At 72.2% G+C, this 57,671-nt stretch carries 50 protein-coding genes and 3 tRNA genes (1 of these 53 cut by a window edge); 45 read left to right on the top strand and 8 right to left on the bottom strand.

Features of this window, described 5'->3' with window-relative positions; genetic code table 11:
* Positions 1-124, bottom strand: the start of a protein-coding gene (locus tag ACFVU7_RS03710; RefSeq protein WP_380743963.1) for a glycosyltransferase family 2 protein. 1,310 nt of this gene lie to the left of the window's left edge; the window shows 124 of its 1,434 coding nt (coding positions 1-124); it begins with the start codon at positions 122-124; its stop codon lies beyond the left edge, outside the window.
* 184 nt (positions 125-308) lie between these two features.
* Between ACFVU7_RS03710 and ACFVU7_RS03705 the strand changes: the two genes are divergently transcribed.
* From ACFVU7_RS03705 to rodA, 8 genes are all read left to right on the top strand, one after another.
* Positions 309-1,700 carry a folylpolyglutamate synthase/dihydrofolate synthase family protein gene (locus ACFVU7_RS03705; protein ID WP_079271806.1) on the top strand — a complete coding sequence of 464 codons (1,392 nt, stop codon included), beginning with the start codon at positions 309-311 and terminating at the stop codon, positions 1,698-1,700.
* 1 nt (position 1,701) lies between these two features.
* Positions 1,702-2,052, top strand: coding sequence for a DUF4233 domain-containing protein (locus ACFVU7_RS03700; RefSeq protein WP_049648948.1), 351 nt, complete (start codon positions 1,702-1,704; stop codon positions 2,050-2,052).
* A gap of 108 nt (positions 2,053-2,160) precedes the next feature.
* Positions 2,161-2,574: a nucleoside-diphosphate kinase gene (gene ndk, locus ACFVU7_RS03695; RefSeq protein ID WP_049648947.1), complete on the top strand. Its 414-nt coding sequence runs from the start codon at positions 2,161-2,163 to the stop codon at positions 2,572-2,574.
* A 332-nt stretch (positions 2,575-2,906) separates the two neighbouring features.
* Positions 2,907-3,932, top strand: coding sequence for a rod shape-determining protein (locus tag ACFVU7_RS03690; protein ID WP_049648984.1), 1,026 nt, complete (start codon positions 2,907-2,909; stop codon positions 3,930-3,932).
* 115 nt (positions 3,933-4,047) lie between these two features.
* A complete protein-coding gene (mreC, locus tag ACFVU7_RS03685; protein WP_074000688.1) occupies positions 4,048-5,019 on the top strand; it encodes a rod shape-determining protein MreC in 972 nt (323 codons plus the stop codon).
* Positions 5,020-5,022: 3 nt separating this feature from the next.
* Positions 5,023-5,661 (top strand): rod shape-determining protein MreD, encoded by a 639-nt coding sequence (mreD, locus tag ACFVU7_RS03680; protein ID WP_049658707.1) that lies wholly within the window; start codon positions 5,023-5,025, stop codon positions 5,659-5,661.
* 87 nt (positions 5,662-5,748) lie between these two features.
* Entirely contained in the window at positions 5,749-8,064 is a 2,316-nt protein-coding gene (gene mrdA / locus ACFVU7_RS03675) for a penicillin-binding protein 2 (protein WP_049658705.1), read from the top strand.
* Positions 8,061-9,260 (top strand): rod shape-determining protein RodA, encoded by a 1,200-nt coding sequence (rodA, locus tag ACFVU7_RS03670; RefSeq protein ID WP_049658703.1) that lies wholly within the window; start codon positions 8,061-8,063, stop codon positions 9,258-9,260. The genes mrdA and rodA overlap by 4 nt, the downstream gene beginning before the upstream one ends.
* A 120-nt stretch (positions 9,261-9,380) precedes the next feature.
* Here rodA and ACFVU7_RS03665 read toward each other — a convergent pair whose 3' ends face one another.
* A complete protein-coding gene (locus ACFVU7_RS03665; protein WP_388044106.1) occupies positions 9,381-10,685 on the bottom strand; it encodes a M14 family zinc carboxypeptidase in 1,305 nt (434 codons plus the stop codon).
* A gap of 548 nt (positions 10,686-11,233) precedes the next feature.
* Between ACFVU7_RS03665 and ACFVU7_RS03660 the strand changes: the two genes are divergently transcribed.
* Positions 11,234-13,177, top strand: a complete 1,944-nt coding sequence (locus tag ACFVU7_RS03660; protein WP_388044104.1) for a TIGR03960 family B12-binding radical SAM protein — start codon at positions 11,234-11,236, stop codon at positions 13,175-13,177.
* A 313-nt stretch (positions 13,178-13,490) separates the two neighbouring features.
* On the opposite strand, the gene ACFVU7_RS03655 is transcribed toward ACFVU7_RS03660, so the two are convergent.
* Both ACFVU7_RS03655 and ACFVU7_RS03650 read right to left on the bottom strand, forming a co-directional pair.
* Positions 13,491-14,204, bottom strand: a complete 714-nt coding sequence (locus ACFVU7_RS03655; RefSeq protein ID WP_388044102.1) for a creatininase family protein — start codon at positions 14,202-14,204, stop codon at positions 13,491-13,493.
* Between the two features lie 25 nt (positions 14,205-14,229).
* Entirely contained in the window at positions 14,230-15,501 is a 1,272-nt protein-coding gene (locus tag ACFVU7_RS03650; RefSeq protein WP_388044100.1) for a hypothetical protein, read from the bottom strand.
* A gap of 173 nt (positions 15,502-15,674) precedes the next feature.
* On the opposite strand from ACFVU7_RS03650, the gene ACFVU7_RS03645 reads away from it, so the two are divergent.
* From ACFVU7_RS03645 to ACFVU7_RS03625, 5 genes are all read left to right on the top strand, one after another.
* Positions 15,675-16,139, top strand: a complete 465-nt coding sequence (locus ACFVU7_RS03645; RefSeq protein ID WP_388044098.1) for an ATP-binding protein — start codon at positions 15,675-15,677, stop codon at positions 16,137-16,139.
* A 145-nt stretch (positions 16,140-16,284) separates the two neighbouring features.
* A complete protein-coding gene (locus ACFVU7_RS03640; protein ID WP_388044096.1) occupies positions 16,285-16,605 on the top strand; it encodes a hypothetical protein in 321 nt (106 codons plus the stop codon).
* Positions 16,602-16,889, top strand: a complete 288-nt coding sequence (locus tag ACFVU7_RS03635) for a hypothetical protein (protein ID WP_388044094.1) — start codon at positions 16,602-16,604, stop codon at positions 16,887-16,889. The genes ACFVU7_RS03640 and ACFVU7_RS03635 overlap by 4 nt, the downstream gene beginning before the upstream one ends.
* Positions 16,890-17,050: 161 nt before the next feature.
* Positions 17,051-17,344, top strand: coding sequence for a hypothetical protein (locus ACFVU7_RS03630; protein ID WP_388044092.1), 294 nt, complete (start codon positions 17,051-17,053; stop codon positions 17,342-17,344).
* 464 nt (positions 17,345-17,808) lie between these two features.
* Positions 17,809-19,158, top strand: a complete 1,350-nt coding sequence (locus ACFVU7_RS03625) for a hypothetical protein (RefSeq protein ID WP_388044090.1) — start codon at positions 17,809-17,811, stop codon at positions 19,156-19,158.
* A gap of 406 nt (positions 19,159-19,564) precedes the next feature.
* Here ACFVU7_RS03625 and ACFVU7_RS03620 read toward each other — a convergent pair whose 3' ends face one another.
* Positions 19,565-20,341: a GntR family transcriptional regulator gene (locus tag ACFVU7_RS03620; RefSeq protein WP_388044087.1), complete on the bottom strand. Its 777-nt coding sequence runs from the start codon at positions 20,339-20,341 to the stop codon at positions 19,565-19,567.
* 254 nt (positions 20,342-20,595) lie between these two features.
* Between ACFVU7_RS03620 and ACFVU7_RS03615 the strand changes: the two genes are divergently transcribed.
* The 6 genes from ACFVU7_RS03615 (at position 20,596) to ACFVU7_RS03590 (ending at position 24,365) form a co-directional block, all read left to right on the top strand.
* Positions 20,596-20,955 (top strand): hypothetical protein, encoded by a 360-nt coding sequence (locus ACFVU7_RS03615; protein WP_074000700.1) that lies wholly within the window; start codon positions 20,596-20,598, stop codon positions 20,953-20,955.
* Positions 20,955-21,161, top strand: a complete 207-nt coding sequence (locus ACFVU7_RS03610; RefSeq protein WP_074000701.1) for a hypothetical protein — start codon at positions 20,955-20,957, stop codon at positions 21,159-21,161. Before ACFVU7_RS03615 ends, ACFVU7_RS03610 begins: the two co-directional genes overlap by 1 nt.
* Positions 21,158-22,465: an FtsK/SpoIIIE domain-containing protein gene (locus tag ACFVU7_RS03605; protein ID WP_388044082.1), complete on the top strand. Its 1,308-nt coding sequence runs from the start codon at positions 21,158-21,160 to the stop codon at positions 22,463-22,465. Before ACFVU7_RS03610 ends, ACFVU7_RS03605 begins: the two co-directional genes overlap by 4 nt.
* Positions 22,465-22,656, top strand: coding sequence for a hypothetical protein (locus tag ACFVU7_RS03600; protein WP_074000702.1), 192 nt, complete (start codon positions 22,465-22,467; stop codon positions 22,654-22,656). Before ACFVU7_RS03605 ends, ACFVU7_RS03600 begins: the two co-directional genes overlap by 1 nt.
* Before the next feature lie 126 nt (positions 22,657-22,782).
* The gene (locus tag ACFVU7_RS03595; RefSeq protein ID WP_388044080.1) at positions 22,783-24,207 is read left to right on the top strand and encodes a replication initiator; all 1,425 of its coding nucleotides are present in this window, start codon (positions 22,783-22,785) and stop codon (positions 24,205-24,207) included.
* On the top strand, positions 24,204-24,365 hold the full coding sequence (locus ACFVU7_RS03590) for a hypothetical protein (protein ID WP_359819946.1): 162 nt from the start codon (positions 24,204-24,206) through the stop codon (positions 24,363-24,365). Before ACFVU7_RS03595 ends, ACFVU7_RS03590 begins: the two co-directional genes overlap by 4 nt.
* 40 nt (positions 24,366-24,405) lie before the next feature.
* Here ACFVU7_RS03590 and ACFVU7_RS03585 read toward each other — a convergent pair whose 3' ends face one another.
* Positions 24,406-26,019: a recombinase family protein gene (locus tag ACFVU7_RS03585; RefSeq protein WP_388044078.1), complete on the bottom strand. Its 1,614-nt coding sequence runs from the start codon at positions 26,017-26,019 to the stop codon at positions 24,406-24,408.
* Between the two features lie 348 nt (positions 26,020-26,367).
* Between ACFVU7_RS03585 and ACFVU7_RS03580 the strand changes: the two genes are divergently transcribed.
* From ACFVU7_RS03580 to obgE, 5 genes are all read left to right on the top strand, one after another.
* Positions 26,368-27,168 (top strand): TIGR03936 family radical SAM-associated protein, encoded by an 801-nt coding sequence (locus ACFVU7_RS03580; protein ID WP_049659422.1) that lies wholly within the window; start codon positions 26,368-26,370, stop codon positions 27,166-27,168.
* Between the two features lie 397 nt (positions 27,169-27,565).
* A complete protein-coding gene (locus ACFVU7_RS03575; RefSeq protein WP_388044076.1) occupies positions 27,566-31,258 on the top strand; it encodes a ribonuclease E/G in 3,693 nt (1,230 codons plus the stop codon).
* 230 nt (positions 31,259-31,488) lie between these two features.
* The gene (rplU, locus tag ACFVU7_RS03570) at positions 31,489-31,806 is read left to right on the top strand and encodes a 50S ribosomal protein L21 (protein ID WP_045696828.1); all 318 of its coding nucleotides are present in this window, start codon (positions 31,489-31,491) and stop codon (positions 31,804-31,806) included.
* A gap of 14 nt (positions 31,807-31,820) precedes the next feature.
* A complete protein-coding gene (gene rpmA, locus ACFVU7_RS03565) occupies positions 31,821-32,078 on the top strand; it encodes a 50S ribosomal protein L27 (RefSeq protein WP_030309712.1) in 258 nt (85 codons plus the stop codon).
* Between the two features lie 140 nt (positions 32,079-32,218).
* Positions 32,219-33,697: a GTPase ObgE gene (gene obgE, locus ACFVU7_RS03560; protein WP_388044074.1), complete on the top strand. Its 1,479-nt coding sequence runs from the start codon at positions 32,219-32,221 to the stop codon at positions 33,695-33,697.
* A 92-nt stretch (positions 33,698-33,789) separates the two neighbouring features.
* Here the strand turns inward: obgE and ACFVU7_RS03555 are convergent, their stop codons facing one another.
* The gene (locus ACFVU7_RS03555) at positions 33,790-34,548 is read right to left on the bottom strand and encodes a hypothetical protein (protein WP_388044072.1); all 759 of its coding nucleotides are present in this window, start codon (positions 34,546-34,548) and stop codon (positions 33,790-33,792) included.
* 304 nt (positions 34,549-34,852) lie between these two features.
* Here ACFVU7_RS03555 and proB point away from each other — a divergent pair, with 304 nt between their 5' ends.
* The 5 genes from proB to ACFVU7_RS03530 all read left to right on the top strand — a co-directional run bounded on the left by proB (position 34,853) and on the right by ACFVU7_RS03530 (position 40,004).
* A complete protein-coding gene (proB, locus tag ACFVU7_RS03550) occupies positions 34,853-35,989 on the top strand; it encodes a glutamate 5-kinase (protein ID WP_049660991.1) in 1,137 nt (378 codons plus the stop codon).
* 191 nt (positions 35,990-36,180) lie between these two features.
* Complete coding sequence (locus ACFVU7_RS03545; protein ID WP_388044070.1) at positions 36,181-36,705, top strand: hypothetical protein; 525 nt, start codon at positions 36,181-36,183, stop codon at positions 36,703-36,705.
* Between the two features lie 98 nt (positions 36,706-36,803).
* Positions 36,804-38,120 carry a glutamate-5-semialdehyde dehydrogenase gene (locus ACFVU7_RS03540; RefSeq protein ID WP_380782548.1) on the top strand — a complete coding sequence of 439 codons (1,317 nt, stop codon included), beginning with the start codon at positions 36,804-36,806 and terminating at the stop codon, positions 38,118-38,120.
* A gap of 134 nt (positions 38,121-38,254) precedes the next feature.
* Complete coding sequence (locus ACFVU7_RS03535; RefSeq protein WP_388044068.1) at positions 38,255-38,836, top strand: hypothetical protein; 582 nt, start codon at positions 38,255-38,257, stop codon at positions 38,834-38,836.
* A 106-nt stretch (positions 38,837-38,942) separates the two neighbouring features.
* Entirely contained in the window at positions 38,943-40,004 is a 1,062-nt protein-coding gene (locus ACFVU7_RS03530; protein WP_380782544.1) for a hypothetical protein, read from the top strand.
* 92 nt (positions 40,005-40,096) lie between these two features.
* On the opposite strand, the gene ACFVU7_RS03525 is transcribed toward ACFVU7_RS03530, so the two are convergent.
* Positions 40,097-41,167, bottom strand: a complete 1,071-nt coding sequence (locus tag ACFVU7_RS03525; protein ID WP_388044066.1) for a M48 family metallopeptidase — start codon at positions 41,165-41,167, stop codon at positions 40,097-40,099.
* A gap of 325 nt (positions 41,168-41,492) precedes the next feature.
* Between ACFVU7_RS03525 and ACFVU7_RS03520 the strand changes: the two genes are divergently transcribed.
* The 15 genes from ACFVU7_RS03520 (at position 41,493) to ACFVU7_RS03450 (ending at position 57,458) form a co-directional block, all read left to right on the top strand.
* Positions 41,493-41,639: a hypothetical protein gene (locus ACFVU7_RS03520; RefSeq protein WP_158077652.1), complete on the top strand. Its 147-nt coding sequence runs from the start codon at positions 41,493-41,495 to the stop codon at positions 41,637-41,639.
* Between the two features lie 247 nt (positions 41,640-41,886).
* Complete coding sequence (locus ACFVU7_RS03515; RefSeq protein WP_181970583.1) at positions 41,887-42,042, top strand: hypothetical protein; 156 nt, start codon at positions 41,887-41,889, stop codon at positions 42,040-42,042.
* 123 nt (positions 42,043-42,165) lie between these two features.
* Positions 42,166-42,798 carry a nicotinate-nucleotide adenylyltransferase gene (gene nadD, locus ACFVU7_RS03510; protein WP_049658574.1) on the top strand — a complete coding sequence of 211 codons (633 nt, stop codon included), beginning with the start codon at positions 42,166-42,168 and terminating at the stop codon, positions 42,796-42,798.
* Between the two features lie 14 nt (positions 42,799-42,812).
* A complete protein-coding gene (locus ACFVU7_RS03505) occupies positions 42,813-44,678 on the top strand; it encodes a LytR C-terminal domain-containing protein (protein ID WP_388044064.1) in 1,866 nt (621 codons plus the stop codon).
* Between the two features lie 192 nt (positions 44,679-44,870).
* A complete protein-coding gene (gene rsfS / locus ACFVU7_RS03500; protein ID WP_049658573.1) occupies positions 44,871-45,329 on the top strand; it encodes a ribosome silencing factor in 459 nt (152 codons plus the stop codon).
* On the top strand, positions 45,326-45,976 hold the full coding sequence (locus ACFVU7_RS03495; RefSeq protein WP_049658575.1) for a histidine phosphatase family protein: 651 nt from the start codon (positions 45,326-45,328) through the stop codon (positions 45,974-45,976). The genes rsfS and ACFVU7_RS03495 overlap by 4 nt, the downstream gene beginning before the upstream one ends.
* Positions 45,977-46,146: 170 nt before the next feature.
* Positions 46,147-46,219, top strand: a tRNA-Ala gene (locus tag ACFVU7_RS03490).
* A gap of 43 nt (positions 46,220-46,262) precedes the next feature.
* Positions 46,263-46,335 (top strand) — tRNA-Ala (locus ACFVU7_RS03485).
* Positions 46,336-46,686: 351 nt separating this feature from the next.
* Positions 46,687-46,759 (top strand) — tRNA-Ala (locus tag ACFVU7_RS03480).
* 98 nt (positions 46,760-46,857) lie between these two features.
* Positions 46,858-48,153 (top strand): hypothetical protein, encoded by a 1,296-nt coding sequence (locus ACFVU7_RS03475; RefSeq protein WP_074000712.1) that lies wholly within the window; start codon positions 46,858-46,860, stop codon positions 48,151-48,153.
* A 381-nt stretch (positions 48,154-48,534) separates the two neighbouring features.
* Complete coding sequence (leuS, locus tag ACFVU7_RS03470) at positions 48,535-51,429, top strand: leucine--tRNA ligase (RefSeq protein WP_388044062.1); 2,895 nt, start codon at positions 48,535-48,537, stop codon at positions 51,427-51,429.
* Positions 51,430-51,783: 354 nt separating this feature from the next.
* On the top strand, positions 51,784-52,605 hold the full coding sequence (locus tag ACFVU7_RS03465; protein WP_388044060.1) for a hypothetical protein: 822 nt from the start codon (positions 51,784-51,786) through the stop codon (positions 52,603-52,605).
* Between the two features lie 83 nt (positions 52,606-52,688).
* A complete protein-coding gene (locus ACFVU7_RS03460; protein ID WP_117487734.1) occupies positions 52,689-53,534 on the top strand; it encodes a DegV family protein in 846 nt (281 codons plus the stop codon).
* Positions 53,535-53,733: 199 nt separating this feature from the next.
* Positions 53,734-54,696: a helix-hairpin-helix domain-containing protein gene (locus tag ACFVU7_RS03455; RefSeq protein ID WP_388044058.1), complete on the top strand. Its 963-nt coding sequence runs from the start codon at positions 53,734-53,736 to the stop codon at positions 54,694-54,696.
* Positions 54,697-54,779: 83 nt separating this feature from the next.
* Complete coding sequence (locus tag ACFVU7_RS03450) at positions 54,780-57,458, top strand: ComEC/Rec2 family competence protein (protein WP_388044056.1); 2,679 nt, start codon at positions 54,780-54,782, stop codon at positions 57,456-57,458.
* The last annotated feature ends 213 nt before the right edge of the window (positions 57,459-57,671 follow it).

Here is a 57,671-nt window from a genome sequence, read left to right as displayed (position 1 = left end):
AGTACACGAGGAAGCGTCCGAAGACGAGGGCCATGTAGCCGACGAGCGCCAGGGAGATCAGTCCGGCGACCCAGACGACGGCGTCCTGGCGAAGCACGATCCACTCGTGCAGGGCGTCGGGCATGGCGCAGCGCTCCCAGTGATCAAAGGCTGAAGGCTCCTATCGGTTGCGAATCGATGCTTCATTGCGGTTCAAATCGCTAAATCAATAGTAAAGGGAGGAAACTAGCTGATCATGGGAAAGAACGGGCAAAGTGGTCGTTCTCACCCCGTGAGGAGGACCCGCCAGCGCTCCGTAGACTGTGGACGTGAGCGACAAGGCCGACCCGAACCCGTACACCATCCGCCCCGCCGACGGCGGCACCGGCGACGCCCTGCGCGACGTCGAGGTGGAGCTCTCCAAGCGCTGGCCGGAGAACAAACTGGAGCCCTCGCTCGACCGGATCGAGGCGCTGATGGACATCCTGGGCCAGCCCCAGCGGTCCTTCCCCTCCATCCACATCACCGGCACCAACGGCAAGACCTCCACCGCCCGGATGATCGAGCAGCTGCTCAACACCTTCGAGCTGCGCACCGGCCGCTACACCAGCCCGCACGTGGAGTCCGTCACCGAGCGGATCACCCTGGACGGCGCCCCGATCACCCCCGAGCGCTTCGTCGAGGTCTACCGCGACATCGAGCCCTACGTGCAGATGGTCGACGCGGCGCAGCCGGTGCCGATGTCCTTCTTCGAGGTGCTGACCGGCATGGCCTACGCGGCCTTCGCCGACGCCCCGGTGGACGTCGGCGTGGTCGAGGTCGGCATGGGCGGCTCCTGGGACGCCACCAACGTCATCGACTCCGCCGTCGCCGTGATCACCCCGATCGGGCTGGACCACACCGACAAGCTCGGTGAGACCACCGGCGAGATCGCGGTCGAGAAGTCCGGGATCATCAAGTCCGGCGCCGTCGCCGTCGTCGCCCAGCAGCAGCTGGACGCCGCCCAGAACATCCTGCGCCGCGCCGTCGAGGTGGACGCCACGGTCGCCCGCGAGGGCATGGAGTTCGGCGTGATCCGCCGCGAACTCGCCGTCGGCGGCCAGCTGGTGACGCTGCGCGGACTCGGCGGCGAGGAGTACGAGGACGTCTTCATCCCGCTGCACGGCGAGTACCAGGCGCACAACGCGGCCCTCGCCCTGGCCGCGGTCGAGGCCTTCTTCGGCGTCGGCGGCGCGCGCGGCGGGCAGCTGGACGTGGACAAGGTCCGCCAGGGCTTCTCCGGCGTCTCCTCGCCGGGCCGCCTGGAGGTCGTCCGCCGCAGCCCCACGATCGTCCTGGACGCCGCGCACAACCCGCACGGCGCCCGCGCCACCGTGGCCGCGCTCACCGAGTCCTTCGGCTTCACCCGGCTCGTCGGCGTGATCGGCACCTCCGGGGACAAGGACGTGGCCGGCGTGCTGGAGGCCTTCGAGCCGATCCTGGCCGAGGTCGTCATCACCCAGAACTCCACCCACCGCGCGATGGACGTCGACGCGCTCGCCGCCCTCGCCGTCGAGATCTTCGGCGAGGACCGCGTGCAGGTCGAGCCCCGGCTCGACGACGCCATCGCCGCCGCCGTCAGCCTCGCCGAGGAGGAGGGCGACCTCGGCGGCGCCGGGGTGCTGGTCACCGGTTCGGTCATCACGGTGGGCGAGGCCCGCCTGCTGCTCGGGAGGAAGTGACATGAGGACGCTCTGCTCCTCGACTCTGATCGGCGAAGTGCTGCTGGTCCTGTTCGCGGCGCTGGTCGCGATGCGGCTCACCGACGTCTCCAACGCGGAGATCTGGACGGTCAGCGGCATCGCGATGGCACTATGCGTCCTGCTCTGCGGCATGATCGACCGCCCCGGCGCGGTGCAGATCGGCTGGGCGCTGCAGATCGGGCTGATCGCCAGCGGCTTCGTGCTGCCGACCATGTTCGGGCTCGGCGTGGTCTTCGCCGGCCTGTGGTGGTGCTCGGTGCACTACGGCCGCAAGGTGGACGCGTTCAAGGCCGCCCGGGCCGCCGCGGAGGCCGCCGCCGTACAGGCCTGAGGCCCGGACCAGCGGACCGACACGCCGTGTACGCAAGGTAATCTCTGCCCTGTCGGCGCCGCCTGTCGACCCGACTGTCTGCCGAACCGAATCCCCAGGAGACGCACCGTGTCCCAGCGCACTCTCGTCCTGCTCAAGCCCGACGCCGTCCGCCGCGGCCTGGCCGGCGAGATCATCAGCCGCATCGAGCGCAAGGCCGGCTGGCGGTTCGCCGCCATCGAGCTGCGCACCTTCGACCGGGCGACGCTGGAGCAGCACTACGCGGAGCACGTGGGCCGCCCGTTCTACGAGCCGCTGCTGGAGTTCATGACCACCGGCCCGTCGATCGCGCTGATCGTCGAGGGCGAGGAGGTCGTCAAGGGCATCCGCATGCTGGCCGGCGCCACCAACCCGCTGGAGGCCGGGGCCGGCACCATCCGCGGCGACTACGCGACGATCACCCGCGAGAACCTGATCCACGCCTCCGACTCCCCGGAGTCCGCCGAGCGCGAGATCAAGATCTTCTTCCCCGCGCACGCCTGATCCGGCGAGCGGGACCCGGGCGACACGCCCGGGGGGACGTTCGTACCGCCCCGGTCGGGACCATTGGCCCGGCCGGGGCATTCTTATCGTGAAATAGGGAACTGGCGGCGCCGACACGGCGTCCCAATCCTCGGAGATGCGATCACGCCCCGGACAATGGACGGTATGCCCCACGCCGACGTCCGTACCGAGTGGCGTGGCTACGATGGACGCGACTCAAGGGCCCGGTAAGACAGCTCAGCTGTTCTCCGCCCACGCGTGGACGCGCGCATTCGTCCACCCCCCCATGAACTCCGAGCCCGGGAAGGCACCCACACCCCATGGCGAGCAACCTGTCGTTCATCGGCCGCGACTTGGCGATCGACCTCGGAACAGCCAATACGCTGGTGTACGTCAGGGGCAAGGGCATCGTTCTGAACGAGCCGTCCGTCGTCGCGGTGAACACCAACACCGGTGGCATCCTCGCCGTCGGCGCCGAGGCCAAGAAGATGATCGGCCGCACCCCGGGCAACATCGTCGCCATCCGCCCGCTCAAGGACGGCGTGATCGCCGACTTCGAGATCACCGAGCGGATGCTGCGGTACTTCATCCTCAAGATCCACCGCCGCCGCTACCTCGCCCGCCCCCGCGTCGTGGTCTGCGTGCCCTCCGGCATCACCGGCGTCGAGCGCCGCGCCGTCATCGAGGCCTCCTCGCAGGCCGGCGCCCGCCAGGTGCACATCATCGAGGAGCCGATGGCCGCCGCGATCGGCGCCGGCCTGCCCGTCCACGAGGCCACCGGCAACATGGTCGTCGACATCGGCGGCGGCACCACCGAGGTCGCCGTGATCTCCCTCGGCGGCATCGTCACCGCCCAGTCCATCCGGGTCGCCGGCGACGAGCTGGACAACGCGATCGTCCAGCACATCAAGAAGGAGTACTCGCTGCTCCTCGGCGAGCGCAGTGCCGAGCAGATCAAGATGAGCATCGGCAGCGCCTTCGGCCTGGAGGGCGAGAAGGACGAGCACGCCGAGATCCGCGGCCGCGACCTGGTCAGCGGTCTGCCCAAGACCGTGGTCATCTCCGCCGCCGAGGTCCGCGAGGCCATCGACGAGCCCGTCAACGCGATCATCGACGCGGTCAAGACCACCCTCGACCAGTGCCCGCCCGAGCTGGCCGGCGACGTCATGGACCGGGGCATCGTGCTCACCGGCGGCGGCGCCCTGCTGCGCGGCCTGGACGAGCGGCTGCGCCGCGAGACCGGCATGCCGATCCACATCGCGGAGAACCCGCTCGACTCCGTCGCGCTCGGCTCCGGCAAGTGCGTCGAGGAGTTCGAGGCGCTCCAGCAGGTACTCGACGCTTCGCCGCGTCGTTGACAGGTCGCCGCACCACCGGCACCACGCGTCACATCAGACACTCGACTGAACGGGCCGCCGCCCGGGCCCCACAGCCCCGGGCGGCGGCCAGGTACGAAGGGGCAGTACCAGCACCGTGAGGGACACACGAGAGAGCCGGCTGCTGCTGATCCTGCTGGTGGCCGTCGCCTTCGCGCTGATCACCGTGGACATCAAGGGCGGTGAGGACTCCCCGCTCGGGCCCGCCCGGCACGCCGCCGCCAGCGTCCTCGGACCGGTCGAGCGCGGAGCCGCCACCGTCGTCGACCCGGTCGCCGACACCGTCCGCGCCTTCCGCGACGCGGCCACCGACAGCGGCCGCACCGACCAGCTCGCCCGCGAGAACACCGAACTCCGGCAGAAGCTCGCCTCCTCCGACATGGCCACCGGGCGCACCAAGCAGCTGGACGACCTGCTGCGCACCGCCGGCGCCGGCGGCTACACCGTCAAGGCCGCCCAGGTCATCGCGATCGGCCCGGCCCAGGGCTTCTCCTGGACCATCACCATCGACGCCGGCAGCGACGACGGCCTCACCCGCGACATGACGGTGATCAACGGTCAGGGCCTGGTCGGCCGGATCACCACCGTCGCGCCCACCACCGCCACCGTGCTGCTCGCCTCCGACCCCGGCTTCTCGGCCGGCACCCGGCTGGAGGGCACCGGCGAGATCGGCTTCGCCTCCGGCGGCGGCGACAGCCCGATGAAGGTCTCCCTGCTCAACGGCAAGGCCCAGGTCAAGGCCGGCGACCGGCTGGTCACCTTCGGCTCGCAGAGCGGCCGCCCGTTCGTCCCCGGCGTCCCGGTCGGCAAGGTCGTCGAGGTCCAGGCCAACGCCGGCCAGCTGACCAAGACCGTCCTGGTCGAGCCCTTCGTCCAGTTCACCCGGCTGGACCTGGTCGGCGTGGTGGTCGTGCCGCCGCGCGCCGACCCGCGCGACGCCGTCCTGCCGCCGGCGCCCGCCGCGGGCCAGCCGGCCGCCGCGCCGGGCCAGGTCCCGGCCTCCGTGCCCGGCCAGGTCCCGGCCTCCGCGCCCGCCGCCCCGCCCGCCAAGCCCACTGGGGGGAACTGAGCCATGCGCCTCGCCCGCATCCCCGTCTCCGCCGGCCTCGTCCTGTTCGGCCTGATCCTCCAGGTCAGCGTGTTCGGCCGGCTCCAGCTCCCGGGAGCCACCCCGGACATACTGCTGCTCGTCGTGGTCGGCCTGGCCATGGTCTACGGGCCCACCGGCGGCTGCCTGGTCGGCTTCGCGGGGGGCCTGCTGGCCGACCTCGCGCCGCCCTCCGACCACGCCATCGGCCGCTACGCGCTGGTGCTCTGCCTGATGGGCTACGCCGCCGGGCTGCTGCGCCCGGACCACGGCCGCCAGCGGTCCGTGGCCGGCTCGCTGGTCGTGGTCGGCGCCGCGGCGGTCGCCTCCACCCTGCTCTACGCGATGGTCGGCGCCCTGGTCGGCGACACCGCGGCCCGGCACGTCGGCCTCGGCGGACTGGTCATCAGCGCCCTGCTCTACGACCTGCTGCTGGCCCCCTTCGTGGTGCCGCTGGTGATGTACCTCGGCCGCCGCTTCGGCCGCGACCCGGTGGCCGCCGCGGACGACGACGAGGGCGGCTCCGGCCTGGGCACGCTGGCCCGCTACCGCACCACCCGCGACACCTCGACGGGCCCGTCGTACAAGAAGCGGCGCGTGCCGGGCTTCGCCCGCCGCCCGTAACCGGACCGGCCTCCCGGCCCCGGCCCCGGCCGCCCGGCCCTCCGGCCCCGACCACCCGACCTCCCCGCATCCTGGAGCGCACGAGACGTGAGCAACATCCCCGAGACCGGCCGCACCCGACGGGTGACGATCCGTCTGGTGGTGCTGCAGATCCTGGTGCTGTCGCTGCTCGCCACCCTCGGTGGACGGCTGTGGTACCTGCAGATCCGCAACGCCAAGGAGTACACCGCCAAGGCGACCGGCAACCACATCCGCGAGGTGGTCGAGCCGGCCGTCCGCGGCGAGATCCTGGACGCCTCCGGGCGGGTGCTGGCCGGCAACGAGACCCGGCTGGTGGTCTCGGTCAGCCGCACCTCGCTGCTCCAGCAGAAGGACGGCGGCAAGGCGGTGCTGTCCCGGCTGGCCGAAGTACTGGGGATGCCGGCCAAGGACGTGCAGGAGAAGGTCCGGCTCTGCGACGCCAAGACCCCGCAGCCCTGCTGGAACGGTTCGCCGTACCAGCCGATCCCGGTCACCAAGGAGGCGACCACCCAGCAGGCGATGCAGATAATGGAGCGCCGCGAGGACTTCCCCGGGATCACCGCGCAGCCCACCGCCGTACGCCGCTACACCGGCGCCGAGGGCGCCAACATGGCCCAGGTGCTCGGCTACCTCTCGCCGGTCACCGACGAGGAGGTCAGCAAGACCGCCGGCAAGAGCGGCCTGGACCGCTACCTGCCGGCCGACCAGATCGGGCGGGCCGGCCTGGAGTCGGTGTACGACCGCGACCTGCGCGGCACCGCGGGCATCACCAAGCTGGAGGTCGACAACCTCGGCCGGGTGATCGGCAACGCCGGCACCGTCGCCCCGCAGACCGGCGACAACCTGGTCACCAGCATCGACGCCCGGGTGCAGAAGGTGGTCGAGGACAACCTGGCGCAGGCCATGAACGACGCCCGGAACACCTTCGACAAGATCACCAACCGCAACTACGAGGCCGACTCCGGCGCCGCCGTGGTGATGGACGTGCACACCGGGCGGATCGTCGCGATGGCGAGCGCCCCGACCTACGACCCGAACCTCTGGGTGGGCGGCATCAGCGGCAAGGACTACCAGTCGCTGACCAGCAAGGACTCCAACTTCCCGCTGCTGAACCGGGCCATACAGGGTCAGTCCGCCCCCGGCTCGACCTTCAAGGTCATCTCCACCACCGCCGCCGTGCAGGCCGGCTACTCGCTGGACGGCCGCTACGACTGCCCGAAGAGCATGACCATCGGCGGCCGCGAGTTCAAGAACTTCGAGAGCGAGAACTTCGGCCAGATCTCCCTGGAGAAGGCGCTGGAGGTCTCCTGCGACACCGTCTTCTACGGCCTGGCGTACGACCAGTGGATGAAGGACGGCGGCATCAAGCCGAAGAAGGACCCGGGCGACTGGTTCTTCAAGACCGCCCACGAGTTCGGCCTCGGTGCCAAGACCGGCATCGACCTGCCGTCCGAGGTCACCGGCCGGGTGCCGGACCGGCAGTGGAAGCAGTCCTTCTACGACAACAACAAGGACGCCTGGTGCGCCCAGGGGCAGAAGGGCGGCAACAGCTACTCCGACCAGATCGCCCGGGAGAACTGCGTCGACGGCTACCAGATGCGCGCCGGTGACGCCGTCAACTTCGCGATCGGCCAGGGCGACACCCTCGTCACCCCGGTCCAGATGGCCCGGATCTACTCGGCGCTCGCCAACGGCGGCACCTTCTACCGGCCGACCATCGCCAAGGCCGTGATAAGCCCGGGCGGGGACCTCGTCCGCGAGATCGCCCCGCACGAGGACGCCAAGTTCCCCGGCGACGAGAAGCTGCTCAGCTACATCAACCAGGCCACCGAGAGCGTCATCAAGAGCGGTACCGCCGCCTGGAAGTTCAACGGCTGGCCGCAGGACAAGATCACGCTGCACGCCAAGACCGGTACCGCCGAGGTCGAGGGCAAGCAGACCACCTCCTGGCTGACCACGTACAGCAAGGACTACGCGGTCGTCATGACGATAAGCCAGGGCGGCACCGGCTCCGGCGGCTCCGGCGACGCCATCCGCCGGATCTACCAGGCGCTGTACGGCGTGGACGACAAGGGCGGCATCGACAGCGGCAAGGCGCTGCTGCCCGCGCCGCAGGCCGAGCTGCCGAAGTTCAACCCGGACGGCACCGCGATCATCAAGCCGGTCTCGTACGGCGCCGACGCGGCGCAGGGCGCCCAGGCCCCGGGCCTCCAGGCCCAGGCCGTCGCCGCCGCTCCGGCGCTGCTCGACACGGCCACGGCGCAGCCGGCCCCGGCGACGGCCTTCCTCGACCGGACGCCGCCGGCCGACCGTCCGGCGTCGTACACCGCGGCCGACGCCGCGCTCGAACCCACGCGCGGACCGGGAAGGGGACGGGCATGACCTCCTACGGCTCGTACCGGCAGCTGCGGCTGGCCCCGCAGCGCCGCGGGGTCTCCAAGGCGCTGTCCAAGGACTCCCCGCTCTGGCGGCTCGACTGGATACTGCTGGTGGCCGCCCTCGCCCTCTCGGCCGGCAGCTCGCTGCTGGTCTGGTCGGCCACCCGCGGGCGCGACTCGCTGACCCACGGGGACCCGCAGTACTTCCTGTACCGGCACCTGACCAACTTCGTGGTCGGGCTGGTGCTGTGCTCCGTGGTGATAGCGATAGGGAGCCGGCGCTTCCGCACGATCGTGCCGTTCCTGTACGTCGGCGTGCTCGTCCTGCTGCTGGCGACGCTCAGCCCGCTCGGCTCGACCATCAACGGCGCGCACTCGTGGATCCAGCTCGGCGGCGGCTTCTCGATCCAGCCGGCCGAGTTCGCGAAGCTCGCGATCGTGCTGGCGATGGCCGTCGTGCTGTCGGACCAGGTGGACGCGGGGGAGCGGGAGTTCCCCTCGCACCGGGCGGTGTTCCGGGGCCTGCTCTGGGCCGGGGTGCCGATGTGCATAGTGCTGTTGATGCCGGACGCCGGCTCGGTGATGGTGATGGCCGCCATCGTGCTGGGCATCCTGCTCGGCTCCGGCGCGGCGAACCGCTGGGTGCTCGGCCTGCTGGTGGCGGGCACCGCCGGATGCGTGGCGATCTGGAAGTTCGGGCTGCTGAGCCAGTACCAGATCGACCGCTTCGCCGCCTTCGCCAACCCGCAGCTGGACCCGAACGGCGTCGGCTACAACACCGCGCAGGCCCGGATCGCGATCGGCTCGGGCGGACTGACCGGCAAGGGGCTGTTCCACGGCACCCAGACCGTCGGGCAGTTCGTGCCGGAGCAGCAGACCGACTTCGTGTTCACCGTGGCCGGCGAGGAGCTGGGCTTCGTCGGGGCGCTGGCGATCATCGCGCTGGTCGGCGTGATCCTCTGGCGGGCCTGCCGGATCGCCCGGCAGGCGACCGACCTGTACGGGACGATCGTGGCGGCCGGGGTCATCGCCTGGATGGCCTTCCAGGCCTTCGAGAACATAGGGATGTGCCTGGGCATCATGCCGGTCGCGGGCATCCCGCTGCCGTTCGTCTCGTACGGCGGCTCGTCGATGTTCGCCAACTGGATCGCCATCGGGCTGCTCCAGGCGGTGCGGAGCCAGCGGCCGATAGCGGCCTGAGCGCGCCGCGCCGTGCGGCGGCGGGACCGGTCCGGGACTTCCCGGGCCGGCCCCGTTGTCGTGTCCGAGGGGCGTTGTCGTGTCCGAGGGGCGTTGTCGTGTCCGGGGCCGGGGCGGGTTTCAGAGCAGGCAGTCGGCGGTGGTGAGGACGGCGCGGGTCTGGTGGGCGAGTTGCTCCTGGACGGGCACCCAGCGGGTGCCGAAGCGGTGGCGCAGCCGGTCGAGGCTGTCGGCGACGACGGTGCGGGCGCGGTCGCGGGCGGCCTCGACGCCGGGGCCGCGGGTGTCGGCGAGCAGCCGCAGCAGGATCGACGCGACCCGCAGCGGTACGCGGGCGGCGACCAGTCCGGCGGTGGTCACCCGGGAGGCGGTGAGCGGTTCGGCGCCCCAGCGCTCCAGCCACTCCTCGGCCACCCGCGGGGCGACCGCCAGGCTGGACTCGGCGGTGCGCAGCAGCGGGCCGTACGCCTCGTGGCCGGGCGCCCCGGGCCGGTGCGCGCGGACGGTCGGGAGCAGGGCGGTGAGGTCCGCGGCGCGTGTGGTGAGGTCGCGGGCGGCGGCCGCGAGGGCCTGCGGGCCGGCCGGGTGGCGGTGGGCGTCGCCGACCGCGTCGACGGCCCACATCGGGACCTCCAGCACCGCGGAGACCGCGCCGTACCGGGCCGCGTACGACCAGGTGGACAGCTCGGGCTCGTCCGGCAGGGCCCGGGAGCCGCCGGCGCCCGGAGACGGCATCAGGTAGGTGCCCGGGTCCGGGCTGGGCCAGCCGATCGCGTCGTAGGAGTCCACGTCGAGCGGCACGCCGGCCCGTTGCGCGGAGCGGGCGAAGCGCCCGGCCAGGCCCGGGACGGGGCGGGTGAGCTGGGCGAACGCGCCGCCGAAGTCCACCCCGTGCAGCGAGCACTGGAGGAACGGGCGCAGTTCGTCGATCAGTCCGGTCAGCGCCAGGCTCTCCGGCATCGGCGGGCGGCCGGAGCCGGGGGCGGGCAGCAGCTCGGGCTGCTCCTCGAAGGAGGGGCGGAAGAAGTGCTCGTAGTGGCGCCGCATGGTGAGCGGGCCGTCCAGCCAGCCGGCGTTGAGCGCGGCGCCGTCGGGGTCGAGGCAGAGCAGCAGGTGCCAGGAGAGTCCGGGGCGGGCGGGGCGGTCGAGCAGCACCTCGGCGAGCCGGACGGTCCCGGCGGTGCCGATCGGTTCGTTGGGGTGCGGGCCGCCGACCACCAGGACGGCCCGCGGGCCGCGGTCCACGGAGAGCAGCAGCAGCGGGCGGCCGGCCCGGGAGCGGCCCACCTCGCGCAGCCGGCAGCGGTCCGGGTGCCGCAGGGCGAGCCGCCGTGCGGCGGACTCGGCCTGGGCCGGCGTCGGGTAGCGGGCCGGCCGGGTGTCGAGGGTCCGGAGCGGGCGGATCCGCCGACCGGTGTCGGTCATGGTTCTCCTTGCGCCGGTCGTACGGCCGCCGGGGCGCGGGCGTGCGGGTGCGCCGCCGGGCACGGCGTGCGGGCGGGGGAGGGGGACGGGGCTGGGCGTGGCACCGCGGGCCGGGAACGGCGGCCGTGCGGGGACGGACGGGGCCGTCCGTGGGCGGCCCGTGGGGAGGGAGAGGCGTGCCGGCCGGAAAACCGACGAGGGCCGAGCGTACGACTCAACTTCCTTGTCCGGAAGGGGTGCAGATGTCTTTGGCGGAGCCCTGTCAGTACCGCACGGGCCGTCCGGGCGTGTCAACGGCGGACGGGACCGGCCGGCGGGCGCCCACCGCGCGTGCCGGGGCGGGCACCAGCGGGCTCGGGAGGCCACCGGTGGGCACCGGTGGACACCGGCGGGTGCGGGCGGAGACCGGCCCGTCCGGGGTCGCGCCGGAGCGCGGAGGACCCGTGATCCGGGGCAGACGGCCCGTTCCCCGGATTGGGCTACCCTTGAGGGTCACCCCTCCCGTGCCGACTCGCGGCACCGAATCACGTCGTAAGGGTTCCTAGTACATGACTGTCGAATCGGTCTTCCCACGCCTGGAGGCCCTCCTCCCGCACGTCCAGAAGCCGATCCAGTACGTCGGCGGCGAGCTGAACTCGACCGTCAAGGACTGGGACGCCTGCGACGTCCGCTGGGCGCTGATGTACCCCGACGCCTACGAGGTCGGGCTGCCCAACCAGGGCGTCATGATCCTCTACGAGGTGCTGAACGAGCGTGAGGGTGTGCTCGCCGAGCGCACCTACAGCGTCTGGCCGGACCTCGAGGCGCTGATGCGCGAGCACCACGTCCCGCAGTTCACCGTGGACGCCCACCGCCCGGTGAAGGCCTTCGACGTGTTCGGCCTGTCGTTCTCCACCGAGCTCGGCTACACGAACATGCTGACCGCGCTCGACCTGGCCGGCATCCCGCTGGAGGCCAAGGACCGCACCATCGACGACCCGATCGTCCTGGCCGGCGGCCACGCGGCCTTCAACCCGGAGCCGATCGCGGACTTCATCGACTGCGCCGTGGTCGGCGACGGCGAGCAGGCCGTCCTCGACATCACGGAGATCATCCGCGGCTGGAAGGCCGAGGGCCGCCCGGGCGGCCGGGACGAGCTGCTGCTGCGCCTGGCCCGCACCGGCGGGGTCTACGTCCCCAAGTTCTACGACGTGGAGTACCTGGCCGACGGCCGGATCGGCCGCGTCGTGCCGAACGCCCCCGGCGTGCCGTGGCGGGTGTCCAAGCACACCGTGATGGACCTCGACGAGTGGCCGTACCCGAAGCAGCCGCTGGTCCCGCTCGCCGAGACCGTGCACGAGCGGATGTCCGTGGAGATCTTCCGCGGCTGCACCCGCGGCTGCCGCTTCTGCCAGGCCGGCATGATCACGCGCCCCGTGCGGGAGCGAAGCATCACCGGCATCGGCGAGATGGTGGAGCGCGGGCTGAAGGCGACCGGCTTCGAGGAGGTCGGCCTGCTGTCGCTGTCCAGCGCCGACCACACCGAGATCGGCGACATCGCCAAGGGCCTGGCGGACCGCTACACCGAGGACAAGATCGGCCTGTCGCTGCCGTCCACCCGCGTCGACGCCTTCAACATCGACCTCGCCAACGAGCTGTCCCGCAACGGGCGCCGCTCGGGCCTCACCTTCGCCCCCGAGGGCGGCAGCGAGCGCATGCGCAAGGTCATCAACAAGATGGTGTCGGAGGAGGACCTGATCCGCACCGTCGCCACCGCGTACGGCAACGGCTGGCGCCAGGTGAAGCTGTACTTCATGTGCGGCCTGCCCACCGAGACCGACGAGGACGTGCTCCAGATCGGCGAGATGGCGAAGAACGTCATCCAGAAGGGCCGCGAGGTCACCGGCCAGAACGACATCCGCTGCACCGTCTCCATCGGCGGGTTCGTGCCCAAGCCGCACACCCCGTTCCAGTGGGCCCCGCAGCTGTCCGCCGAGGCCACCGACGCCCGCCTGGCCAAGCTGCGCGACTCCATCCGCGGCGACCGCAAGTACGGCAAGAACATCGGCTACCGCTACCACGACGGCAAGCCGGGCATCGTCGAGGGCCTGCTCTCCCGCGGCGACCGCCGGGTCGGCGCGATCATCCGCGAGGTCTACGAGGACGGCGGCCGCTTCGACGGCTGGCGCGAGTACTTCTCCTACGACCGCTGGATGGCCTGCGCCGAGAAGGGCCTGGCCGGCACCGGCGTCGACGTCGACTGGTACACCACCCGCGAGCGCACCTACGAGGAGGTGCTGCCCTGGGACCACCTGGACAGCGGCCTCGACAAGGACTGGCTCTGGGAGGACTGGCAGGACGCCCTGGAGGAGGTCGAGGTCGACGACTGCCGCTGGACCCCGTGCTTCGACTGCGGCGTGTGCCCCCAGATGGACACGGCCATACAAATCGGCCCGACGGGCAAGAAGATGCTGCCGCTGACGGTCGTCAACGCCACTGGCCAGCAGGGTTAACCAGAGGCATGGGGGACACGCTCGGCGAGCTGTGTGACGTATTTCACAGCCTCTCGGAGGGTGAACGACAGCTCGTCCTGGGCGCGCTCGGTGTGACGCGCGCCCCGGGCGGGCCCGCCCCGGCCCCACGGGAGGCCCGGCAGAGGGGCCGGAAGACCCCCCTGCCCGCCGCCCGGAGCGCCCCGGACATCGAGTCCTCCATCGAGTGGGTCTGACCCGCTGAGGCCACGCCCAGAGCCCTCCCCGATCCTGTCGGGGAGGGCTCCTGCGTTCGATGGAGTGCTGAACGCCTTCGAGTGATGGCCGGTGGCTGTCAGCTACCTCTGATGAGTGACAGGTGCCCGGCGGCCGACTTGGACAGGCTCTCCAGGATGGCCCCGCCCTTTTCGGCGGTACCGAGGGACGGGCGGCCGATGATGCCGTTGTCGGTGTAGCCGGCCATGCCCAGCGTGAGGAGGTGGGGGCGTTCCGGGGCGTCGTGGTCGTCGCCCTCGATGCCCTCGCGGACGAGGTGGGGGGCGCCGTGGAGGAGGAGCGAGACCTCCAACTCGCCGCCGTGCATGTCCTCGCCGCCGCTGCTCTCCAGGGCTGCGGCCTCGCGGGCCTGGTGCCAGTCCTCGCGGACCGGGAAGAGGGCGACGCGTGGGCCCTCGGTGTTGGCCTCCTGGACCACGTTGGAGAGGACGTAGTTCCCGCCGTGCCCGTTCACGATCAGCAGGCCGGGGACGCCGGACGCCTGGAGTGACCTCCATGTGTCGTTGATCACGGCGTAGAGCGTGGCGGCGCTGATGCTCACGGTGCCCGCCATGTGGGCGTGCTCGTGCGAGCAGGACAGGGTGACGGGCGGCAGGAGGAACAGGTCGTAGTCGGTGGCGATCCGGTGGGCGATCAGGCTGGCGACGACGGTGTCGGTGATCAGGGGCAGGTGATCGCCGTGCTGCTCGAAGCTGCCGACCGGCAGCACGGCGATCTTGGCGCCGCGCCGGCGTTCGTCTGCGGAGGTGGCGGCCGTGATCAGTGCGTCCATGGGCCCAGCCTCTCCCATCGGACCGTCAGTGGTCGAGAGGGCTCCCACTGCCCATCAGCGCCAGGCGGCGGGTGAACGTGGCCACTTCGGGCACGGCACTCCACCGCTGGAGGGCCTTACCCGCGGCGGTCAGCTCGGACATCGCGCGCGCCGACTCGGTGTCGACGGCGATGGACAGTGCTCGGTCGGCCGCGGTGGCCGCCTGCTCCGGCTCGCCGGACACGGCATAGGCGCGGGCAAGTCGGGAGAGGTAGACACCCTGGTCGTTGCGGTAGACCGGCGGCAGGACCTGGAGTTCCGCCTCCAACATGCCCACCGCTGTGTGCGGGTCGCCGAGTTCGATCAGGCAGTTCGCACGCTGCATCTCGATGTAGGTCGGTGTGCAGTACGCCAGATCAAGGGCATCGTCGGCGTGTGAGTCATCCGGCGCGGCGGCGATCTCGTGAGCCTCGTCGAACTTCGCCTGCGCAAAGCGCGGGTTGCCCATCAGCGCGTGACCCTGTGCTTCCTGCTGCGCCGCCAGCGCCCGGATCCGGTGGGTGGCCCCGACCGACCGCTGGGCCGCGCGGGCAAGGCTGACGGCCTTCTGGGCGTTGCGCTGGGCGGTGGCCTGGTTGCTCTTCCGGAAGAGTACGTAGGCGGCCATCACGTCGTCGCCGGCCTCCTGCGCCCATTCCATTGCGCGGTCCGACCAGAACAGGGCTCGGTCGAAGTCCCCGAGGTCCTGGTTCAACCAGCCCAGGAACTCCGCGGTACGAGTGCCGATGGTGAGGAGTTCCTCGCGGTCGCGGCCCCCGATGGCCTGCTGGAGACGGTCGAGCAGTTGGAGGTGTCGTGTCACGGCGTCGAGCGCGTGGCGGGAGCCGAGCAGGTTCGCGGCCTTGTAGTGGCCGGGCATCACACCGCGCAGGTGGCTGACGAAGAACTCGGGGTCGATCGGGGCGCTGAGGCCTTGTCCGCTGTCGGCAGGCTCAGGCGGGCGGCGGCGGGGATGCTGGACCGGGGCCTCCAGCTCCCATGACCGAGAAGCCAAGCCGAGCAGGCGGCCCGGAATGTGAAGGCCGTCGGCGATCCGCTCAATCAGATCGATCTTCTCGATCCTGCGCTTGCCGGACAGGACCTCACCGACCCGGCTTGGTGTCATGTCACAGGCGCGAGCGATGAGCGATGGGTAGATCCCCGCCAGTTTGAGCAACCGGAACACGGCGGCGAAGTCTCGTCTTCGACACGCAGTGATCATCTCCGGGTTGGACAGCAGGCTCGCGGGGAGCCGGTCCGGTACGCGAGCCTCGGTCACCTTTGCCCCCGCTGTCGATCAGCAGCCGCTGCAAGCAAGTTGATTACCTGTGAGTTTACCCACAGTGGGCAACCAGCTTGGGTACGAAGTCCGCATTCCCTCTCGGCAACCTGGCACCAAGGGCCGGGACGTTCGGGTTCGGGCCGCCCATTGGGCATCGGGAGGCGGTGCACGTGACCAGCTCGGGAGACCCCCGCGACGGCTCCGAACCCTACAAGCCGGGCAACGGGATACCAGCGTTCGAGGTGCGACTCGCGCGGCACAGGCGGTCCGCGACGGTGGCCAGGAGCCACCTGCGTGACTTCCTCCAGAGCATCCCGGGCGGCACGGCCCTCATGGGCGACGGCCAACTGGTGCTCGGTGAACTGGTGGCCAACGCGGTGGTGCACGCGCGAGTTTCGCCCGGGCGCGAGATCGCTGTCCGGTTCGAGATGGCGTGCGACCAGTTGCGGATCGAGGTGCACGACGCGAGCAGCGAGAAGCCCGCGATCCGGTGTGCCGCCGACCCGGGCGACGTCTCGGGGCGTGGGCTGCACCTGGTGGAAGCCCTGTCCCTGGAGTGGGGCTTCGAGCCCCGCCCTGAAGGTGTCGGAAAGATCGTTTGGGCCCTGGTGGGCCCGGAAGGCGGTGTGGAATGAGCAGGCGGCCCTCCGGGACGGCGACGCGGTGCTTCTACTGCGGCGCGGGGCTGAGGAAGGCGCTGACCCGAAGCATCGTGGTGAACGGGCAGACGGTTGGTGTCCACAGGTGGCACCCGCGTCGGGCGGGGGAGGTGTCGGGGAAGTGACGCCGATTGGAGTCCCTGATACACCGGAGCTGGCCGCCCCGTACCCCTTCCCGGTGGTCCTGGAAGTCCAAGGCCTCATGGAGCCCGAGCACTTCGGCAAGCTGCCGGAGGCGATGGCGGCGCTCCTGACGGTGGTCGGCACGCTTCCGCTCAGCCCGGACCAGCAGGACTACTTCGTCGAGCTGTTCGGGCCGTCGGAGGAGCAGGCGATCGGGCGACGACTCGCGACGCACGGAGAGGTGCGGGCCCTGGCCTTCCTCGACCTGACCCCGACCGTGGTCCGCCTGTACCCCACCGACCCCGGGACAGCCCAGTGATCCGGCATCTGCGGGCCCGATGGGACCGGCTCTCGACCTGGTGGCTGCTGGACGGCCAGTTCACCTGGCCGGTGCGGGCCGTCTCGCCGAGCCGGCGGGCCGCGCACCGCGACGCGTTGGCGTGGTACGCGGAGCCCGACTTCTCCGAAGACCAGCGGTTGCAGCTCATGCGGCGGATCTGGCGGGAGAAGACCGGTGTTGACGATCCGCTGCTCGACCTGACCGAGGCGGAGCTGTTCCGGCGGATCTTCGACTGCGAGCAGCCGACGCGGGACCGCACCTGACCTGATCAGGGACAACTGAAGACGTGCCGGACCACCCCGGAACCTTGGCGGGAGAGGGGTGGTCCGGTGGGTCGGAACCCGATGCCGATGGTATCGGGCTCCTCGGCATGCCAGTGCGTGGACGGCCGGTTCAGTTCTTGACCAGGGGAGTTGAAGCACAGTTGGACGGGGACGACGACTTCGGTGCGGAGTTGGCGGCGAGCCTCGACCCTGACTCGTGGGTGTGGCTGTCGGGAGTGGACTACGCCGCCGGCTGGAGGGCCGCGCGGCAGACGGCGGATGAGGTGAACACCCTGTTGGCAGCATGCGGCGTGGATCGATCGCACTTGCGGGCGATCGCCGACACCGATGCTCAGGGTGGGGCGCTGGTCCGCCTTGAGGGCATCCTGGAGGGCTGGATGAGCCTCAAGGAACTGCTTTGCTTGGCGGCCAACGTCCGTGGCGAACTGACGTGACAAGGGCCAGTACAGGCACCCCACCTGCACTCGTCATTCACTCCCGACCGGGGTCTGGTGCTGAGGGGTGGGAGGTGGATTGTTCACCCCCTCTTCACAAGCACAGGCGTTTCGAGACCGGGCGTGACCTGCGGATCAGCCACCCTGCCGGTTTCCGGCCCATCTCGCCGCCAGTGCCCGCGATTGACCGCAAATGTACTGCCGAATCTGGCGCGCGAGTGGCGTGGGTCGACCGTCCCGCGAACAACAGACCGAGCGCGGGCAGGCGTCCAACAAGACCACCCTGCGACTGCTGACCTAGGGCGAACGTCTTCATCCTTATCAGTGTGCCGTGCTTGCAGCGAGAGCCCGCTGACAAGGCACGCAGGGGCTGCCCCCGCAGTGCGGCATGACATCCCCCACCGGAATTTGTCAAGTCACTAGCGGCCGCCACATCCACCTGTCAAAGTGTGAACATGTTGCGCATGATCTCCAAGTCCGCTGCTGTGGCCTCGCACCCAGTCGGGGGAATTTCTGAACTGACGACCAAGCTTCCTGCAACCTATCAGCCCATTGTCACGCCACTGGTGGCGCAGCAAGCGAAGCTTTTCGGGATTCCGGAGTCATCGATACGAACGTCAGAGCGATTCTCGAATTCGCGAGGTCGATACGTAATTGACGATGGCACCATCGATGCCGAGGTTTACACATTCGGCAGCGTTCTGATCGTTATCCAAATGCTGGAAAACGTGCGCCGACGACAGCGTCGAAACGAAGATGGGGGAGGCATTACCGTAACGGAAGAGAAAGATCTTGGAATTCGAGTAACCTATGGAATGCCATCGGTCGAAGACCCCGACCTGGGTGAATTTGAAAACCTTATCAAGAAACTCTGGGGAGTTGACCTAAAGGAGGCCCCGCAGCCATCTCGACGAATTAGGGAGATTGCGCAAGGATCCCCCAATGGAACGAAGCCCCCAACCCCGCAAGAGCTGAATGCAGCGAACATCCTTTCGGATAAGTCCACGCGCATGCTCGCCATTGCCATAAAGTCATCAAGTGGGCTTCTGTTGGGTGACGCCGCCAAGCAGATCCCCCCTAAGGAGAGGGGAAGGATCGATGAAATTGTGCAACTCTTGATCGACAATGAGATAGTCGAGACCGAGGTCGTGGTCATCTGCAGCAAGACCTCAGCCCAAGTGAGCCGAATCAGTTCTGCCGATTCCCTGGCAGAGCTAGACAGGATCGGCATTCGCTGTGCTTGCGGCAGGCCCTTGTCGACCGAGAAGCAAGAAAAGGCACTCAGTGTCACAGGTTTCGGGCGATCAGTGCTCGACAGTAGTACCTGGCTCTCGATTCTCGTGCTGCAGCAACTTATTGATTTCGGTATCCCGATTACGCATATCAGGATGGAGCAGGAATATTCTGGTGAAGAAGTCGACTGCATGGCAGAGATCTACGGGCGCCTCGTACTCTTCGAACTCAAGGACAAGGAGTTCAACCTAGGCAACGCCTACTCCTTCGGGGCCAAGGTGGGCATTTTTCAGCCAGAACTTCCGGTTATCGTAACAACTGAGAAGGTTGGCAACGATGCCCGCGAGCACTTCGTTCGTTCAGCAATGAGCACCAGGCGCAACAGGTATTCCGCAATCGGCGAATCTGTGAATCCTGGCGAGATGAAGTTCATTGAGGGTCTTGGTCAACTTAGAGGCGGCATCGAGGATGTAATTACTGAGATTGCAATCTCGACATTCTCTCCGATCTTGCAGTCGGCCCTCTCTATCGGAAACGCAAACCCTGCGTCAATTCTTTCCTCGTGGGCCGGGGTGAAGTGAGCGCCAGGGTGGCGGAGCGGTTTTGGCCGGTGTCCTGCCTGGTTTGGGGTCGAGCGTGATCGGGGGGCCGTAAGCTGTTGCGACTCGGTCAGGGCTTCTGGGCCTGACCGCAATTTGGCCGAGTGGCCCCCCGTTCTTGCTCGACTCGGGTCCCGAGCCTGGGAGGTGGGTAAAACCGCGGAGCTGCCCGCCCCCAGCCCCGGCGGGCTCTAACCTCGGCATCCCTCCCGGCCGCACGCCCAACGTGCGCGGCCGGCCGCCGCCGGAGCGGGGCGCAAGACAGGAGCGACGGCGAGCGGCAGGGCCGCGCGCTGGCGCGCTGTGCGCGCCCTTGAGTAAGTGAAGAAGAGTTGCGACAGCCCCCGTGCCCGATGTGGACATGGGGGCTTCGGTGTGTTCGGGGTGGTTAGCGGGAGGCCTTGGCGCGCTTGGGTTTGTGGGCGTCGATGGCGTAGGTGAGGGCGGTGGTTTCGGCGCCGAGGCGGGTCTCTTCGAGGATGAGGGGGAGGCCGGTGGCCTGGTCGCAGGTGATGCGGTACGCGATCAGGAGGACGGCAGCTTCAGAGAGTTGGAGGGCTTCGCGCTCGTCGGGCTGGGGGACCCGGGCGCTGACCCGCTCGCGCCAGGTGAGGTCGCGGCCGGCGGCGGCGAGCGCCGCGTAGGCCTCGGTCGGGGTGGCGGTGGGCTGTTGGGCGAGCGGGGTGGCCTCGATGCGCTCCATGGGGAGCAGGAGGCGGTGGAGGGCGCGGCCGTTGCCGGTGGGGTCGGCGAGGAGGCGGTCGCAGCCGAGCATCAGTTCGTCCTGGTCCATCTCCAGCAGCGGTGCGGTGACGGCGTCGGTGCGGGTGCGGTAGACCGTGGGTTTCTCGGCGTGGTCGAACCAGGCGTCGACGGGCGTTGAGAAGGTGTCGCCCTGGGCGGTGATGGTCCGGTTCAGGCTGCTGCTCGGGCCGTGGACGGCGGCGCGGACGAAGGTGCCGCGGCCTTGCTTCACGTCCAACTGGCCCTCGCTGCGGAGGGCGGCGACGGCGAGCCTGACGGTGGGGCGGGAGACGCCGTAGGTCTCGGCGAGATCGGTTTCGGTGGGCAGCTGGGTGCCGGGGGGCCATTCGCCGGTGGCGATCGACTGTCGCATCGCCGCCGCCACCTGCTTGTGCAGTGCCTCGTTCCGAATGATCGCCATGGTGTTGACCCCTTGGTGCGGACGCCGGGGAACGGGCCCGCTTCGCGTGTGCCGTGTCGTTTTCGAGGGTTCGTCTGTGGTCGTTTGCCCTGGTCGGGCGGCATCTCTAGGTCTGTCATCAGTTGCTAGCCGTTAAACGTAAGCATGAATTGCTTGCGTCGGGGCGTCAAGGAGGAGCATCATCGAGGCGCCAAAGGTAAGTACGTTTGACGACTGATGTCATGCGGCCCTTGGTGCCAGAGGAGTGTGCGCTCATGCAGTCCATTCCCGTGGACGGAACCCGGCTCGGCGCGATGACCTGCATCGTTGCCCCCGAAGCGCGGATCGCGAACCGCGAGACCGGGGAGATCAGGAAGGACCGGGAGGGCCAGACCGTCTACACGGTCGGGGTCGCGGTCCGGCAGGACGGCCGGCGGGCCTCGATCATCGAGATCAGCGTGTCCGGCGAACCGGTCGGCGTCGTGGAGGGCGTGCGGGTGCACGTCACCGGCCTGACGGCCTTCTCCTGGGCGATGGGGGACCGGCACGGCCTGTCCTTCCGGGCCGACGCCATCACCCCGGTTCCGGTTGCCGTCCCGGCTCCGGCGGCCTCCCGCAAGGGCGGCGACGCCTGATGAGCGGCGCGACCCGCGTGAAGCTGCGCGGCCTGCTGCGTGAACTCGGCGACCTGGCCGAAGAGGTCGACCCGTTCGGGCGGGACGACGAGGGGGCTCAGCTTTTCGACCACATCGCCGGCATCGCTACCAAGGTTGCCGGTCAGGCCCGTGACCTGGAGACCGTGGCCCACAACACGGCGGTGGAGAACGGGGGACGGCTGTGATCGTCCTTCAACTGCTCTGGGTGGCGATGCTGGCAACGGTGCTCATCGCGCTCAGCATGGCCCCGGTGCTGAGGCGCAGCCACCCCTACCTCTGGTGGCACCTGTTCGGCTACCCGGCGACCGTGATCCGAGTCCGGGTGACGTGGCGGCGTCTGACCACGAACCTCGGCCTCGCCGTGGCCAAGCGTCCTGGACGGGCCCGAGTCGGGGACTTGATGGTCCGCGGGGATCCGCTGCGGCCGACTCCGCCCCGTCTGGGCGTGGCGAACTGCCGGCGGGGCGGCGTCGACGTGCGGGTGCGGCTTCACCCCGGGCAGGTGCCCGAGCACTTCGCCGAGGCCCTCGACGCGCTCACCCATGCCTGGCGGGTGCACGCGGTACGGCTGGTCGCGGACGAGCGCGGGTTCGTCACCCTCTCGGCGCTCGCCTGGGACCCGCTGATCACGCCGGTGGCGCCGTACCGGTTGAAGCAGAGGCTGCTGCGGGCGGTGGTCGGGCTGTTGGAGGACGGCCGGGCCTGGACGATCGACCTGCGGCGAGCGCCGCACTGGCTGATCGTCGGCGCGACCCGCTCCGGGAAGTCCACCCTCATCGCCGCGCTGGTGAAGGAACTCGCCCCGCAACGCGTCGCCCTGTTCGGCATCGACCTCAAGGGCGGCATGGAGCTGTCCCTGTTCGAGGACCGGCTGTCGGCTCTGGCGGCCACCCGGGCGGAAGCCGCCCACCTGCTCGCGGAGCTGGTCGCGGAGACCGAAGCCCGGATGCAGCTGTGCCGCTCGGTCGGGGCCCGGTCCGTCTGGGACCTGCCGCCGAAGCTTCGCAAGATGCCGGTCGTCGTCATCGTGGACGAGGTAGCGGAGCTGTACCTGGTGGCGACCAGGGACGACAAGGCGGAGGTGGGAGAGATCTCCACCAACCTGCTCCGGCTCGCCCAGCTCGGTGCCGCTCTGGGCGTCCACCTGGTGGTCGCGGGACAACGGGTCGGCTCCGACCTCGGGCCCGGGGTGACCGCCTTGCGGGCCCAGTTGGCCGGCCGGGTCTGCCACCGGGTGAACGATGCGGGGACGGCGGAGATGGTGCTCGGCGATCTCGACAAGGATGCCCTGGCCGCTGCTCAGCAGATCACCGCCGCTGAGCAGGGCGTCGCCATCACGGTTGGCGCCGACGGCCGGTGGACCCGCGCCCGGTCCGTCCACGTCACCCCCGAACAGGCACGCCGAGCGGCAAGGAAGCACGCCCGGCTGGCTCCGTCCTGGCCCGGCCTCCACACGGCGGACGAGCCGAACGAAGGGGTCTACATCTGATGGCCGCCGCTCTCATCCTGACCGCCGTCCTGGCCCTCGTCACCTACCTCCTGGTCCGCTCCGGCGAACTCAAGATCTGGCACGTCGTCCTCGTCGGCGTCCTCGGGATCTACCTCGACCGCATCGGCTGGGCCGACCCCGTCGTCTACGCGGTGACCTGGCTCGTCCAGGGACTCACCCACACCACCTGAGAGGCGTGATCACGTGCCAACCCGACCAGCCACCCAGCCCGCCCGTCCCACCGCCGCCCCCGGCCGCGCCACCGCATGCCTGGCCCGGCCGGGGCCCGGCAGACCCTGGCCCTGGAGACATCCACCATGACCGCCAGTACCAACCCGTACACCGACCCCACCGCACGCCGCGCCCTCCTCGACCGGGAGGCGCGGCTGTGCCAACTGCCGCCGACAGAACGTGACTTCGTCCGCCTCGGTGAGATGCCGGACCTGAGCCGCTGGCTGGAGCAGATCCGTACCACCGGTGGCTGTGCCGAACCGGTCTACCTCGCGGGGCACACCACCATGGTCGACCCCGACACCGGCGAAGTCCTGCGCCACTACTCGACCGCCACCGAACCCGGTGGCCGGCTTGCCGTCCGCTGCCGCAACCGGCGGGCCTCCCGCTGCGCGCCCTGCTCCTGGGAGCACAGCGGCGACACCTTCCACCTGGTCCGCTCCGGCCTGGTCGGCGGCAAGGGTGTCCCGGAAACGGTACGGACGCACCCGCGGTTGTTCGTCACCCTGACCGCGCCATCGTTCGGGCCGGTGCACCGGGCGGGCGACTGCCACCCGGCTCGGCGTCGACGGTGTGAGCACAACGGCCGCCAAGGCTGCGGTCGAACCCACCTGGAGGCTGACCCGCTCGTCGGGCAACCGCTCTGCGCGGACTGCTACGACTACCCTGGGCACGTCCTGTGGAACGCCATGGCCCCGGCCCTGTGGAAGGCCTTCCGCGACAACCTGTACCACCACCTCGCCACCGGGGCGGGCGTCGGCCGCTCAGAGGTGCGCACCCTGGTCAGGGTCTCCACCGCCAAGGTCGCCGAGTACCAGAAGCGTGGCGCCGTCCACTTCCACGCCGTCATCAGACTCGACGGCCCGGACGGTCCCACTACTCCGCCTCCGCCGTGGGCAGCAGAAGACCTCCTGCTGGAGGCCGTCCGCTCGGCGGCCGCTGCCGTGGCGCTCCCGGGTCCCGACTTGATGGCCTCCGGCGGTGGACGGCTCGGCTTCGGCGCTCAGCTGGATGTGCACCCCCTTATAAAGGGAGGTGGCGGGCACATCTCGGACGATGCCGTGGCGGCCTACGTCGCCAAGTACACGAGCAAGAGTGTGGAGGCCGCCGGCGCTGTCGACCGTCGCATCGAGTCTCTGGCGGAGATACAGGCCCTGCGGGTCAGCCCGCACGTCCGCGCCCTCATCGCCACTGCCTGGCGCCTCGGCGGCCTGCCCGAACTTCAGCACCTGCGGCTTCGGGCCTGGGCCCACATGCTCGGGTACCGGGGGCACTGCCTGACCAAGACGCGGGCCTACTCCACTACATATGGGCAGCTCAGAGCCGCCCGCGCCGAACACGCCTGCGGCCTGTACGCGGACTGGGACGACGGGACCGTGGCCGAAGGTGCCTGGCGCTTCGTCGGAACCGGGCACACCCCGGCCGAAGCGCTCATCGCTGCCGGCATCGCCGAAGACCTCGCCACCAACCGGGAGATCGTCCGCGCGGAGCAGGCAGGGGAGAGACCGTGACGACCAAGCAGGCGGGGGCCGGAGCAGCGGCGAGTCCGTGCGAGGCAGCACCGGCACCGTTGCGCCCGATGGTGCTCCGGGCCCTGGTCATCGAGAGCGAGATCGTCATCGTGGACGCCGACGGGCACGAGGAGCCGTACGACTCGGCCAAGCACTGACGGTTAGCAGCCCCCGCCGTGATGACGGGGGCTGCCGCCGTCAGAGCTTGCTCGCGAAGTCGTCCTCCTTCACGATCAGCCGGTCGCGGTAGTCCTTAGGGATCAGGAGCCGCAGTTTGATCGCGGGAGCCCGCTGACCCTGGACCTTGGTCCGGGTGACCTCGCAGCGGACGCCCACCCTCAGGAGGTCCGCCGCCATGGCCTCGGTACCGCCGTCCTCCCACTGCTGCCGGAACGTCTTCCCGTTGGTCACGTTCACCCACCGATCCTCGGTGGTCTCGGGGTCGATCTCCCCGAGTTCGGTGATCAGCTTGTCCAGCGTCTGCTCCGCCTGCTCGCGCGTGAACCTGGTCTTGGCGTACCGGCCGCCGGGTTCCAGTTCCTTCATGTAGTAGGAGACGGACTCCTCAAGCTGCGCCACATGGGCGCGTGCTTCTGCGCCTCGTGCGTACTCGCGCACCTGCACGGGCTCGTCGCCGAGGACCGACAGCACGTCGAGGACGAGCTTGGCGTTGATCGCGTCGGGGTTGGTGGCGCCCAGGCCACCGCCCTTGCAGCCCTGGCACCGCAGGTACTCGTACACCCGGTCCTTGACGCGGTTCCGCTGCTCCAACATGTTCGTCTTGCAGTCGACGCAGATGAAGACCCCGAGGAACCGCGTGGCTCCACCGGGCCGGCGCTGGGGCTGGTTCTTGCTGCGTTTGTCGAGATCCGCTTGGAGCTCGTTGAACTCCTCGTCGGCGAAGACGGCCTCCGCGACCCTGATGGGCTTCCCGGCCTTGTCCAGGACGAGCTTGGACCGGCGGGCGCCGCCCTTCTTCTCCTCTTCTACTCGGTAGCCCATCAAGGCGGGGTTGCGGAGCTGGCGGAGGAGGGTCGTGGCCGTGAGGCCGTCGCTGGCGAGACCCGCGCGCTTGAGCAGCTTGACCATGCGGGTGGCGGAGACGTCCCGGCGGGCCAAGCGTCGGCACCAGTGCAGGGCCTTGTGGGCGTCGGCATCGATGGCGAGGATGACGTTCCCGTTCTCGTCCTCGGCGGTTGTGTAGCCGAAGGCCGGCTTGCCGACCAGCCAGGCGGACTGGGTCTTGGCGTAGTCCCAGAGGCTCGCGACCCGGGTGCTCGTGTTGGTGGCCTCGATCTCCGCGATGCCGCCGATCAGCGTCACCAGGATCTTGCCGACGACCGTGGTCAGGTCGATCGAGTCGTGCTTGGAGACCAGGTTCTTCCCGTACTTCAACGCCCAGTCGATCATCGTGTGCAGGTCGGACAGCCGTCGGATGAACCGGTCGAGCTTCCAGAACAGCAGCACGTCGAACTTCGGCGCCCGGTTGTTCAGCCAGTCGCCCAGCTGCTTCCGCTTCCACGGGGGCACTTTGGTGGCGGACACGTTCAGGTCGCTGGCGACGCCGACCACGCGGCACCCCCGGTTCAGGGCCTCGCGGCGGAGGTCGAGCTCCTGGCGGACGGGGGAGGTGGTGTCCTCCGTCAGTACGGACAGCCGGACCGAGAGCAGGGCCCGGGGCGCGTCCGCCGGAAGGGCGGCCTCGGCTCTCATCAGGTCCGCCAGCAGTGCCAGATCTGCGGCGGTCCACTCGGCCTCGACCGTGTACGCCTTCTGCTGCGCGGCGCGTGTCGTACGGGTGCGCTTCGCCATGCCGGTGACCCCTTCGACGGTTTTGGGACTGCCTCTATCTAGCCCCAGATGGACACCCAGATCCAGATCGGCCCCACCGGCAAGAAGATGCTCCCCCTGACGGTCGTCAACAAGTAGCGCACGTCACACCCGCGACCCCCGGCCGGACTGATTCGGCCGGGGGTCGCGGCGTGCCGGGGACCGGTGGCTGACCAGGGGCGGAGCGAGGGGGGTGGCGGGGCGCGTACCCTTTGAGGTGACAGAGTCCGGACAGTGGCGGGAAGACGCCACGCCGGACGGGGACAACTGACTAAGGACTGAGCGACCCTGGCACGCCGTACGCCCGACGGTCCGCCGCCCGCGCCGACGGTGCAGCGGATTCGTCTCCGCTACACCAAGCGCGGCCGGCTCCGCTTCACCAGCCACCGCGACTTCCAGCGCGCTTTCGAGCGCGCCCTGCGCCGGTCCGCCGTTCCGATGGCCTATTCGGCCGGCTTCACCCCGCACCCGAAGGTCTCCTACGCGAACGCGGCCCCGACCGGGGTGGCGAGCGAGGCGGAGTACCTGGAGATCGGCCTGGCCGCTGTCCGTGACCCCGAGCAGCTGCGGGCGCAGCTGGACGAGTCGCTGCCGACGGGCCTGGACGTGATCGACGCGGTCGAGGTGCGGACGCCGAACTTCGTGGAGCGCCTGGAGGCCTCCGAGTGGCTGCTCCGGCTGGACGGTGTCGAGCCCGACGCGGCCGCCGACGCGGTCGCGCGCTTCCTCGCCGCCGAGCGGGTCGAGGTCGAGCGCCGCACCAAGAACGGCCTGCGGGTCTTCGACGCGCGGGGCGCGGTGGCGGCGCTGGAAGCCGTCCCGGCCCAGGTCGAGGCCGGTGCGGACGCCGGGGCCGGAACCGACCGCGATGTTCGGACCGGCCGTCCCTGTGCGATACTGCGCCTGGTAGTACGACACGCCACACCAGCCGTACGACCCGACGACGTATTGTCCGGTCTCCGTGTGACGGCCGACCTGGCGCCGCCGGTCCCCGCAGAGGTGACCAGGCTGGCGCAGGGGCCGCTCGACGAGGAGTCCGGCACGGTGACCGACCCGCTGGCGCTCGACCGCGCAGCGGCCCCGGTCGGCTCGGAGCCGGCAGCAGGGCCGCACGCTACCGCGTCCGCCTAGCGGGGGGAGGCCGGGCCCAGTGCCTCACTGGGCCCGACGGTCCTCCAGGGTTCCCGCGGCTCCCCAGGGGAGCGAGCGTCGTCGCAGCGCAGGCCTGCCAACCGGGGCCTGCCGACCAGGAAGGTCGGCCGGTCCGGGACCCCGTCCGGGAGCCACCCGGGGTTGGGGGACGGCGCAGCTTGGGAAAACCTCAGAAGACTGGTCAGACCAGAAGACTTTCGACACCCCGCCGTGTGCGGGGCGCCGAGCGAGACTACGAGCCCCTGTGCGGCCTCGCGTCCGCGCGGCGGCACCGTTCCAAGGGTCCGGTCCAGGCATCGTCGTGATGCCGGCCGCCCAGCGGTGCCGTGCCGTGCCCGGATGCGGAGCCCGGGGGCCTGACGGGAGATCCACCCGCATGCTCGATAACACCGATCCGCAGCAGACTGCGGCCACGGAACAGAACGAAACCGCCGCGACCGGTGGTGAGGGCGCGTCCGCCGCACCGCCGCGCCGTCGCCGCCGCGCGGTGTCCCGCCCGGCGGGTACCCCGCAGGGTGCGGCCGCCGACGCGGCCGAGACGGTGGTGCCGGCCGAGGCCCCCGCGGCCGCCCCGGCTCCGGCCGTGGAGCCGACGGCCGAGCCGGCCGCCGAGAAGCCCGTCCGGGCCCGCCGTACCCGTAAGCGCGCCGAGGCCCCGGCCGGGGCGCCGGAGGCCACCCCGATCGTGGTGACCGCGCCGGAGGCCGTCGAGTCCCCGGTGGCCGAGGTCCCCGTGAAGGCCGCGAAGGCCTCGAAGACCACCAGGGCCGCCAAGGCCGCGAAGGCGGAGACCGCCGAGCCGACGGCCGAGCCGGCCGCCGAGAAGCCCGTCCGGGCCCGTCGTACCCGCAAGCGCGCCGAGGCGCCCGCCGGTGCCCCCGTGGCCGAGGCCGCGGCCCCCGTCGTCGAGGCGCCGGCCGTCGAGACCCCCGCCGTGGAGGCCCCCGCCGCCGAGCCGGTGGCCGAGGAGGCCCCGGCCGCTCCGGCCCGCCGCCCCCGCCGCCGTCGCGTGGTCGAGGCCGCGCCGGTCGTCGAGGCCCCGGTGGCGGAGCCCGCCGCCGAGGAGCCGCAGGCCGAGGAGCCCGCCGTCGCGGAGGAGCCCGAGGAGGAGGCCGTCGAGGCCCCCGCCGCCGCGCCGGCCGCCCGGCCCGCCGCTGCCGCCCCGGCCGCCGAGGTCGAGCCGCCCCACCGGGTGCGCCGCCGTGCGGTCCGCCCGGCCACCGCCGTCTTCCAGGCGCCGGTGTTCCAGGAGCCCGCCGCCTTCGTCGCGCCGTCCGCTCAGGCGGCACCGGCCGCGCCGTCCGCTCCGGTGGCGCAGGCCGCTCCGCAGCAGCCCGCCGCCGCCCCGGCGAAGGCCGAGGCTCCGGCCGCGGCCCCGGTGCAGGCCGGGCGCGAGGAGGAGGACGACGAGTTCGAGTACAGCGGTGTCGGCCGTCGCCGCCGGGTCCGCACCCGGGTCGAGCCGACCCGTCGCAAGTCGGGTGCCCAGGCTCCGGTGAAGGCCGCCGCGAAGGCCGCCAAGGCCGCGGCGAAGGCGCCGGTCGCGGCGCCCGTCGTCGAGGTCCCGGTCGTCGAGGCGCCCGCCGTCGAGGCCCCCGCCGCCGGTCCGGAGACCGAGGACGAGTGGGAGGACGGCCGTCCGTCGCGCCGTCGCCGCCGGGGCGGTCGCCGCCGTCGCCGCGGTGAGGCCGAGGAGTTCGAGGCCGCCGAGGCCGTCGAGACCGAGCAGTCCGTCGAGGAGTCGGCCGAGGCCGTCGCCGAGGAGGAGGGCGAGGAGGACGACGACCTGGCCGCCGGCCTGTCCTCGTCGCGCCGTCGCCGTCGCCGTCGCCGCCGCAGCGGTGAGGCCGGCGCCGTCGAGACCGCCGAGACCACCGAGGACGGCGTCCGTACGGTGGTGAAGGTGCGCGAGCCGCGCCGCCGCTCCACCGAGCCGTCGTTCGACCCGGACGAGGTGCAGTCCATCAAGGGCTCGACCCGTCTGGAGGCCAAGAAGCAGCGCCGCCGCGAGGGCCGCGAGCTGGGCCGCCGCCGGGTGCCGATCATCACCGAGGCCGAGTTCCTGGCCCGCCGCGAGTCGGTCGAGCGCGTCATGGTGGTGCGCCAGAGCGGCCAGCGGACCCAGATCGGCGTCCTCGAGGACGGCGTGCTGGTCGAGCACTACGTCAACAAGGAGCAGGCCACCTCGTACGTCGGCAACGTCTACCTGGGCAAGGTCCAGAACGTGCTGCCGTCGATGGAGGCCGCCTTCGTCGACATCGGCAAGGGCCGCAACGCGGTGCTGTACGCCGGCGAGGTCAACTTCGGCGCGCTGGGCCACGGCGGCCCGCGCCGGATCGAGTCGGTGCTGAAGTCCGGCCAGTCCGTGCTGGTGCAGGTCTCCAAGGACCCGATCGGCCACAAGGGCGCCCGCCTGACCAGCCAGATCTCGCTGCCCGGCCGCTACCTGGTGTACGTGCCCGAGGGCTCGATGACCGGCATCTCGCGCAAGCTCCCGGAGAACGAGCGCGCCCGGCTGAAGCAGATCCTCAAGAAGATCGTCCCGGACGACGCGGGCGTCATCGTGCGCACCGCCGCCGAGGGCGCCTCCGAGGAGGAGCTGACCCGCGACGTCCAGCGCCTCCAGCAGCAGTGGGAGGACATCCAGAAGAAGGCCGCGACCGGCAACGCCCCGGCGCTGCTGTACGGCGAGCCGGACATGACCGTCCGGGTCGTCCGCGACATCTTCAACGAGGACTTCACCAAGGTCATCGTCTCCGGCGACGAGGCGTGGAAGACCATCCACGAGTACGTCTCCAACGTGGCCCCGGACCTCGCCGAGCGGCTCCAGCGGTGGACCTCCGAGGTGGACGTGTTCGCCACCTACCGGATCGACGAGCAGCTGATGAAGGCGCTGGACCGCAAGGTCTGGCTGCCCAGCGGCGGTTCGCTGGTGATCGACCGCACCGAGGCGATGGTCGTCATCGACGTCAACACCGGGAAGTTCGTCGGCCAAGGCGGCAACCTGGAGGAGACGGTCACCCGGAACAACATCGAGGCGGCCGAGGAGATCGTGCGCCAGCTGCGGCTGCGCGACCTCGGCGGCATCATCGTGATCGACTTCATCGACATGGTGCTGGAGTCCAACCGCGACCTGGTGCTGCGCCGCCTGCTGGAGTGCCTGGGCCGGGACCGGACCAAGCACCAGGTGGCCGAGGTCACCTCGCTGGGCCTGGTCCAGATGACCCGCAAGCGGGTCGGCCAGGGCCTGCTGGAGTCCTTCTCCGAGCCGTGCGTGCACTGCAACGGCCGCGGCGTGATCGTCCACATGGAGCAGCCGAGCGCCCACGTCCACACCCCCGTGGTGGCGGGCGAGGCCGGTGCGGGCAGCGGCAAGCGCCGTCGCCGGGGCAAGGGCGGCGCGGGCCACGAGGAGCCGCAGGCCGTCGAGGCCGCGGTGGCCGTGGCGGCCGAGCCGGTCGCGGTGGAGGCCTTCGCCGAGCCGGCCGAGCCGGTGCGCGAGGAGATCGAGGGCCAGCTGGCCCTGGAGGTCCCGGGCGTCGAGGCCCCGGCCGAGGCGGCTCCCGCCATCCCGGCCCCGGTCGTTGAGGCTCCCGTGGCGGAGGCCCCGGCCGCCGCTCCGGCGGGCCGTCCGCGCCGCCGCGCGGTGCGCAAGGCGACCGCTCCGGCGGGCTCCCCGGGCACCGCCGAGATCGTGGTGCTCCAGGCCAAGGCCGAGGCGGCGCTGGAGGCGGCCCTGGAGGCCGCCGCCCCGGCGGTCGCGGAAGCCGCGGCCGAGGCCGTCACCGAGGCGCCGGGTGAGCCGGTCGTGGCCGCGGAGGCCGCGGTCGTCGCCGAGGCTCCGGAGGCCGTCGAGGCACCGGAGACCGCCGAGGCCGTCGAGGCCGCCGCCGAGGAGGCGCCGGCGCCGAAGAAGCGGGCCGCCCGCAAGACCGCCGCGAAGAAGACCGCCGCCAAGAAGACCACCACGGCGGCCAAGAAGACCACCGCCCGCAAGACCGCCACCAAGCGGACGAGCGCGGCGGCCAAGAAGGCCGCGGCCGCCGAGGGTGATACGGCGTCCGAGTAGTGCCCACGCCCCGGGGCGGGAGTGATCCCGCCCCGGGCCGTACGGGCCGGTTTGCCCCCCGGGCGGCCGGTCCGTATTCTTGACCATCGGCGTGTCTACGCCATTGCTCCCGAGCACATCACCTTCCCGAGGTCACCGCGTTCGCGCGGAGGGCCGGGGAGAGGCTCCTGTGTCCGTACCCAGGTGGCTGGCGTCGGGGGTTCCGACCGAGCAAGGAAAGCAGGTACCGCATGTACGCGATCGTTCGCGCAGGCGGCCGCCAGCACAAGGTCGCCGTCGGCGACGTGCTGGAGATCGACCGTATCGAGGCCAAGCCGGGTGACTCGGTCGAGCTCTCGACCATCCTCGTCGTCGACGGTGACGCTGTCACCTCCGACCCGTGGGTCCTGGCCGGCGTGAAGGCTCACGCCGAGGTGGTCGACCAGACCAAGGGTGACAAGATCGTCATCCTGCGTTACAAGAACAAGACCGGCTACCGCCGCCGTCAGGGTCACCGTCAGCAGCACACCGCGGTGCGCATCACCAGCATCGACTCGGTCAGCAAGTAAGGGGATAGCGAAAAATGGCACACAAGAAGGGCGCAAGCTCTACTCGTAACGGCCGTGACTCGAACGCCCAGCGCCTCGGCGTGAAGCGCTTCGGTGGCCAGGTCGTCTCCGCCGGCGAGATCCTCGTCCGCCAGCGCGGCACCCACTTCCACCCGGGTGCCGGTGTCGGCCGCGGTGGCGACGACACCCTGTTCGCGCTGACCGCCGGTGCGGTGCAGTTCGGCACCCGTCGTGGCCGCAAGGTCGTCAACATCGTGGCCGTCGAGGCCTGAGTCCCCGCGGACTCCCGAGTCTGAGAAGACCCACCGGGTCGGGACAAGACTCACAGTGAAGGGTGGGCCGGAATTCTCCGGTCCACCCTTCACGCTTTACGCAGGTAGCAAGCAGACTCTCGCGCACTGGAGGCACACCCATGACCACCTTCGTGGACCGCGTCGAACTTCACGTCGCCGCGGGTAACGGGGGCCACGGCTGCGCCTCCGTGCACCGCGAGAAGTTCAAGCCGCTCGGCGGCCCGGACGGCGGCAACGGCGGGGAGGGCGGCAGCGTCATCCTCACCGTGGACTCGCAGGTCACCACCCTGCTGGAGTACCACCACTCGCCCAAGCGCAAGGCCACCAACGGCAAGCCCGGCGCGGGCGGCCACCGCACCGGCGCGGACGGCGAGGACCTCGTCCTGCTGGTGCCGGACGGCACCGTGGTGCTGGACCGCAAGGGCAACGTGCTGGCCGACCTGGTCGGGCACGGCACCAGCTTCGTCGCGGCCCAGGGCGGCCGCGGCGGCCTCGGCAACGCCGCGCTGGCCTCGGCCCGCCGCAAGGCGCCCGGCTTCGCGCTGCTCGGCGAGCCCGGCGAGGCCCGTGACATCGTCATGGAGCTCAAGTCCGTCGCCGACGTGGCCCTGGTCGGCTACCCGAGCGCCGGCAAGTCCTCGCTGATCTCGGTGCTCTCGGCCGCCAAGCCGAAGATCGCGGACTACCCGTTCACCACCCTGATCCCCAACCTGGGCGTGGTCACCGCGGGCGACACCGTCTACACCATCGCCGACGTGCCCGGCCTGATCCCGGGCGCCAGCCAGGGCCGCGGCCTGGGCCTGGAGTTCCTGCGCCACGTCGAGCGCTGTTCGGTGCTGGTGCACGTGCTGGACTGCGCCACCCTGGAGCCCGGCCGCGACCCGCTGACCGACCTGGAGACCATCGAGGCCGAGCTCGCCGAGTACGGCGGTCTGGAAGACCGTCCGCGCCTGGTCGCGCTCAACAAGGTGGACGTCCCGGACGGCCAGGACATCGCCGACCTGACCCGCGCCTCCCTGGAGGAGCGCGGCTACCGGGTGTTCGAGGTCTCCGCCGCCTCCCGCAAGGGCCTGCGCGAGCTGAGCTTCGCCGTGGCCGGGATCGTCGCCGAGGCGCGCGCCGCCAAGCCGGCCGAGGAGTCGACCCGGATCGTGCTGCGGCCCAAGGCCGTCGACGACGCCGGCTTTACCATCACCGAGGAGGACGGCGCGTACCGCATCCGCGGCATCAAGCCGGAGCGCTGGGTCCGCCAGACCGACTTCAGCAACGACGAGGCCGTCGGCTACCTCGCCGACCGGCTGGCCCGCCTCGGGATCGAGCAGGAGCTGTGGAAGATCGGGGCGCACGAGGGCGACACCGTCATCATCGGCCCCGAGGAGAACGCCGTCGTCTTCGACTGGGAGCCGACCATGGCCGCCGGTGCCGAGATGCTCGGCCGCCGTGGTGAGGACCACCGCTTCGAGACCCCGCGCCCGGCGGTCGACCGCCGTCGCGAGAAGCAGAAGGGCCGGGACGCGGCCGAGTCCGAGTTCCTCGCCTTCGAGGCGCTCTCCAGCGGCCGCCAGGCCGCCATCGAGGGCGACGACGACGAGGACTGAGGACTGAGGACCGCTGACCGGTCCGGTCCGGACGGCCCCCGCCACCTGTCGAGGTGGCGGGGGCCGTCCGCGTGTCCGGCGGTGACGGGGCGTCACTTGGTCCAGGAGGCCTGGAGCTTCAGCGGGTCGGCCAGGTCGGTGTAGCCGACGGCGGCCGGGGTGTTGCCGGGGGTGGAGATGATGGTGCAGCCCTTGACCTCGGCGCCCTTGGCCACGCCCTGGAACTTCGCGCCGGTGCACTTGGGCAGCGGGGTCGCGGCGGTCAGGACGTTGACGCCCTTCTTGCCCGTGGTGTCGAAGAGCACGAGCTTCGAGTCCGGGGCGGTGAAGGAGAGGCTGGCGTCCCCGAGGTTCTTGATGGTGTAGCTGACGTACATCGGGGTGCGGCCTTCCAGGCCGACGATGCTGATCTTGGCGGCGGTGAAGTCCTGCGCCGAACCGGCCTCGACGCCGGTGATGGTGACCTCCAGCTTGGTGGCGACCTTGGAGGTCTTGTCGGCGAAGTCCACGGTGGCGCTCTGGCCGACCTTCACGCTGGTGGCGGCCGCCGGGACGGCTCCGGCGCCCGCCCCGCCGCCCGCCGCACCGGCCGTGCCGGCCCCGCCCGCCGCGCCGGAGGGGGCCGCGCCCGAGGGGGCCGCGGCCGAACCGCCGGCCGCGCCCCCGGCGGTGGCACCCGGGGTCGCGCCGGTCTGGGGCGCGCCGGTCTGGGCCGGGGCCGCGCCGGTGGCGCCGCCGGTACCGGCCGGGGTGTCCGGGTTGTCCGGCCCGCAGGCCGCGAGCGAGAGGGCGGTGGCCGCCGCGAGCGCGGCGACGGTCAGCTTGGTGGTGTACGAACGCATGGTGCGCATTTCTCCTGGGCGCACGGCCGCGACCGTTGCCGGCCTTTGCCCAGTGCGGCGCCGCCCGTCGTGACAGGAAGGGTCGATGACGACATGGGTACAGCGGGCAAGAAGCCGTCCCCCGATCTGGCTTGCGGTCAGGGACCATACCAGCCATCCGGCTTGGCGGGCGGCCCGCGGCGGCCCGTACCGGATCCGGTCCATCCGGTGAAACACCCCGCCGGTGACCTGCGGGGATCGCGTAGATTTCGGGGGTGACGGCCGGGCCCGGGCCCCGCCGTACCCGCACCACACCGGAAGGGCGTACAGCGAGATGAGCGAGGACCCTCTGCGGGAGGAGGTGCTGACCGCGCGACGGATCGTCGTCAAGGTCGGCTCCTCGTCCCTGACCACGGCGACCGGCGGCCTGGACGCCGACCGCGTCGACGCCCTGGTGGACGCGCTCGCCAAGCTGCGCGGCCGCCCCGAGGCCCCGGAGGTGGTGCTGGTCTCCTCCGGTGCGATCGCCGCCGGGCTCGCCCCGCTCGGCCTGGACCGCCGGCCCAAGGACCTGGCCCGCCAGCAGGCCGCCGCCAGCGTCGGCCAGGGCTTGCTGGTCGCCCGCTACACCGCCTCCTTCGCCCGGTACGGCATCCGGGTCGGCCAGGTGCTGCTCACCGCCGAGGACGCCAGCCGGCGTGCCCACTACCGCAACGCGTACCGCACCCTGGACCAGCTGTTGGCGATGGGCGCGATGCCGATCGTCAACGAGAACGACACCGTCGCCACCGCCGAAATCAAGTTCGGCGACAACGACCGGCTGGCCGCCCTGGTCGCCCACCTGGTCCGCGCCGACCTGCTCGTACTGCTCTCCGACGTGGACGGCCTGTACGACGGCGACCCGTCCCGCCCCGGCACCAGCCGGATCGCCGAGGTGCGCGGCCCGCAGGACCTCGACGGCATCGAGATCGGCAGCGCCGGCAAGGCCGGCGTCGGTACCGGCGGCATGGTCACCAAGGTCGAGGCGGCCCGGATCGCCACCGGCGCCGGCATCCCGGTCGTGCTCACCGCCGCCAGCCAGGCCGCCGACGCGCTGGCCGGCCGGCCCACCGGCACGCTCTTCCTGCGCACCGGCAGCCGCACCTCCGACCGGATGCTCTGGCTGGCCCACGCGAGCAGCCCGCGCGGGGCGCTGCACCTGGACGAGGGCGCCGTCCGGGCGGTCGTCTCCGGCGGCGCCTCGCTGCTGCCCGCCGGGGTCACCAAGGTCGACGGGGAGTTCGCCGCGGGTGATCCGGTGGACCTTCTTGCCGAAAACGGCCACATCGTGGCTCGCGGACTGGTCAACTTTGATGCGAGGGAGTTGCCCCGCCTGCTCGGCCGGTCCACCCGCGACCTGGCCCAGGAGTTCGGCGCCGCGTACGAGCGCGAGGTCGTCCACCGCGACGACCTGGTCGTTCTGCGCGGCTGACCGGCCCGGTCGACCGTGCCGGGGCCTGCCCCGGCACCGGCCGCCCGGCCGATCGGCGCCGCGCGGACGGCGGGCCGCTCCGTACCGGGAGCGGCCCGGCCGCGGGCGAGGAGGGGCGCAGCCGTACCGGTCGGCCGAGGGCCGACGGGGCCGGTGGGGACGACACGACATCGCCGAACAGGAGGCCGCCGGTGGAACGCAGGCGCGAGGCAGCGCTGACCGCAGGGACCGCGGGCCGGCGGCTGACCAGCATCGACGGCGGACGCGGGGACGGCCCCGCCGAGCCGGCCGGTCCGCCGACGCAGCGGCCCGGCGGGATGCGCGGGATGCGGCCCGAACTCGACCGGGCGGCCCAGCCGCCCACCGTGCCCGAGCAGGCGCGGCTGTGGCACGTGGTGCTGAGCGTGGCCGGGCAGGTCACCCCGCTGTCCGCGCTGCGCGCCTCGCTGGAGCAGCTGGCGCACGACCACTCGTTCTTCCTGACCGCCCGCTACGCGGCCGACCACGCCGAGATCCGCTACTGGGAGCAGGCCCGGGACCTGCACGACGCGGCGGCCATCGCGCTGCGGCTGTGGGGCGAGCACAAGGTCACCTCGAACCTGCCGCCCTGGGAGATCGTCGGGCTGGAGGTGGTCGACCGGACGACGTACCACAAGCGGGTGGCGGAGGGCTTCGGCGAGCCGCCGCCGCACCTGGGCGGCGTGCACCCGTACTGAGCGCCCGGACCGAACGCCGGACCGAACGCCGTACCGAGCTGTCTCACCGGGCGAAATGCCGCCCGGGCGGGGCGGGCGCAGTCGCTACCCTTGGCGGCATGACCAGCGACCTCGCCACCGCCGACAGCCCCGTCCTCGCCGTAGCGCGCCGAGCCCGGGAGGCCGCCGCCGCGCTCGCCCCGCTGCCGCGCGGCGCGAAGGACGCCGCGCTGCTGGCGGTCGCGGACGCGCTGGTGGCCCGCAGCGCGGAGATCGTCGCGGCCAACGCCGAGGACGTGGAGCGGGCCCGGGCGGCCGGCACGGCCGAGTCGGTGATCGACCGGCTGACCCTGACCGACGAGCGGATCGCCGCGATCGCCTCGGACGTGCGCGACGTGGCCGGCCTGCCCGACCCGGTCGGCGAGGTGGTGCGCGGCTACACCCTGCCCAACGGCCTGGACGTGCGGCAGGTCCGGGTGCCGCTCGGCGTGGTCGGCATCATCTACGAGGCCCGCCCGAACGTCACCGCGGACGCCGCCGCGCTCTGCCTCAAGTCCGGCAACGCGGTGCTGCTGCGCGGCTCCGCCTCGGCCTACCGCTCCAACAGCGCGCTGGTCGCCGTGGTGCGCGACGCCGTCGCCGCGGCCGGGCTGCCCGCCGACGCGGTCCAGCTGGTGCCGGGGGAGAGCCGGGAGTCGGTGCGGGAGCTGATGCGCGCCCGCGGCTACGTGGACGTGCTGATCCCGCGCGGCGGCGCCTCGCTGATCCGCACCGTGGTCGAGGGCTCCACCGTCCCGGTGATCGAGACCGGCACCGGCAACTGCCACGTCTACGTGGACGCCGAGACCGACCTGGCGATGGCCGTCGGCATCCTGCTGAACTCCAAGGCGCAGCGGGTCAGCGTCTGCAACTCCGCCGAGACGCTGCTGGTCCACCAGGACGTCGCGGACGCCTTCCTGCCGCTCGCGCTGGCGGCGCTCGCCGGGGCCGGGGTCACCGTGCACGGCGACGAGGCGGTGCTGAAGGCCGCCGAGGGGGGACCGGCCACCGTGGTGCCGGCCACCGACGAGGACTGGGGCGCCGAGTACCTCTCGCTGGACCTGGCCGCCGCCGTGGTGCCCTCACTGGACGCCGCCGTCGAGCACATCCGCCGCTGGTCCTCCGGCCACACCGAGGCGATCGTCACCACCTCGCAGGCCGCCGCCCGCCGCTTCACCCGGTTGGTGGACTCCACCACGGTGGCCGTCAACGCCTCCACCCGCTTCACCGACGGCGGCGAGTTCGGCTTCGGCGCGGAGATCGGCATCTCCACCCAGAAGCTGCACGCCCGCGGCCCGATGGGCCTGCCCGAGCTGACCAGCACCAAGTACATCGTCACTGGTGACGGGCACGTGCGGGGCGAGGCCGCGCAGACCGTGGGCGGCGGGGCCGAGTAGGCGCGCAGGCCGCAGGCCGCGGGCGGGGGCGCGGACGGCCGCCGGGCGGCGCGCGCGGGGCGTCCGTCACACGTGCGACGGACCAACTGCCGGGAGCCACAGACAAATCGTCCGGCCGGTAATACGCTGAATCCGTGGCTGAGGATGTGGGGGGCTTCCCGTACCCCGACGGCTCCGACCACGGTGGTGCGGACGACGAGTTCGCCACCGTGGTCTTCGACGAGGCCTTCGTCCGGTCCGCCGCCGTGCACGAGCCGACCGCCAAGGAGCGGCAACTCGCCGCCGCCGAGGCCCGGTTCGAGCCGGACGCCGCGGGGCCGGGCTGGGGCCGTGACGTTCCGGCCGGGGACGGGCTGCCGCTGGAGCTGCGCCCGTACCCGAGCGGACTCGACGCGGACCACCTCTACCCCGACCCCTGGTCGGGGCCGGGCCGGGCGGCCGACCGCCGGGTCCGGCGGTGGCGGCGCGGTGACGACCCGGTGCGCGTCCCCGGGCGGTACGTGGCCCAGCAGCGGTGGCACCGGCCGGTGGCCTGGGTGCTCGCCGTGATCATGGGGGTGAGCCTGGTGGCGGTCGCCGTCGCGGCGATCTACCAGGGGGTGGGCGGCCCCTCGGTCACGCCCCGGCGCCCCCAGTCCGGCAGCAGCAGCACCGGGGTGGCCCCCGGGCAGGCCCCGGCGGAGCCCCCGCTGGTGGTCACGGCGCCCGCGGGCTAGTCCGAGCGCCCGGGGGCGCACGCCCCGGGGCAGTGGTCACGGAGCGTTCCCGGGAATGTGCGCCCGGACCCTCGTGGCGGCGCTGGTGTCCGCCTACCCTGGTGGTGTGGGTGACCCGCGAGAGCCTCCTGAGGGGACGCCCGAGGGCGGTTCCGGCAACGAGGACGAATTCCGGTCCGTCGTGTTCGACGAATCGTTCGTGCGGGCTGCCCGCATCCAGGAACTCTCCGCCCGGGAGCGGCTGGCGGGCTCCTTCGGCAAGGCCACCCGGTCGCGGGTGCGGTTCGGCCCGCTGGGCACCGTCCCGCGCCAGGCGCTCATCCTGCTGCTGCTCATCCTGCTCGCCTTCGGGGCCGCGGTGTACTTCGGGGTGAGCTCGCCGAAGGGCACCGCGGTGCGGCCCGAGGGCAGCCAACTGACCGTCAGCCTGGTCGCGTTGAGCCCGGCGTCGGCCGTCCACCCGGTCGCCGACCCGGCGGACCCGTTCGCCGCGCTGCCGCTCGGGTACGGGGACGGCACGATCGGGCTGAACACCCCGACCGGCGCCGCCACCGGGAACTTCGGCCGGGTCGAGGTGGCCAAGGCGCTCGACACCGTCCAGCGCTACCTGGTCGCCTCCTCGCTCTCCCCGGCGACGCTGGTCCAGGGCGCCACCGCCGACGTACGGGTCTTCGTCACGCCCGGTGAGCAGGCGGAGTTCGACGCGAGCGTGGCGCAGCCGGTGGACGACCGCCACCACGCGGTGACCGGCTGGATGGTCCGCTTCGACCCGGCACAGGTCGCGCTGGCCTCGAACACCGTGAAGGTGGTCGGCGCGATGCGGATCGACGAGGCGGACAGCGGGACGCTGCAGATCACCACCGACCACACCTTCGTCTACGCGCTCAAGCCGGCCGGCGCCCCGGCCGGGGCGCCGGTCACCCTGGAGACCGTGCGGCGGCAGCTGACCTTCGAGTTCGACCGGGTGGACCTGGCCTCGGGGCAGCTGCGGCTGGTGGACTCGGTGGTGCAGGCCGGGCCGGAGCCCTGCGGCGCCTCGATGGCGGGATTCCTGCAGCCGGTGCTGGCCACCGCGCAGGGCACGGCGGTCACCCCGCCGGCGCCGGTCGACCCCGGCAACCACGCCCGGCCGGGCTGGCAGGTGTGCGAGGTGCTGGCGGGCGGCTGAGGCGCCCGGGCCGTGGAACGCGACGGCGGCCGGTGCCCCGGGCGGGACGCCGGCCGCCGTCGCGGCTCGCGGTCGTGGTCGGTCGCGGTGGGTCAGCTGCCGTCGCGGTCCGCGGAGCCGTCGCGGCTGCCGTTGCTGCTGCCGCCGCCTCCGGTGAAGGTGTCGCGGAGCTTGCCGCCGACCGTCGCGGCGCCGCCGGCCACGTCCCGGAGCAGGCCCATCAGCGGGTCCTTGCTCTCCTTGACCGAGGTCGTGTAGTGCTCGGCGGCGGCCTTCCACTGCTCGGTGACCGAGGTGTCCGGGTCGTCCGAGCGGCGCGGGTAGGCGCCGGCCATGATCGAGCGGTAGTCGTCGCTCTCCGCCCACTTCTTCAGCTGGGCGACCCGGACCACCGCGAAGGGGTGGGTCTGCGGCAGCAGCTGGAGCACCTTGAGCACGCCGTCGCGCAGGTCGCCGGCCTTCTCGTACTCCTCGGCCTGCTCCAGGAAGGCGTCGACGTTCATCTCGGCCAGGTTGTGGCCGCCGGCCAGCTTCATCAGGGCCCGCATGGACGCCTGGAGGTCCTGCCCGGCGAGCAGGCCGGCCCGGTCGCTGGACAGCTCCGCCTTGCGGAACCACTCCTTGAGCGCGGTGATGATCGCGGTGATCGCCAGGTTGCCGAGCGGCACCCAGGCGATCCGGGTGGCGATGTTGGTGAGGATCATCAGCATCGTCCGGTAGACGGCGTGGCCGGACATCGCGTGGCCGACCTCGTGACCGATGACGGAGCGCAGCTCCTCCTCGTCCAGCAGCTCGACCAGGCCGCTGGTGATCACGATGACCGGGGTGTCGATGCCGATGCAGTACGCGTTGACCGTCGGGTCCTGGGAGACGTACAGGTCGGGGACCTGCTCCAGGTCGAGCACGTAGGCGGCGTCGCGCACCATGTCGTGCAGCTCCGGGAACTGGCGCTCGGAGGTCTTCACCGCGGTGGCCAGGAACATCAGCCGGATCGCCCGCTCGGAGACCAGTCCGGCGAGCTTCTTCAGGATGTCGTCGAAGCCGGTCAGCCTGCGCAGTGCGACCAGGGCCGAGCGGTCCGCCGGGTGCTCCCAGGCCCGGGTGGAGATCCCGGGGAAGCGCTCGCGGCGGCGGCTCGGCGTCTTCGAGGTCGTGTCGGTCATGGTGTGAGTACCTCCTGGTCGACGGCGGCCGCGGCCCGCTGGCCCGCCCCCCGCTGGTCTTCGCCTGCAACGACTGTCTGTGCAACGTGCGCGGTTGCGTACTCGTCCCCGGGGTCAGCGTACGCGCGGTCCGCGCGGTGGGCGCCGGGGCCGTGGGCGGCTCGGCGGGCCGCCGGGGCGCGCCCGCGGGGCCGGTGGCGCGCGTCTGCGGGGCGCGTCCGCGGGGCCGGGGGGCACCGCCGGTGTGAGGCCGGTTTACCCTGAGGCCTGGACGACCGAGACCGGACCCGGCCGCGGTACCGAGCAGTACGAGGAGCCCCCGCAGATGTCCACCGACACGCTTGTCAGCCTGGCCGCGCCCATCTCCGACGAGTCCGGCCCCGGCCTGTTCCTGCGGATCATCGTGGTCGCGTCCTTCGTGGGCATCGGCCTGCTGATCTGGATCATGGCCCGCGCCTTCAAGAACAACTAGGGCCGGTCGTTCCCCGGGGCCGTCCCCGGGGGCCGTCCCAGGTCCGTTCGCCGGGGCCGTTCCGGTCCGTTCGCCGGGGCCCGGGCCCGTTCGCCGGTCGCTCCCTTGGCCCGCGCTCACGCCCGGTCAGCGGCGGTGGGCCGCCGAGCGGTTGCCGTGTAACCCCCCGTACGATGACGGGTGGGCCCTCACCCGGCCCGGAACAACCCCCAGGTCCGTTCACCGAGCCGAGAAGGTCCCGCCGACCATGAGCACTGCTGCCGCACTCCCCGTTCTGAACCTGCTCGCCGAGGGCGAGGGGGGCAACCACGACAGTCTGAACCCGGCCCTGACCGGTGGCGCCGCACTGGTCATCCTGCTGGTCCTGCTCTTCATCACCACCCGCTTCAACCGGGACCGCTGAGCCGGGGCCTGGGGCCGCTCGGGGAGCGTCCGGCCACCGGCCGGACGCTCCCTCACGCGTCTGCGGAGAACCCCCACCCGGCCGTTCCCGCACCGTAACGCGTGTCGCGTAAGGTGTGGCGGCATGGGAGAGCAGGCCGGGAATCCCGGCGGACCGGAACCGGTGAAGAAGCGCCTCGGCGTGATGGGCGGCACCTTCGACCCGATCCACCACGGCCACCTCGTCGCCGCCAGTGAGGTCGCGAGCGCGTTCCACCTGGACGAAGTGATCTTCGTGCCGACCGGGCAGCCGTGGCAGAAGAGCGACCGGCACGTCACCCCGGCCGAGGACCGCTACCTGATGACGGTCATCGCCACCGCCGAGAACCCGCAGTTCTCGGTCAGCCGGATCGACATCGACCGCGAGGGCCCGACGTACACCGTCGACACCCTGCGCGACCTGCACGCCCTGCACCCGGACGCCGACCTCTTCTTCATCACCGGCGCCGACGCGCTCGCCCAGATCCTGTCCTGGCGCGACTCCGACGAGCTCTTCTCGCTGGCCCACTTCATCGGATGCACCCGCCCGGGGCACACTCTGTCGGACGCCGGGCTTCCGGTGGGCGGGGTCTCCCTGGTGGAGGTCCCGGCGCTGGCCATCTCCTCCACGGACTGCCGCAACCGGGTCGCCAAGGGCGAACCGGTCTGGTACCTCGTCCCGGACGGCGTGGTCCGCTACATCGACAAGCGGGCGCTGTACGCGCCGCGCGGGGACTGATCCGGGAGCGGTGCATGACTGATCGCAGCGACGGCCGGCGGCCGGAGGACTGGTCCACCGGGCAGTACCAGCAGCCGTACCAGGGCTACCAGCAGCCGCAGGACCCGCAGCAGCCGCAACAGCAGCCGCAGGCGCAGTCGTACGAGCAGCAGTACGACCAGTACGGGCAGCCGGTGTACGGGCAGGGCGCGTACGGCTACCAGCAGCAGGGCTACCAGGGGTACGACGGGTACCAGCAGGGCGGGCAGTTCCCGCAGCAACAGCCGTACGAGCAGCAGCAGTACGACCAGCAGTACGACCAGCAGTACGACCAGTACGGGCAGCCGGTGTACGGGCAGGGCACGTACGTCTACCAGCAGCAGGGCTACCAGGGGTACCAGGAGCAGCCGTACCAGGCGGCCGCCCCGGTCGTGACCGAACCGCAGGCGCCGTCGCAGGCGCAGGAACCGGTGCAGGCCGAGCCGGCCGCGGCCGCGGCGGTCGCACCGGCGCGTCCGCGGGTGCCCCGGCCGGCCGCCGAGCCGGTGCCGGCCAAGGCCGAGCCGCCGTCCGAGCAGGTCGCCGGGGCGCGGGCCGGGAAGGCGGGGAAGGCCGGGAAGGGCGGGAAGGGCGGCGGCAAGGCGCCCGACGACAGCTACACCACGGGGGAGTTCACCTTCGTCGACGAGGAGGCGGAGGAGACCGAGGACGTCATCGACTGGCTGAAGTTCGCCGAGTCCCGCAGCGAGGTGCGCGCCGAGCGCCGCCGCAAGCTGCGCAACCGGCTGATCGGCCTCGGTGCGGTGGTGGCGCTGGCCGCCGCCGGCGTCGGCGGGTACCTCTTCCTCACCGGCGGCAAGCCGACCGCGGCCGCCGCCGCCGGCGGGCGCCAGGTCAACGTCGTCCACCTGCGCGACCTCCAGGGCAAGGTGTCCAGCGCGCTGCTGGTCAACGACGCCTCCGGGAAGAAGGGCACGGTGCTGCTGCTGCCCGACACCCTGCGGCTGCCCGGCCCGGGGGACCCGCCGGTCACCACGGTCGGCCAGTCCATGGACGGCATCGGCGCCTCGGCGACCCGCGACGGCCTGTCCACCGTGCTCGGCGCCCCGGTGGCCGGCACCTGGCGGCTGGACACCCCGTACCTGGAACTGCTGGTCTCCCAGCTCGGCGGCGTCCGGGTGGACACCAACGCCGAGACCCACGAGGGCGGCAAGCCGGACGGCAAGCCGCTGTCCGCGGCGGGCAAGAACACCATGCTCAGCGGGAAGGCCGCGGTCGCCTACGCCACCCTGCAGAACCCCGGCGAGAACCGGGACGCCCAGCTGGCCCGGTTCGGGCAGGTCATGGACGCGCTGGTGCGCGCCATGCCGACCGAGTTCAAGGACGCCAAGGACGACGTGCACCGGATGAACGCGGTGCTCGACCCCTCGCTGCCCGAGGACGCCCTCGCCGGCGTGCTCGTCCAGCTCTCCCAGCAGGCGAAGGACGGCCACTTCGGCACCACCGCGCTGACCGTCAAGCCGGACGGCAGCCTGGACGAGGCGACCGCGGGCAAGCAGGTCAAGGACGTGCTGGGCGGCACCGTGAAGTCCGCGGCCGCCGGCGACGCCCCGGTCCGGGTCGCGGTCCAGGACTCCAGCGGCAACGACGCGGCGGCGGCCGCCGTACAGGTCCAGATCGTCAACTCCGGTCTGACCTTCATCCCGGGTGGGGCCAAGGGCGCCCCGCAGGCCACCAGTGAGATCCGCTACACCGACGACGCCCGGCAGGGCGCGGCGAAGTCGCTGGCGACCAGCCTCGGGCTGCCGGACACGGTGGTGAAGAAGGTGACCGGCGACACCCAGAACGCGGACCTGCTGGTGGTGCTCGGCAAGGACTACCAGCCGCCGAAGACCCAGTAGGGCGGTGGCCCGGGCCCGGCGGGGGTCCGGGCCTGGTGGGGGCGGGGGCGGTGGCCCGGTATTGGCCTGGGGGCCGGCGTCTCGGGGGCCTGGAAAAACGGTTCCGGGCCCGCCCGGGCGGCGTGAGATCCTGGAAGGCGACCCCGGCCGAGCGCCGGGGCGCCCCCCAAGCCGCCGAGCCGGAAGAACACCGTGACCGTTACCGACCACAGCCAGCAGCTCATCACCGTCGCCGCGCAGGCGGCGGCCGACAAGCTCGCGCACAACATCATCGCCTTCGACGTCAGCGAGGTGCTGTCGATCACCGACGCCTTCCTGATCGCCTCCGCGAACAACGACCGCCAGGTCCGCTCGATCGCCGAGGAGATCGAGGACCAGCTGCGCGAGCAGCTGGACATCAAGCCGGTGCGCCGCGAGGGCGAGCGCGACGGCCGCTGGATCCTGCTCGACTACCTGGACATCGTCGTGCACGTCCAGCACGCCGAGGAGCGCTCCTTCTACTCGCTGGACCGGCTCTGGAAGGACTGCCCCGAGCTCCCGCTGCCCGAGGACGCCCTGGCCTCGCGCAACCGTCCGGACGCGTTCACCGACGAGGCCGGCAACGTCGTCGCCCCCGCCGACGACTTCGGCAAGCCCGAGGACCTGCACTGAGCCGGGGCCCGCGCGGCCCGCGCATCGTCTTCTGGCGGCACGGCCAGACCTCCTGGAACCTCGAATCGCGCTTCCAGGGCACCACGGACATCGAGCTGACCGGCCAGGGCGTCCAGCAGGCCCAGCGGGCGGCCCGGCTGCTCTCCGGGCTCCGTCCCGACCTGCTGATCTCCTCGGACCTCCAGCGGGCCCGGCGCACCGCCGCGGAGCTGGCCGAGGTCACCGGGCTCGACGTGCGGCACCACGAGGGCCTGCGGGAGACCTTCGCGGGCTCCTGGCAGGGCCTGACCAACGCCGAGATCCGCGAGCGCTTCCCGGAGGAGTACGAGGCCTGGGCGGCCGGTGAGCCGGTGCGGCGGGGCGGTGACGGCGAGCTGGCCACCGAGGTCGCCGACCGCTCGGTGCCGGTGGTCCTGGACGCCGTCGGCAAGCTCCCCGAGGACGGCACGCTGGTGGTGGTCAGCCACGGCGGGACGATCCGCACCATGCTCGGGCGGCTGCTCGACATGGAGCCGGACCAGTGGGAGCGCTTCGGCGGACTGTCCAACTGCTGCTGGTCGGTGCTCGGCCAGGGCACGCGCGGCTGGCGCCTGCTGGAGCACAACGCGGGCACCCTCCCGCAGCCGGTCATCGGCGACGACACCTGAGCCGAGCCGTACCGGCTCGGGCGGCACCGGGTGCCGGGGGCCCTCACGGGGCCCTCGGCGGGGGTCCGGAGGGAGCGGATTTCGCAGTTCCGGCCCTGACCAGCTAGAGTCTTCCTCGTTCGCAGGGAAGGAACGCGGCCCGGAAGGGAAGCGGGAGATCCGGTGAGTGCGGGGCTATAGCTCAGTTGGTAGAGCGCTTGCATGGCATGCAAGAGGTCTGGGGTTCAATTCCCCATAGCTCCACTCCGCATCGGCGGTCGTGGTCAGCCAGGGTCGCCCGTGTCGCGGGGCTATAGCTCAGTTGGTAGAGCGCTTGCATGGCATGCAAGAGGTCTGGGGTTCAATTCCCCATAGCTCCACAGTAGTTCGGAAGGCCGTCACCCAAGGGGTGGCGGCCTTCCGGCGTTTCGGGCCCGGCCTCGCGGTTCTCCTGGCGGGCGCGCGGTCGGCGGGTGGTGCGGTGGCGGGGCGTTGGCGGGGCGCGTGCGTCGGGAGTGCGCGCTGGGAGTGTGCGTCAGGTGCGGGCGCCGGGGGTGGGCGCCGGGGGTGGGCGCCGTACGCCCGGAGTGCGGGAGGCGGGCTCCCGGGGCGCGTGGTGCGGACCTCGGGAAACGGATTTCAGGAGCACGCCCCGGAGCGTGTAAAGTAGTCGATGTCGCCGAGGGAAACGGCCGGAAACAACCGGGAACCACGGTGACAACGCAGGTCAAGGGGCTATAGCTCAGTTGGTAGAGCGCTTGCATGGCATGCAAGAGGTCTGGGGTTCAATTCCCCATAGCTCCACAGCAGTCGAGAGCCGCCTCCCGGAAACGGGGGGCGGCTCTTCGCCGTTCTGCCCGCGCCGCCGGTCCCGGCGGCCGGAATCCCGCTACCGTCGTGCCATGGCCGATCTGGAGCGAAGGCGGAACGAGGAACTGGCCCGGATACTCCACCAGCTCGGATGGAGTCCGGAACGGCTCGCCCGCGAGGTGAGCCTCGCCCTGCCGCCGGGCCTCGCCATCAGCTCCACCGCCCCGTACAAGTGGCGCGACCGCGGCATGGTCCCGCGCAGCCCGCACGACCAGGCGGTCTGCGAGGTGCTCAGCCGCACCCTCGGCATCGCCGTCACCTACGAACAGCTCTGGGGCCGGATGGGCGGCCACCGCGGCGCCAAGATCCTCTCGCCCCGGCTGCTCACCGACCCGTGGACCGCCGACACCGCCCAGACCGCGCTGCGCGAGGCCGCCACCGACGCCGGCCCGGTGCGCCTCACCGACCTGTTCCGCGGCGCCGACCTCGACCAGGCCGCCGCCCGCCTGGACTCCCCGCCGCCCCCCGTCGGCGGCGGCGAGGGCGCGCTGCGCGTCGAACCCGGACTGGCCGGCGAACTCGGCCTGTCCTACCGCAGCAAGCAGAAGCTCGAACGGGCCTGCGGCGGCGGCCTCGTCCTCGGCCCCGTCCGGGCCGAACTCGCCATGCTGGCCAAGCTGCTGGAACTCGGCGCGTACGACGAACGGCTCGGCCGCGAGCTCTACGGCACGGCCAGCAGACTCGCCCGGCTGGCCGGCTGGGCCGCGTACGACCTCGGCCACGACGCCGCCGCCCAGCGCGCCTTCGTCGCCGCGCTGCGCGCCGCCCACGTCAGCGGCGACCCCCGGCTCGGCGTCGCGGTGCTCGGCGCGCTGGTCGTGCTCGCCACCCAGGGCACCGGCGGGCGCGGGCTGGACGCCGTCTCCGCGCTGGTGACCGCCCTGGACACCCACGGCGCCGCGCTCAGCCCCGTCGCCCGGGCCCGCCAGTACGGCCGGCTCGCCGGCGCGTACGGCCGCCGGGGCGAGGCCGAACGGGCCGAGGCAGCCGCCGCCCGGGCCTTCGCCGAACTGGACGGCCTGCCCGGCACCGAGGAGGTCCGGGCCGCCCTCTCCGGGATGGTGGGGGAGGGGCGGTTGGCGCTCGGCCAGCACCGGCTGGCCAAGGTGCTGCTCGCCGAGGCGGTGGCCGGTCTCGGACCGGGACGGGCCCGCACCAAGACGCTGCTGATGGTGCGCCTCGCCGAGGCCCACCGCCGGCTCGGCGACCAGCGGGAGGCGGCCCGCACCGCCTCGCTGGCGCGCTCGCTCGCGGCGGGGATGCAGTCCGAGCGGGTGGCGAAGGCGCTGCGGGAGTTCGACGCGGCGGGGCGGGTGGCGGCGCGGTAGGGCGGGTTGCGGCTCGACCCCGCGCGGCTCCGTGCGGCCTCGTGCGGTCCTGCGTGGCTCGCTGCGGCTCCGGGTGGCTCCGCGGGGCCTCATGCGGCTCCGTGCGGCCCTGGGCGGCTCCGTGCCGCCGTCCCGGCGGTATACCCCGCAGCCCGTCGACCCGCTTGCGGTACCCTGAGCCCATGCGAACCGTGCGCCTGCTCCTTAGCCGGCCGCGCTGACCAGGACCGGCTGAGCCTTCGGGCGGTGCCGGAGTCGGCGTGGCGTCCCCTCCTGCGAGGGGATTTTTTGTTTTCCGCCCCCCGATCCCGTCCCGGGCCGGGTCCACGGGCCGGCCGCCCGCGCGGTTCGCCAACCGACACCGATGGAGCTTGAAGGACCATGAGCGAGACGACCCCTGCGTCCGGCGCGGCCGAGACCGCGACCGAGCCGTTCCGGTACAGCGCTGCGCTGGCGGCCGAGATCGAGTCCCGCTGGCAGGACATCTGGGAGAAGGAGGGCACCTTCCACGCCCCCAACCCCACCGGTGCGCTGGCCGACCCGGCGGCCGGCGACGTCGCCGCGAAGCCGCACAGCTTCATCATGGACATGTTCCCGTACCCCTCGGGCGCGGGCCTGCACGTCGGCCACCCGCTGGGCTACATCGCCACCGACGTCTTCGCCCGCTACCAGCGGATGACCGGCCACAACGTGCTGCACACACTGGGCTACGACGCCTTCGGCCTGCCCGCCGAGCAGTACGCGGTGCAGACCGGCACCCACCCGCGGGTCTCCACCGAGGCCAACATCGCCAACATGCGCCAGCAGCTGCGCCGGCTGGGCCTGGGCCACGACCCGCGCCGCTCGATCTCCACGATCGACCCGGACTACTACCGCTGGACCCAGTGGATCTTCCTGCAGATCTTCAACTCCTGGTACGACGCGGACGCCCGCAGGGCCCGCCCGATCGCCGAGCTGGTCGCCGACTTCGAGTCCGGCGCGCGTGAGCTGCCGGACGGGCGCGCCTGGGCCGGGCTGACCGTCGCCGAGCGCGACGAGGTGCTGGGCGAGTACCGCCTGGCCTACGCCAAGGAGGTGCCGGTCAACTGGTGCCCGGGCCTGGGCACCGTCCTGGCCAACGAGGAGGTCACCGCGGACGGCCGCTCCGAGCGCGGCAACTTCCCGGTGTTCAAGTCCAACCTGCGCCAGTGGATGATGCGCATCACCGCGTACTCGGACCGGCTGATCGAGGACCTGGACCTGCTGGACTGGCCCGAGGCCATCAAGCTGCAGCAGCGCAACTGGATCGGGCGCTCCGAAGGCGCCCGGGTCGACTTCGCGGCCCCCGGCGACCAGAAGATCACCGTCTTCACCACCCGGCCCGACACCCTGTTCGGCGCCACCTACATGGTGCTGGCCCCCGAGCACGCCCTGGTCGACTCGATCGTCCCCGCCGCCTGGCCCGAGGGCGTGCCCGCCGAGTGGACCGGCGGCGCCGCGACCCCCGCCGAGGCCGTCGCCGCCTACCGCGCCACGGCCGCCGCCAAGTCGGACGTCGAGCGGCAGGTCGAGGCCAAGGTCAAGACCGGTGTCTTCACCGGCGCCCACGCCGTCAACCCGGTCAGCGGCGAGTCCGTCCCGGTGTTCATCGCCGACTACGTGCTGATGGGCTACGGCACCGGCGCCATCATGGCCGTCCCCGCCCACGACCACCGCGACTTCGCCTTCGCCCGCGCCTTCGCGCTGCCGATGCGCTGCGTCGTCGAGCCCACCGACGGGCGGGGCCAGGACCCGGCCGAGTGGGACGACGCGTTCGACACCTACGACTCCGTCATCGTCAACTCGGCCCGCACCGAGGGCGACGTGTCGCTGTCCCTGGACGGGCTGAGCGTCGTCGAGGCCAAGGCCGCCGTCACCGCCTGGCTGGCCGAGCGCGGCATCGGCGAGGGCACCGTCAACTACCGCCTGCGCGACTGGCTGTTCAGCCGCCAGCGGTACTGGGGCGAGCCCTTCCCGATCGTCTACGACGAGGACGGCGTGATGCACGCGCTGCCCGAGTCGATGCTGCCGGTCGAGGTCCCCGAGGTCGACGACTACTCGCCGCGCACCTACGACGCGTACGACGCCGCCTCCTCGCCGGAGACCCCGCTGTCGCGCAACGAGGCCTGGGTCAACGTCGAACTGGACCTGGGCGACGGCGTCAGGAAGTACCGCCGCGAGACCAACACCATGCCCAACTGGGCCGGCTCCTGCTGGTACGAGCTGCGCTACGTCGACCCGTCCAACTCCGAGGCCGTCGTCGACCCGGCCAACGAGAAGTACTGGCTGGGCCCGACGGAGACCAAGCCCGCCGGCGGCGCCGACCTGTACGTCGGCGGCGCCGAGCACGCCGTGCTGCACCTGCTGTACGCGCGCTTCTGGCACAAGGTGCTGCACGACCTGGGCCACGTCTCGTCCGTCGAGCCGTTCCACAAGCTGTTCAACCAGGGCATGATCACCGCCGACGTCTACCGCGACGAGCGCGGCTTCCCGGTGCCCGCCGCCGAGGTCGAGGAGCGCGACGGCCAGTACTTCTGGGACGGCGAGCCGGTCAAGCGCGAGGCCGGGAAGATGGGCAAGTCCCTGAAGAACGCCGTCGCGCCGGACGACATCGCCGACGAGTACGGCGCCGACACGCTGCGCCTGTACGAGATGTCGATGGGCCCGCTGGACGTCTCCCGCCCGTGGGACACCCGCGCCGTCGTCGGCTCGTACCGCTTCCTGCAGCGCCTGTGGCGCAACGTCGTCTCGGAGACCACCGGCGAACTGGTCGTCACCGAGGAGGAGCCGGACGAGGCGACGCTGCGCGCCCTGCACAAGGCCATCGACGGCATCCGCGGGGACATGGCCGGGCTGCGCTTCAACACGGCCGTCGCCAAGGCCATCGAGCTGAACAACTACCTGGTCAAGCGCGGCTCCACGCCGCGGGCGGTGGCCGAGCAGCTGGTGCTGATGGTCGCGCCGCTGGCCCCGCACGTCGCCGAGGAGCTGTGGCGCCGACTGGGCCACGGCGAGTCGCTGGCGCACACCGACTACCCGGTCGCCGACCCGGCGTACGTGGTGGACGAGACGGTGACCTGCGTGGTCCAGATCAAGGGCAAGGTCAAGGCGCGGCTGGAGGTCGCGCCGGGCATCTCGGACGCCGAGCTGGAGGCGCTGGCGCTGGCGGAGCCGGCGGTCATCGCGGCGATCGGCGGGGCCGAGGTGCGGAAGGTGATCGCGCGGGCGCCGAAGCTGGTGAACATCGTCACCGGCTGAGTGTTCTTGGTGCGGAAGTGACCGCGGGGTGATCGCGGGAGCGGTCGGGCGGGCGTCCTTCGGGGCGCCCGTCCGGCGTTTTCGGGGCGTCTCGGGGAGTCGGTGCTTTCGGGGCGTCTCGGGGGCCGGTGCTTTCGGGTTCGGTGCTGGCTGGGCGTCTTGCGGGGCGCTTGCGGGGGGCTTCCAGGGTGGTCGGGGGCCCTCGGGGAGATCCCGGATCTGACCCTGATCTCCGTCCGCCAGGGCCCTCTCGGCTGCCCCCGGGCGGGTTCCGGCGGCTACCGTGGAACCCTCGGCAATGCGGCCCGCGTTGGGCCCGGTGGGGGCCGGAACGACGGCGGAAGGTGGCGCGCGATGGACGTGTTCGGCGTGATGATCGGGCTGGTCCTGCTCTTCGGGGTCGCGGCGATGGTCCTGGCCGTGATCGGCACGGTCAAGGCCGCCAAGGCCGTCGGCGCGAAGATCGAGAAGCACGAGGCCAACGCCCGGCGCGCCGTGGAGACCGCCACCCTCAAGGCGAAGACGTACACCAGGGTCGGCCCGCCCGCGCAGATCGCCACCGTCCGGCTGGGCCTGCGGACCTCGCTCGACGGCACCCGGCAGGTACTGGAGGGCGGCCTCGCGCAGGACTCCCAGCTCGGGGAGTCGCTCGCCCTGCTCGACCGGCTCGACACGCACGCCGCCGAACTCGACGGCGAGCTGCGGATGCTGGAGCGCGAGCCGGACACCGCGCGGATCGCCGCCAAGCTGCCGGAGCTGCGCGAGCGGGCGGAGCGGATCACGCACTCGGCGGAGACCATGCGCTGGGCGGCGCAGGACCGGATGCACCGGTTCGCGGACGACGAGCTGAGCCGGCTGAGCCAGGAGTGCGAGAGCGAGGCGGGGGCGCTGCGGCACTGGGATGTCGCGGGGGGTGCTTCGGGGGCTGCCGGTTCTGCGGGGGCGGGTGGAGCTTCGGGGTCCGGTGGTTCCGCGGGGGTCGGTGGTGCTGCTGCGGGGTCTGGTGGGTCCGCGGGGGCGACCGGGGGTGCGGCGCGGTCTGGGGGTGCGGCTCGGGCCGGGCTGACCGACGGGAAGGGGCGGCCGAGCGCGGAGGAGCTGCTCGGGCTCGCCGATCCGCTGGCCAAGCTGGCGCAGCGGCTGCGCAAGCCCTCGACGGGGCCCTCGGCGGGCTGAGCCGGTCGCGCGTCAGGGGGCCTCCCGAGGGGGCCCGGACCGGGCGCTGTCCTCCCGGAGCGACGGGGGGTAACCTCCGGCTCATGCCCTCCGACCTCGCACTTGTCACCGATTCCACGGCCTATCTGCCGCAGGACGCCCTCGACCGGTACGGGATCACGGTGGTCCCGCTGAGCGTCGCGGTCGGCGACTCGGTGCTGAGCGAGGGCGTCGAGATCTCCCCTAAGGACGTCGCCGAGGCGCTGCGCGGCAAGCAGCGGGTGACCACCTCCCGGCCGAACCCGGAGACCTTCGCCGCCGCCTACCGGGCGGCTGCCGAGTCCGGGGCGAAGGGCATCGTCTCGGTGCACATCTCCGGCGAACTGTCCGGCACCGTCGAGGCCGCCCGGCTGGCCGCCGCCGAGGCGCCCGTACCGGTGCGGGTGGTGGACAGCCGACTGGTCGGGATGGCGCTCGGGTACGGGGTGCTGGCGGCGGCCGAGGCGATCGTGGCCGGGCAGGGCCTGGCCGAGGCGGCCGAGGCGGCCGGCCGGCGGGCGGCCGGGACCAGCGGGTTCTTCTACGTCGACACCCTGGAACACCTGCGCCGGGGCGGACGGATCGGGGCGGCGCGGGCGCTGCTCGGTTCGGCCCTGGCGGTCAAGCCGCTGCTGCACCTGGACGGCGGGCGGATCGAGCCGCTGGAGAAGGTGCGGACGGCGTCGCGGGCGATCGCGCGGCTGGAGGAGATCGCGGTCGAGCGGTCGGGGGAGCAGGACGTCGACATCACCGTGCACCACCTGGCGGCCGAGGAGCGGGCCGAACCGCTCGCGGAGCGGCTGCGGGCCCGGGTGCCGGGGCTGCGGGAGCTGTACGTGGGCGAGGTGGGGGCGGTGATCGGGGCGCACGTCGGGCCGGGGCTGCTGGCGGTGGTGGTCGCGCCGCGCTGAGGGGGTGACGGTCCGGTGGGTGATCCGTTGGGTGGTTCGCTGGGTGGGCGGTCCGGTGGGTGGTTCGCTGGTCGCTCGGTCAACCTCAGGCGGTCCTACCCACTCTTGTGAGTGACGCTTTTTATCCACAACCCCCGGGTTATCCACAGGGTTTCGTTAATTTCCGCACGCTCGCCGGAGGACTCCTACCGTCCTCGGCATGACGACCATGGGCCTGGGCGCGGCGAAGCGCCATGCGATCAACGAGACGGTGCGGCTGCGGATGGCCGCGCTGCTGCCGATGGATGACGAGCCGGAGGGCGGTGCGGGAGGAGGCTCTTCGAGGCCGGCCCCGCCGCCGTCGCCGGTTGCGATGCCGGTGTCGGTGCTGTCGGATGCGGCGCCGGTCTTGCCGGATGCGGGTGTTGCGTCGGATCCGGGCGACGCCGACATGGGTCCGCCGGAGGCCGGGGCGCGTTCGCAGTTCTCCGCATCCTCCTCAATCCCCTCGTTCGCCTCGGTGCTGGCACTCGATCGGCGCGCGGTGGCCGGATTGGCCATCCTGCTGCTGTTCGCGGTCGGTTACGCCGTGCAGCACTTCTGGCTGGCCCGGCCGGAGGCGGTCGCCGTACCCGCGCTCGCGGCGGTCGCGGCGCCGTCGGGGGCGGAGCCGTCCGTCCCCGACGGCTCCGCTCCTTCCAGGGCCGGGCCCGGCGCCGGTGCCGAGGCCGTGCCCGGCACCGGGCCGGCTGTCGTGGTGGACATCGGCGGCCGGGTCCACCTCCCGGGCCTGCACACCCTGCCCGGCGGCTCCCGGGTAGCCGACGCCCTGCGGGCGGCGGGCGGTCCGTTGCCGGAGACGGACACCAGGAACCTCAACCTGGCCCGCATCCTGACGGACGGTGAGCAGATCCTGGTCGGCGAGCAGGCGCCCGCTCCCGGCCCGGTGGTCGGAAGCGGGAGCGGCCCTCCGGGCGCCGTCGTGCCCCGGCCGCCCGTCAGCCTCAACCGCGCGACGCTCGAACAGCTCGACAGCCTTCCCGGTGTCGGCCCCACCCTCGCCCAGCGCATCCTCGCCTACCGCACCTCGCACGGCTCCTTCCGCTCCCTCGACCAACTCCGGCAGGTCAGCGGCATCGGCGCCCGTACGTACGCGGAGCTCCGCCCGCTGCTCACCCTCTGACGCCCTGTCCTGCCGCTGTCCCTGCCCGTCCCCCTTGTCCACTTGCCCCGCCGCATGCCCGGCCTTCGAAGGGAGGTACCACCATGTCCGTCGCCACCACGCCGGTCGGTCCGGCCGTTGCGTCCCGTTCTCCGGGCGCCGACTTCCGGCTGCTGCTGCCCGCCGTCTCGGCCTGGGCGGTCACTGCGGCACTCCTGCGTCTGGAGCCGGGGTACGCGGCCCTCATCCTCACCGCGGCGGGCGTCGCCGCGCTCGCGGCCGTCCTGCTGCTCACCCGGCCGGGGGGCCTGCGCCGGCGCGGGGCCTCGGCGACGCTGGCCGCCGTCCTGCTCACCGGTGCGGCGGCCGCGATCGCCACCCCGCTGCACACCGCCGACCTGCACCGGGGGCCGCTGCCGGAGCTCGCCCGTGCGTCCGCAGCCGCCGGTCCGCGAGCGCCGGGCGAGCCCGCCCCGGTGGTGGAGGTGGAGCTGACCGTCGCGGGGGACCCGAAGGTCCACACCTCCCGGGGCGGCACCGTCGGCGGGCAGACGCTCCTGACCGTGGACGCGGTGGCCGACCGTGTCACCCCGCTCCCGGACGGGCGGAGCACCCGCACGCGTACGCCGGTGACCGTCATGGCCCGAGGGGCGGAGGGCGAGCCCTGGCAGCGGCTGCTCCCGTCCCAGCGGCTGGCCGTGGAGGCCGAGGTACGGCCGGCGGGGGAGGGGCACGACACCGAGTCCGCCGCGCTGCTGGTGGTCCACGGGGCGCCCCGGCAGCTGGCGCCGCCGAGCCTGCCGCAGCGGATCGCCGGGCGGCTCCGTGAGGGCCTCCGCACGGCCACCGACGGACTGCCCGCGGACGCGCGCGGGCTGCTCCCGGGGCTGGTCGTCGGCGACACCTCGCGACTGCCCGACGACCTCGACGACGCCTTCCGGGCCACCGACCTGGTTCACCTGGTGGCGGTCAGCGGGGCCAACCTGGCGATCGTCCTCGGTGCGCTGCTGGGAGCGCCCGGGCAGGCCGGCACCCCGGAACGGCGCGGGCTGGCCGCGGTGCTGGGGCTGTCACTGCGCACCGGCGCGCTGCTCGGCACGGCTCTGACGCTGGCCTTCGTCACCGTCTGCCGGCCCGAGCCCAGCGTGCTTCGGGCGGCCGGGACGGGACTGATCGGCATGCTGGCCCTGGCCACCGGCCGTCCCCGCAAGGCCGTGCCCGCGCTCGCCGGGGCCGTCCTGGTGCTGGTCCTGCTGGACCCGTTCCTGGCGCGCTCGTTCGGCTTCCTGCTCTCTGTGCTCGCCACCGCCGGGCTGCTCGTCCTCGGGCCGCACTGGGCCGAAGCCCTGCGGGCCCGCCACTGGCCGCACCACCTGGCAGGCGCGTTCGCGGCGACGGCGGCCGCCCAGGCGCTGTGCGCGCCGGTGACGGTGGTGCTGTCCGGGCACATCAGCCTGGTCGGCATCCCCTGCAACCTGCTGGCCGAGCTGGCGGTGGCCCCGGCGACGCTGCTCGGCTTCGGGGTGCTCGCCCTTCAGCCGCTCCTTCCGGCCCTGGCCCGCCTGCTCGCGGAACCGGCCGGGCTGCCGGCTGGCTGGCTGGCCCTGGTCGCACGGCGCGGCGCCGAGGTGCCGGGTGGCCAACTGACCTGGCCCGGCGGGTGGTTCGGTACGGCGACGGTCGCGCTGGCCGTCTTGGCGGCCTGCTGGGCGGCGCCGCTCCTGCTGCCCCGACGGCGGGAGCCGGGCAGTCCAGTGCCGGTGCCCGCCCGGCGGCGCTGGGCACGGGCGCTGGTGACGGCAGTGCTGATGATGGTCCTGCTGGCCGTGCTGCTCCGCCCGCCACAGCTCATCCGGATCGCCACCGGCTGGCCGCCGCCGGGGTGGCGACTGGTGATGTGCGACATCGGGCAGGGGGACATGCTGGCCCTGGCGACGGGGGAGCCGGACAGCGCGGTGGTGATCGACGCCGGGCCGGACCCGAACGCCGCCGACAGATGCCTGCGCGACCTCGGCGTGACGACCGTCCCCTTACTCCTGCTGACGCATTTCCATGCCGACCACGTCGAGGGCGTGCCGGGGGTGTTGCGGGGCCGCCGGGTCGGCGCCGTCGAGGGCACCACGCTGGACGATCCGCCGGGCGAGGCGGCCCGGGTGACGGGCTGGGCCGCAGGGGCCGGCCTCCCGTTGCTGAGAGCGGGTCGTGGTGAACGGCGCTCCGTCGGAGCGGAGCTGGCCTGGGACGTGGTGTGGCCCGTCCCCGGTGCGGCTGCCGAGGCGCCCGGACCGAACAACGCAAGCGTCGCATTGATGGTGTCACTGACAGGAGGACTACGGATGGCACTGCTCGGAGATCTCGAACCGCAGGCCCAGTCGGCCCTGCTGGGCCGGCTGGGGAAGGTCGACGTCGTGAAGGTGGCGCACCACGGATCGGCCCACCAGGACTGGGACTTGGCCGGTGCGCTGCGGCCCCGGCTGGCCCTCGTCTCCTGCGGCGAGGGCAACCCGTACGGTCACCCGTCCCCGAAGACGGTCGACCACCTGCGCGGACTCGGCGCCACCGTTCTGCGCACCGACCGGGAGGGGGACATCGCGGTGACGGGGGACTCCCCGGCCGCCCTCGGCGCGGCCGTCCACCCCCAACCCGCCCACGCGGCCCGCCACTCCAGCGGCAACGCCAGGCCCGGCGGCGCCGGCGGAACCGGTGGGGCCGACGGGCACGGCCCCGCACCCCACGCCCACCCCGAGCGGACCCCGGGCGCCCCGCGGGCTCCGCCCACCTGACCCCCGCGCTCTCCTCCTTCCACCAATCAACGTGGGGGCATGGAAAGTAGAAGGGGGTGGTGGGAGGAGGAGCGGCGCAAAGCCAGCAGAAACGTTCCGGCGCGCTCCGGGCCCCCCCCCCCGCGCCCCCGGGCAAATACCCCACCACCGCGGGCACAAGGGCCCCCGAGAGGTGTTGGGGGGGGGGGGAAAAGGCGGGCAAATGGGTTGTGG

Origin of the sequence: Kitasatospora sp. NPDC058046, from assembly GCF_042885595.1 — a bacterium.
Classification (GTDB): Bacteria; Actinomycetota; Actinomycetes; order Streptomycetales; family Streptomycetaceae; genus Kitasatospora.
The sequence above is the reverse complement of the archived record's forward strand: the minus strand, read 5'-3'. Positions and strand labels throughout refer to the sequence as shown.

Bases quoted from the DNA above. Each gene is read 5' to 3' on its own strand.
- ACFVU7_RS03700 (WP_049648948.1), top strand. From the start codon at position 1,702: ATGAGGACGCTCTGCTCCTCGACTCTGATCGGCGAAGTGCTGCTGGTC.
- mreD (WP_049658707.1), top strand. From the start codon at position 5,023: ATGCGCCTCGCCCGCATCCCCGTCTCCGCCGGCCTCGTCCTGTTCGGC.
- rodA (WP_049658703.1), top strand. From the start codon at position 8,061: ATGACCTCCTACGGCTCGTACCGGCAGCTGCGGCTGGCCCCGCAGCGC.
- ACFVU7_RS03665 (WP_388044106.1), bottom strand. From the start codon at position 10,685: ATGACCGACACCGGTCGGCGGATCCGCCCGCTCCGGACCCTCGACACC.
- ACFVU7_RS03660 (WP_388044104.1), top strand. From the start codon at position 11,234: ATGACTGTCGAATCGGTCTTCCCACGCCTGGAGGCCCTCCTCCCGCAC.
- ACFVU7_RS03655 (WP_388044102.1), bottom strand. From the start codon at position 14,204: ATGGACGCACTGATCACGGCCGCCACCTCCGCAGACGAACGCCGGCGC.
- ACFVU7_RS03625 (WP_388044090.1), top strand. From the start codon at position 17,809: ATGATCTCCAAGTCCGCTGCTGTGGCCTCGCACCCAGTCGGGGGAATT.
- ACFVU7_RS03620 (WP_388044087.1), bottom strand. From the start codon at position 20,341: ATGGCGATCATTCGGAACGAGGCACTGCACAAGCAGGTGGCGGCGGCG.
- ACFVU7_RS03615 (WP_074000700.1), top strand. From the start codon at position 20,596: ATGCAGTCCATTCCCGTGGACGGAACCCGGCTCGGCGCGATGACCTGC.
- ACFVU7_RS03610 (WP_074000701.1), top strand. From the start codon at position 20,955: ATGAGCGGCGCGACCCGCGTGAAGCTGCGCGGCCTGCTGCGTGAACTC.
- ACFVU7_RS03600 (WP_074000702.1), top strand. From the start codon at position 22,465: ATGGCCGCCGCTCTCATCCTGACCGCCGTCCTGGCCCTCGTCACCTAC.
- ACFVU7_RS03595 (WP_388044080.1), top strand. From the start codon at position 22,783: ATGACCGCCAGTACCAACCCGTACACCGACCCCACCGCACGCCGCGCC.
- ACFVU7_RS03585 (WP_388044078.1), bottom strand. From the start codon at position 26,019: ATGGCGAAGCGCACCCGTACGACACGCGCCGCGCAGCAGAAGGCGTAC.
- ACFVU7_RS03575 (WP_388044076.1), top strand. From the start codon at position 27,566: ATGCTCGATAACACCGATCCGCAGCAGACTGCGGCCACGGAACAGAAC.
- rplU (WP_045696828.1), top strand. From the start codon at position 31,489: ATGTACGCGATCGTTCGCGCAGGCGGCCGCCAGCACAAGGTCGCCGTC.
- rpmA (WP_030309712.1), top strand. From the start codon at position 31,821: ATGGCACACAAGAAGGGCGCAAGCTCTACTCGTAACGGCCGTGACTCG.
- obgE (WP_388044074.1), top strand. From the start codon at position 32,219: ATGACCACCTTCGTGGACCGCGTCGAACTTCACGTCGCCGCGGGTAAC.
- ACFVU7_RS03555 (WP_388044072.1), bottom strand. From the start codon at position 34,548: ATGCGCACCATGCGTTCGTACACCACCAAGCTGACCGTCGCCGCGCTC.
- proB (WP_049660991.1), top strand. From the start codon at position 34,853: ATGAGCGAGGACCCTCTGCGGGAGGAGGTGCTGACCGCGCGACGGATC.
- ACFVU7_RS03540 (WP_380782548.1), top strand. From the start codon at position 36,804: ATGACCAGCGACCTCGCCACCGCCGACAGCCCCGTCCTCGCCGTAGCG.
- ACFVU7_RS03525 (WP_388044066.1), bottom strand. From the start codon at position 41,167: ATGACCGACACGACCTCGAAGACGCCGAGCCGCCGCCGCGAGCGCTTC.
- ACFVU7_RS03520 (WP_158077652.1), top strand. From the start codon at position 41,493: ATGTCCACCGACACGCTTGTCAGCCTGGCCGCGCCCATCTCCGACGAG.
- ACFVU7_RS03515 (WP_181970583.1), top strand. From the start codon at position 41,887: ATGAGCACTGCTGCCGCACTCCCCGTTCTGAACCTGCTCGCCGAGGGC.
- nadD (WP_049658574.1), top strand. From the start codon at position 42,166: ATGGGAGAGCAGGCCGGGAATCCCGGCGGACCGGAACCGGTGAAGAAG.
- ACFVU7_RS03505 (WP_388044064.1), top strand. From the start codon at position 42,813: ATGACTGATCGCAGCGACGGCCGGCGGCCGGAGGACTGGTCCACCGGG.
- ACFVU7_RS03475 (WP_074000712.1), top strand. From the start codon at position 46,858: ATGGCCGATCTGGAGCGAAGGCGGAACGAGGAACTGGCCCGGATACTC.
- leuS (WP_388044062.1), top strand. From the start codon at position 48,535: ATGAGCGAGACGACCCCTGCGTCCGGCGCGGCCGAGACCGCGACCGAG.
- ACFVU7_RS03465 (WP_388044060.1), top strand. From the start codon at position 51,784: ATGGACGTGTTCGGCGTGATGATCGGGCTGGTCCTGCTCTTCGGGGTC.
- ACFVU7_RS03460 (WP_117487734.1), top strand. From the start codon at position 52,689: ATGCCCTCCGACCTCGCACTTGTCACCGATTCCACGGCCTATCTGCCG.
- ACFVU7_RS03455 (WP_388044058.1), top strand. From the start codon at position 53,734: ATGACGACCATGGGCCTGGGCGCGGCGAAGCGCCATGCGATCAACGAG.
- ACFVU7_RS03450 (WP_388044056.1), top strand. From the start codon at position 54,780: ATGTCCGTCGCCACCACGCCGGTCGGTCCGGCCGTTGCGTCCCGTTCT.